This window comes from Pusillimonas caeni, from assembly GCF_003545815.1.
GTDB lineage: Bacteria > Pseudomonadota > Gammaproteobacteria > Burkholderiales > Burkholderiaceae_B > Pusillimonas > Pusillimonas caeni.
On the sequence record NZ_PDUW01000004.1, the window covers coordinates 1 to 55,660 of the forward strand.

The window sequence follows — 55,660 nt, forward strand, 5'->3', positions numbered from 1 at the left end:
GCGAGATACGTGAAGACATAAACGGCTCAACGGCCGGGCAGGAAACCTGAGCTTAAGAAAAGCGCATCGACGCTGATTGAGTTCTTAGGCTTGCCCGGCGCGGCTCTCATCATGGAGCGGGGATGGAACCCCAACTGACTCCGGATAGATTCAAGCAAGCCTAATTTACGTCAACACCGTCACGCTTGCAAAATGCGGGCTGACCATAGATTCTTAAACGCCGCCGGGGCTGAAAGTACTGTGGCCAGGCGGTCGGGCGGTCCGAGGCAGCGCCCTCCAACGCCTGGCCGCAGTACTTTCAGCCCCAGCGGCTTATGTTAGGGCAAGCCATACACGCCGGCGTTCTTCTGTGATTGAGTCGGGAATATTGGCATCCCACGAATATCAGTTCTGGCCAGTCCATGGCAAGCCGAAAATCCGAGTTCTCACTACATTCGCAACAGTCCCCCTCGAGCTTCTCGCCGTGACCAGCCGCTACTGCAAGCCGTCGCGGGCGGGGCCATTTAGCCCGGGCGTTGGAGGGCGCTGCCTCGGACCGCCCGGCCTAAATGGCCCCGCCCGCGGCGGCGCTTTAGAACCCAGAACGCACGCTGGACACAATCTCCAACAATGCTAAAGAACCCAATCAAAAGCCCCAATAAAGCCTAAAGACGCTGCCCTGCCGTCAGCGCTTTTGTACTAAAAGCCAGCCATACGAAGCTGCCGAACACGAAGGGCGAGAATGCTTGCAGCGACAGACAGCGAATAAAAAACCCATCCCGAGAACCTTCCCGGGATGGGCGTATCGAAGACGCAAAGCAGGTCGCTGCCCGCGTGCAGTTTTCTAACCCGCCACAGTCTGAACACCGGTACGGGCATTGACCGAGCGGGCCACCATCATCGCCAGCCCCGAGGCAGCCACGAAGGCGACGGCGGCGCCTATCCACGGCCCTTGGGTATGGCCCGCGTCCAGCATCAGACCGAAGCCCACCGGGCCCAGCGAAGCGCCCACGTCCATGCCCGAATACACCAGGCCGTATACGGTGCCGGTCGCCCCCTTGGGCGTGACGCGGCGAATGAGCATGTCGCGCGAGGGCGTGGACACCCCGGCGCAGAAACCGGCAAGGCCCACCACCACCATGGCCAGCGGCGAGATCAGCACACCCGAGGCCAGCAGCACCAGCAGCACGCCGGCGACGATCAGCGACATGGCCACCGTGCGCTCGGTGTTGGGCGTGGCGTTGACCAGGAAGCCGCCGGCGATCATGCCCAGCGCCGAAGCCAGCATGTAGGCCGACAGCGTGGTGCCCGCCATGACCTTGTCGATGCCGTAGACGTCGCCCAGCATCGGAATGGTGTAGTTCTGGACGGCGGACAGGGCGATGGAGGTGCAGGCGAAGAAGAAGAACGCGCCCCACAAGGCCGGCTGCACCAGCAGCGTGGCCAGGGTGCGGCCCACCGACTGCTGCGCGAGGTCGGGCGTCTCGCCCGCCTTGGGCTTGACCATCGAGCGCTCTTCGTTCCGTCCGGCGAGCAGGTCGCGGCCCACCCAGATCAGGAACAGCACCACGGCCACCAGGCCGGCCGCGCCGAAGGCCGCCACCCGCCAGTTGGCCAGGTGGATGAGCGTGGTCATGAACACCGGGGTCAGCGCCCAGCCCAGGTTGCCGGTAAAGCCGTGGGTGCTGAAGGCGTGCCCAAGCCGGCGCGAGCTGACGCGGTGGTTGATGATGGAAAAATCCACCGGATGAAAGACCGAGTTGCCGGCCCCGCCGATGACGGCCGCCAGCGCCAGCATGGCGTAATTGTTTGAAAGCCCGATCAGCACTCCGGAGACCACGAAGCAGGCCAGGCCGAACCGCAATACCGGCGTGGGGCCGATGCGGTCGACCACGAAGCCCGACGAGGCCTGGCCCAGGCTGGAAACGATGAAGAATATCGACGCAAGCAGGCCCAACTGCACGAAGTCGTAGCCGAATTCGGCGGCCAGCGGCAGGAACAAGGTGGGAAAGACGAGCTGGAAGAAGTGCGAGCAGGAATGCCCGGCGCCGATGAGACCGATGATTTTCCAGTCGCGGCGCTTGACGGCCGGCGTATCGGCGAATTGATCGAAAGTGGTTGCTACCATGATTGAATCTTTAATGCGGTTGAACGTCGCGGCCTGCCCGGTCGCGAATCTGGGGCATGGCGCGGCGCAGGTAGTAGCACATCGACCAGATGGTCAGCACGGCCGCCACGAAGATCAGCACGTGGCCTATCCATACGCTGGAAACCCCGAAAAGCTCTTGCCAGTACAGCAGGCACGGAATCGCCACCATTTGCGCGCCCGTCTTGAACTTGCCCAGCCAATGCACGGCCACGCTGCCGCTGGCGCCGATCTTGGCCATCCATTCGCGCAGCGCCGAGATGGTGATCTCGCGCCCGATGATGACCAGCGCAATCACCGCGTCGACCCGGTTCAGGTCGAGCAGGATGAGCAGCGCGGTGCACACCATGAGCTTGTCGGCCACCGGATCGAGGAAAGCGCCGAAAGATGAAGTCTGGTTCCAGCGCCGCGCCAGCCAGCCGTCGAACCAGTCGGTCAGGGCGGCGAAAATGAAGGCCAAAGCGGCAATCGTGTCGCGCGTGGGCGTCGGCAGCCAATCGTGGGGCACGTAGAACAGCGCCACGAGTAGCGGGATCATGGCGATACGCAGCCACGTCAGCACGATTGGAAAATTCAGGGGCATAGGGATAATACTACCATCGCTAACTCCGCAGCGCCTGATAGATTCGCTCGGCCAGTTCGTCCGAAATGCCTTCGACGGACCTCAGGTCGTCCACGCCGGCGGCCACCACGCCGGAGAATCCCCCGAAGCGGGCCAGCAGCTTCTGCCGCCGCCGCGCGCCGACACCCTCGATTTCTTCCAGCCGGGACACATTGCGCGTCTTGGCCCGACGCGCGCGCATGCCGGTGATGGCAAAACGGTGCGCTTCGTCGCGGATCTGCGCCACCAGCATCAGGGCGGCCGATTCGCCGCCCAGGGCCACCGGGCTGCGGCCGTCGGCAAAGACCAGGGTTTCCAGGCCCACCTTGCGCCCCTCCCCCTTGGCCACGCCGACGATGACGTGAATGTCGAGCCCGAATTCGGCGAACACTTGGCGCGCCACTTCGACCTGGCCCTTGCCTCCGTCGATCAGCACAATGGTGGGCAGCTCGGCCTCGCCGTCGGCGACGCGGCCGAAGCGGCGGGTAAGCACCTGGCGCATGGCGGCATAGTCATCGCCCGGCGTCACGCCCGCGATGTTGTATCGGCGATACAGTGACGGCTGCATGTCGTGATGCCGATACACCACGCAAGAGGCCTGGGTCGCCTCTCCGGCCGTGTGGCTGATGTCGAAGCATTCCACGTGCATGGCGTCCAGCGCCACCTCGTCGGTGTCCAGGTCCAGCGCTTCGGCCAGGGCCAGGGTGCGCGCCGAACGCGCGCTGGATTCGGTCAGCATGCGGGCCAGGGCCATCTCGGCATTCTTCTGCGCCTGCTCCAGCCAGGTGCGGCGCATGCCCTGCGGCCGGGTCAGCATGCGCGCCTTGACGCCCGTCTGCTCGGTAAGCAGCGCCAGCAGGCTCGGATCGGGCAGCTTGTGCGAACAGACCAGCAGCGGCGGCAGGCCGCCATCGACATAATGCTGCGCCACGAAGGCGGCCAGCACGTCGCCGGGCTCGTCGCCGTCGGCATGGGTGGGGAAGAAGGCCCGGTCGCCCAGATGCCGCCCGCCCCGCACCATGGCCAGGTTGACGCACACCCTTCCGCCCGCGGCCACCACGGCGATGATGTCGACGTCGTCGCTGCCCACCTGCTCCATCGTCTGCTGCTGCAGGACCCGGGCCAGGGCGCCCATCTGGTCGCGCAGCACCGCGGCGTGCTCGAAGTCCAGCTCGTCGGAAGCCTGCAGCATGCGCCGCTCGATGTCGTCCAGCACCTCTTTGGCATGCCCGTCCAGGAAACGGATGGCGCGCTCGACGTCGGCCTGGTAGTCGGCCGGGGAGATGAGCCCCACACAGGGCGCCGAACAGCGCGCGATCTGGTGCAGCAGACAGGGCCGCGAGCGATTGGCGTAGACGCTGTCCTCGCAGGTTCGCAGGCGGAACACCCTTTGCAGGATCTGTATGGTTTCACGCACCGCCCAGGCATTGGGATAAGGCCCGAAGTAGCGGCCTTTGCCGCTGGTGGCGCCACGATAGTAGGCGATGCGCGGCGCCTCGTGCCCGGTGATGTGCAGAAAGGGATACGACTTGTCGTCGCGAAACAGGATGTTGTAACGCGGCTGCAGGCGCTTGATGAGATTGTTTTCCAGCAGCAGCGCCTCGGCCTCCGAGCGCGTGACCGTGACCTCGACGCGCGCCACCCTGGCCACCATGTGGGCGATGCGCGGACTGGCCAGGTTCTTCTGGAAATACGACGCTACGCGCTTCTTGAGATTGCTGGCCTTGCCGACGTAAAGCACTTCGTCCTTGGCGTCGATGTGCCGGTACACGCCCGGCAGGGACGGAAGGTCAGCCAGGAACGATTTGAGATTGAAGCTGTCGGGCATACTGATAACGGGCGAGGCTCTGCAGGGTCTGCCAGTCGGGCGCAGGCTGGCGCGGCGTAAGGCGGCGGATGCGCTGCTGCGAGACCGCGGACGGCTCGTGCCGCAAGCGGGCCAGGAGATCGTCGGCCAGGTCGGGGCGGTTGCAAACCAGCACCATGTCGCAGCCCGCCGCCAGGGCGGCCTGCGCCCGCGCCAGGATGTCGCCGGCCACGCTGGCGCCCTCCATGGTCAGGTCGTCGGAAAACACCACGCCATCATAAGCCAGATTGTCGCGCAGCACGGTCTGTATCCAATAGCGCGAGAAGCCGGCCGGGTTCGCATCGACTTTCGGATAGATGACGTGGGCCGGCATGACCGAAGGCAGCACCATGTCGCCCAGCCAGCCGTAAGGCGCGGCGTCTTCCTGCATGATCTCTTCGAAGCTGCGCTCGTCGACGGGAATTTCGTGATGCGAGTCGGCCTGCACGAAGCCGTGTCCCGGAAAGTGCTTGCCGCAGGAGGCCATGCCGGCCAGCATCAGGCCCTGTATCAGGGCGCGTGCCAGCATGGCCACCACCTGCGGCTCGCGATGGAAGGCGCGGTTGCCGATGACCTGGCTCACGCCGTAGTCAAGATCGAGCACGGGCGTAAAGCTCAGGTCGACGCCGCAGGCGCGCAGTTCGGCGCCCAGCACATAGCCGGTTTCGGTGGCCAGGCGCATGGCCGCCAGCGAGTCGTCCATCCAGATCTCGCCGAAGGCCGACATGGGCGGCAGCGGCGTAAAGCCGTCGCTGCGAAAGCGCTGCACCCGCCCGCCCTCGTGATCGACGGCGATCAGCAGAGGTTCGTCGCGCGCGGCATGGATGTCGCGGCACAGGGCGGTGAGCTGTTCGCGGCTGCTGAAGTTGCGCGCGAACAGGATCACGCCGCCCACCAGGGGATGGCGCAGGCGCTGTTTTTCGTGCTCGGTCAGCGTCGCGCCCTCGACGTCGACCATGACCGGCCCCGGAGGCAGGCTGGCGGCGGAAGGATCGGCGTGGCGGGGGCTATGCGTGTTTGTCATGAAAGATGGAGTCCGTTTTGGGTAGCGGCTCGAGCACCACGAAAGCCATGGCGATGTCGCTTTCGTCGCTCAAGGAAATATGGGCCGCGCCATAGCGTGCGGCATACCAGTGCGCCAGGGCGCCGTCCAGCCGGACCACCGGCCTGCCCCCCGGCGCGTTCAGCGCCTGCATCAGGCGCCAGGACATGGGCGCATGCATGCCCAGGCCGATGGCCTTGGAAAATGCCTCTTTGGCCGCGAAGCGGGTGGCCAGATAGCGCATGCCCCGCTTGGGATCGCGCTGATGGCGCCGCTGGAAGACCGCGTACTCCTGGTCGCCCAATATGCGCCGGGCGAACTTCAAGCCCTGGCGCTCGAAGACCCCTCGCACGCGATCGACGCGGACGATGTCGGTGCCGATGCCCGCAATAGCGACGGAGGAAGGCAGGTTCATGATGGTTCAGCGGCCCTTGAAGACCGGACTGCGCTTGCCCAGGAAGGCCCGCACGCCCTCTTGGTAGTCTTCGCTGCGGCCCAGTTCGCGCATCAGGTCGCGCTCCAGATCGAGCTGCTGGGCCAGCGTGTTGCTCAGGCTCTCATTGAGCGCCTGCTTGGCGGCGGCCAGGCCCTTGGTGGGCGCGGTCGAGAAATGCACCGCCAATTCTTGCAGGCGCGCATCGAATTGCTCGTCGGGCACGCATTCCCAGATCAGGCCCCATTGCGCGGCTTTCTCGGCGCTGAGCTTGTCGCCCAGCATGGCCAGGCCCATGGCCCGCGCCGGCCCCACCAGGCGCGGCAAGGCATAGGTGCCGCCCGTGTCGGGCAAGAGGCCCAGCCGGCAGAAGGGCTGGATGAAGCTGGCCGAAGCGCGCGCGATGACGATGTCGCCGGCCAGGGCGAGGTTGGCGCCCGCCCCCGCCGCCACGCCGTTCACCCCCACCACCACGGGCATGGGCAGCGCGCGCAGGCGCTTGACCAGGGGTCCGTAGTATTTTTCGATACTGGCGCCCAGATCGACCGGCGGATCGCCCTCTTTCACCACCCGCTGGGAAAGGTCCTGGCCGGCGCAAAAGCCCCGGCCGCTGCCGGTCAGCACCAGCACGCGCGCGCCCTCCTGCTCGACCCGGCCCAGCGCGTCGGCGACCTCGGCGTGCATGTCGGCCGTGAAGCTGTTGAGCTTGTCGGGACGATTGAGCGTCAGGCGCGCCATGCCGCCCTGCAGCTCGAACAATATGTTTTCGTAGTTCATAGCTTGATGAAATGCTCGCGATAGTGCTTGAGCTCTTCGATGGATTCGTAGATGTCGGCCAGGGCTTCGTGGCGGCTTTGCTTGATGAAGCTTCTATACACTTCGGGCTTCCAGCGCAGGGCCAGTTCCTTGAGCGTGCTGACGTCGAGATTGCGATAATGGAAGAAGGCCTCGAGCTGCGGCATATACTTGACCAGGAAGCGCCGGTCTTGCCCCACCGTGTTGCCGCACAAGGGCGACTTGCCGGCCGGAACATGCTTGGACAGGAATTCCAGCAACTGGGTCTCAGCCTGCTCTTCGGTCAGAGTCGAGGCCTTGACCTTGTCGGTCAGGCCGCTTTTGCCGTGGGTGGACGTGTTCCATTTGTCCATGGCATTCAGCAGTTCGTCGCTTTGATGTATGACGAGCACCGGCCCTTCGGCCACGAAAGTCAGGTCGGGCTCCGTCACCACCACCGCCGCTTCGATGATGCGTTCTTTTTCGGGGTCGAGGCCCGTCATCTCGAGATCGAGCCACACCAGACGCTGTTCATTAACCGCCATATAATCCTTCCTTAAAAAAGCGATTTTCTCATACCTGCCGGCCGCTTATGTTTACCCTGTGGTTCATTGCCTTTTTATTCGCCGATCTGGCCATCCGCGCCTGGGTCGCTTCGCGCCAGATGCGCCACGTGCTGCGGCACCGCGACCGGGTTCCGGCCGAGTTCGCCGACCGCATCGGGCTGCGCAGCCACCAGCGTGCCGCCGACTATACCCTGGCCAAGGTCAGGCTGGGCATGATCGAGACTCTGGTCGAGGCCGCGCTGCTGGTGGCCTTGACCCTGCTGGGCGGCCTGCAGTGGCTCGACCTGCAATGGGGCCGGGCCATCGATTCCGAAATGTGGCGCCAGCTGGCCCTGATCGGCTCGGTGGTGGCCATCGTGGGGCTGGTGGGCCTGCCCTTTTCCATCTGGCGCAAGTTCGGGCTGGAAGCCCGCTTCGGCTTCAACCGCATGACGCCCCGCCTTTTCGCCATGGACCTGGCCAAGGCGCTGCTGCTCATGCTGATCCTGGGCGCACCCCTGGTGGCCGTGGTGCTGTGGGTCATGGGCAACGCGGGGCCGCAATGGATATGGTGGGCCTGGGCCGTGTGGGTGGTTTTCAATTTCCTGGTGATCTGGCTGTTTCCGACGGTGATCGCGCCGCTGTTCAACAAGTTCACGCCGCTGCAGGACAGCGACGTGGCCGAGCGGGTCAATGCCTTGGCGCAGCGCTGCGGTTTCACGCTCAACGGCCTGTTCGTCATGGACGGCTCCAAGCGCTCGGCGCATGGCAACGCCTACTTCACCGGCTTCGGCCGCAACCGCCGCATCGTGTTCTTCGATACCTTGCTGGCGCGCCTGAATCCGGGCGAAATAGAAGCGGTGCTGGCGCACGAACTGGGCCACTTCAAGCATCGCCACATCATCAAGCGCATGGCCATCAGTTTTGCCGTGGCCCTGGGCTTCCTCGCCCTGCTTGGCTGGCTGGCGCAGCAGGTGTGGTTCTACACCGGCCTGGGGGTCGTCCCCCAGCTGGGCCGCCCCAACGACGCGCTGGCGCTGATTCTCTTCTTTCTCGTCGCGCCGGTGTTCACCTTCTGGGTCACGCCGCTGGCCAGCTGGTTTTCGCGGCGCGACGAGTTCCAGGCCGACCGATACGCCGCCAGCCAGTCGTCGGCCGACGCCCTGGTATCGGCCCTGGTCAAGCTGTATGACGACAATGCCGCCACGCTGACGCCCGATCCGGTGCACTCGGCCTTCTACGACAGCCATCCGCCCGCCGCCTTGCGGATCCAGAAGCTGCGGCATGGCGCCTGATCCTTCCCTGCTTTCGGGGCGCATCGTCGCCGCCCACGGCCGCCACTACACAGTGGAGCTGGCCGGCGGCGGAACGCGGCAATGCTTTCCGCGCGGGAAAAAATCCGGTCCGGCGGTCGGCGACCAGGTGCTCATCCAGCCCCAGGGCGATTCCGAAGGCGTCATCGAACGCATCGAGCCGCGACGCAATCTGCTCTATCGTTCGGACGATATGCGCACCAAGCAGTTCGCCGCCAATGTCGACCAGTTGCTGCTGGTGGTGGCAGTGGAACCGGCCTTCTCGCCCGATCTGGTCGGCCGGGCGCTGGTGGCGGCGCACAGCGCGGACATCGCCCCGCTGATCATCCTGAACAAGGCCGATCTGGCCGAAGGGCTCGACAAGGCCGAAGAACGGGTCAGGAATCTGGCTTCGGCATACGAGCCGCCCATCCCGGTGATTCTGACCAATGCGCTGGACGCCGAAGCAACGGCCCAGGCCCTGCTGCCTCGTCTGCGCGGGCAGTGCAGCCTGTTGCTGGGCCAGAGCGGCATGGGCAAGTCCAGCCTGCTCAACGCCCTGGTGCCGCAGGCGCGGGCCGCGACGCAAGAGCACTCCATCGCCCTTGACGCCGGCCGGCACACTACGACCAGCACGCGCCTGTATCACCTGCCCGGGGGCGACGGCACGCTCATCGACTCTCCGGGCTTCCAGAATTTCGGGCTCTATCACCTGAGCCCCGGCGACATCGAACGCGGTTTCCCCGAGTTCGCGCGGCACGCCGCGCATTGCCGTTTCTACAATTGCAGCCATCGGCGCGAACCGGGCTGCGGTGTGCTGGCCGCCGTGCAGAACGGCGACATCCAGCCCGAGCGGCATGAACTGTATCTGCGCCTCCTGGCTGAAAACGAAGCCCAGACCAGGTATTGATGCGGAAGTTCTTTATTGTGTCCTTAAGCGCCGCCGAAGGCGGGAGGACTGGCGCCGGACGGTCGGGCGGTCGGAGGCAGCGCCCTCCAACGTCCGGCGCCAGTCCTCCCGCCTTCGGCGGCTCAGGTCGTGGCAAGCTAGACACGCCGGTGATCTTTTGTTTTCGTCTCCACTGCGCGGCGAACTGCGTCTTGCCTATCAGGACCCGATTACGCGGCTTTCGAGTTTGGCCTGGGCGGCCGACAGGAAATGGTAGAAATTGCGGATGAGGGCCGCCGTCGCTCCCCAGATGAAATAATCCTTCCAGGGCATGGAAAAATAAAAGCGATGCCCCCCGTCGGGCAGGTTGGCCCGATGCAGGAAGTGATGGGACGGGTCCATCAGAAAAGAAAGAGGCACTTCGAAGACCTCGGCCACCTCGGTCAGATCGGGCCGGATAGTAAAACCGGGCCGCACATAGCCGATGACGGGCTTCATGGTGAAGCGGGTCGAAGTGAGGAAACCGGGCTGGGTGCCCAGAAGCTGGATGTATTCGGGCGCGACGCCGATTTCTTCGCGGGTTTCGCGCAGCGCGGCGTCGACGGCATCGCGGTCGCTGACTTCGATGCGTCCGCCCGGAAAACAGATTTGGCCGGCATGGTCATACAGGTGGGACGCGCGTCGGGTGAACAGCAGATGCAGGCCTTCGGGGCGTTGCACCAGCGGGACGAATACCGCCGCCTGGACGATGTCGATGAGATCGAGGCTGTCGGCCTGGAAGCTTTCGGTGAATACGGGTTCTACTTGCCAGTCGACGGGGCTGCTGAAGGCTTCGCGAATGAAATCCAGCTGTATTGCCGCGTTGTTTAACGGCAACAAGATATCGGACAGCGGCACAATGGGCTGGGTTTGAGGGTCGAATCCCGGAACGATGACCGTACGCTTGCCGGTCCGGGAATGCGGTATGTTTCGCGCCATGGCTCCAAGCAATATTCTCTGCGTCGCCTTCAGTATGCCGCCCCGGTGGCAAAAAAACAAAGGCACCGCTCGGGTGCCTTTGCTGAACTGTGGTATGGGCGAAACAGCGCGATTAAGCTTCTGCTTTCTTGTCGGCCCGGCGAACCAGTTTCTCTTTGATGCGTGCAGATTTACCCGAACGGCTACGCAGGTAATAAAGTTTAGCACGACGCACATCGCCGCGGCGCTTGACTTCGATGGAAGCGATCTGCGGGGAATACAGTTGGAAGGTACGCTCGACGGCTTCGCCGGACGAGATCTTGCGTACGATGAACGAAGAGTTAAGGCCGCGATTGCGCTTGGCGATGACGACGCCTTCGTAGGCCTGAACACGCTTGCGCGTGCCTTCGACCACATTGACGTTGACGACTACGGTGTCGCCGGGGCCAAATTCGGGCTTGGCCTGGTCGCCGGTAAGGCGGCAGATTTCTTCTTGTTCAAGGGTTGCGATTAAGTCCACGATGGGCTCCTGGTTTCATCGAAAACGGCCGTGTTGTTTTTGTGTAGCCGCCAGAAGATGAGTTGAAAAACCAGCTATTGTACACCGTTTTGGAACTGCTTAGAAACCCCCTGCCACGCCCAGCCACATGAGACCGGGTATGGTGGCGCCCCAGATGGCCACCAGGCAGATGTCGGCCAGCATGGCGCCACGCGTGAGGCCGCGCTTTTTGGCGTCGCCGCGCGCGGCGGGACGACCGGCGGATTGCCGGCCACGGGTTTGACCGGGCTGCTGAACGGGGGGAAAGGGCCACTTGGCGGGAGTTTGCGGAGTATTCATGGTTCGTCTCGCTATGGATGCACAAGATTGCAAGGGCGTAATGCCACTGGTTTTAAAACCACTGTTTTTCTGAACAGTATGCAGTTTTTAGTACTGTACGAAACCACAGTTGTTTTTGCAAGCACTTTTTTCAGCCGGCGGCAAAGCGAGTTCGTCCGGCACTAACACGATCTGCTCTGCTGCCCCTGCTTTGTTCACTCGGCAGAAGCTCGGGATGCTCCGCCATTCGCCAGCATGCCTCTCCGGTTCGCGCATTCTCATGTATCGCTCCGGCTTACTGCTGTGCGTTACTTTGTCTTGTTGAGACGCTTGCTTCGGCTTGCTGCAATGCTTTGCTTCTTGGCTTGTCGCGACGCTTTTTCTGTGTCCTTAAAACGCCGCCGAAGGAGGCAGAGCCTGGGCCCGGCGGTCGGGCGGTCCGAGGCAGCGCCCTCCAACGCCCGGCCCAGGCTCTGCCTCCTCCGACGGCTCGGGTAGTGGCAAGCCAGAGAATCTCAGTATCGAAATGCCACTTTATGTGTGGACGGTGATTCAAGAAGCTTCCACATTCATTGCGAGCCGCCGAGTTCGACGTTCATCGCAAGCAGCCCAAAAGCAAAAAGCCCCGCCGAGGCCATCGCCTGGGCGGGGTTCAGCGGGCATGCCGGGCCGGTGGACCGGCCCGGGCGCTTCAACCGGTTTACTTGTTGGGCTGAGGCGTCGTGCGCAGATAGGGACGCACGACCGTGTAGCCCTTGGGAAACTTGGCCTTGAGTTCGGCTTCGTCCTTGATGGAGGGCACGATGATGCAGTCGTCGCCGTCTTGCCAGTTGACCGGTGTGGCCACGCTGTGGCTGTCGGTCAGCTGCAGGGAGTCGATCACGCGCAGGATCTCGTTGAAGTTGCGGCCCGTGCTGGCGGGATAGGTCAGGGTCAGGCGCACTTTCTTGTTGGGGTCGATGATGAACACCGAACGCACGGTCGCGGTATTGCTGGCGTTGGGGTGGATCATGTCGTACAGGTCGGACACCTTGCGGTCGGAATCGGCCAGAATGGGGAAGTTGACCGTGGTGCTCTGCGTGTCGTTGATGTCCTTGATCCAGTCTTTGTGCGACTGAGCATCGTCGACGGACACGGCGATGACCTTGACGTTGCGCTTGGCGAACTCGTCGGCCAGCTTGGCGGTGTAGCCGAGTTCGGTCGTGCACACAGGCGTGAAGTCGGCCGGATGCGAAAACAATACGCCCCAGCTATCGCCCAGGTAGTCGTAGAACTTGATGGGGCCGATGTCGGAGTCTTGTTCAAAATCGGGGGCGGTGTCGCCCAGACGCAAAGTAGCCATGGTGAGTCTCTTTTTGAATGGAGGAAAAAAAGCGTGGCCGCAGCGGAAGATACCCTGCCAGCCCGCACCGGATCATTGTGCCAGCTTCGTCGGCGGAATTTAAATACCGTGTGTATATAACGTTATAAGCTAAAGGAGGAGCAGCTTGCAACCGTCGATCAGCCGGCCCGCCGCGTCGATGCGTGATGCCGGCCGCGGACTGAGCCGCGCGGCCGCGATGCCGGTCAGCTCTCGACGCGATCGGCGTATCGGGAAGCCTCCACGCCGTCCCGGATGGACGAAAGATAGGCCGAAGCGCGAGGCAGAATCTGCGAAGCGTACATGACGCAGGCGGCAAGCTTCTTCGCGTAGAAAGGGTCGCCCGCCCCCTGCGAGCCGCCGCCCGCCTGGCCGAGTTTTTCGGTGCAGATCAGCGCCGAGCGCGCCATCTGCCAGCCCGCCAGGACGACGCCCGACATCATGAGATAAGGCACGCTGCCCAGGAAGGCCGCGCGCGGGGATGCCGACTGGTGCAGCATGTACTCGACCGCCTGCTTGTAGGCGTTCAGGGCGGATTCCATGTGCCGCGCGATGACCTCGAGGCCGTCCTGATCCGGCCCGTTGCCGGCGGCGGCAGCGCCCAGTTCGTCGAGCGTGGCGCGCATCTGCTCGAGCAAGGCGCGCGCCACCGCCCCGCCGTCGCGCCATGTCTTGCGTCCCAGCAGGTCGTTGGCCTGGATGGCCGTGGTGCCTTCGTAGATGGGCAGGATGCGGGCGTCGCGATAGTACTGCGCGGCGCCCGTCTCTTCGATATAGCCCATGCCGCCATGCACCTGCACCCCCAGCGACGCCGTTTCGACCGCGCTTTCGGTGCAAAAGCCCTTGACGATGGGAACGAGGTATTCATACAGGGCCTGCTGGCGGCCGCGTTCGTCGGCGTCGGCATGGTGGCGGGCCAGGTCGCGGGCCCTGGCCGCCATGGCGGTCAGGGTGCGCCCTCCGTCTGTCAAGGCCCGCATGGTCCAGAGCATGCGCTGCACGTCGGGATGGCGGTTGATGGGCACCGGAGCGCCGGAGGGGCGCTCGGGATCCTGGCCCTGCAGCCTTTCGGCGGCATAGGCCCAGGCCTGCTGGGCGGCGCGCTCGGCCACGGCGACGCCCTGCACGCCCACGGCGAAGCGGGCGGCGTTCATCATGACGAACATGTATTGCAGGCCGCGGTTGGCTTCGCCCACCAGGTAGCCGATGGCGCCCTCGCCCACCTCGCCCTTGCCCGAGCCATAAAGCATGACGGCCGTGGGGCTGGCATGGATGCCCAGCTTGTGCTCCAGCGAGGCGCAGTAGACGTCGTTGCGGGCGCCCAGCGAACCGTCGGCGGCCACGATGAACTTGGGCACGATGAAAAGGGAAATGCCTTTGACGCCGGGCGGCGCGTCAGGCAGGCGCGCCAGCACGAGATGCACGATGTTCTCGGCCATGTCGTGCTCGCCGAAGGTGATGAAGATTTTTTGTCCGAACAGGCGATGGCTGCCGTCCGGCTGGGGCTCGGCGCGCGTCTTCAGCAAGGCAAGGTCCGAACCGGCCTGCGGCTCGGTGAGGTTCATGGTGCCGGTCCAGCGGCCTTCGATCAACGCAGGAATATACAGCGCCTGCTGCGCCGCGCTGCCGACCGTGTCCAGCGCCTCGATGACGCCGTCGGTCAGCAATGGGCACAGGGAAAAAGACAGATTGGCCGCATTGAGGTTTTCGACCGCGGCCGTGCCGACCAGCTTGGGGAAGCCCTGTCCGCCGAGCTTGGCGTCGTGCTGCAGGCCCTGCCAGCCGCCCTGGGCGTATTGGCCGAAGGCTTGCCGAAAACCCGGCGAGGTTTCGACCATGCCGTCGAGCCAGCGTGCCGGGGACGCATCGCCCCCGGCATTGAGCGGCGCGATTTCAGACTGGACGAAGCGCGCGTTTTCTTCGAGCACCGCCTTGACGAGGTCGACGGACAAGCCTTCGAAACCCGGCAGGCCCAGCAGCGCCGGCAGATCGGACAATTCCTCGAGAACGAACTGATACTCCCGCAAGGGCGTGCTGTAGCCCATGATGCCCTCCGTCCGAAGACAGCTGCCGCGCGGCGACCGGCCATGCCGGCGCCGCGCGGCGGCCGCGCTTTACAGCGACTTGGTCAGTTCCGGCACGACCTGGAACAGATCGCCGACCAGACCGTAGTCGGCCACGCTGAAGATAGGGGCTTCGGCGTCTTTGTTGATGGCCACGATGACCTTGGAGTCTTTCATGCCGGCCAGGTGCTGGATGGCGCCCGAGATGCCCACGGCGATATAGAGCTGGGGTGCGACGATCTTGCCCGTCTGGCCGACCTGCCAGTCGTTGGGCGCGTAGCCGGCGTCCACCGCCGCGCGCGAAGCGCCCAGCGCCGCGCCCAGCTTGTCGGCCAGGGGCTCGAGCAGCTTGAAGTTGTCGGCGCTGCCCATGCCGCGTCCGCCCGACACCACCACCGCGGCGCCGGCCAGTTCGGGACGGTCGCTCTTAGCCACTTCGCGGCCCACGAAGGACGACAGCCCCGAATCAGCCACGGCGTCGACCGCTTCAACCGAAGCCTGGCCGCCTTCGGCCGCCACCGGGTCGAAAGCCGTCGTGCGCACGGTGATGACCTTGACCGCATCGGCGGACTGCACCGTGGCGATGGCGTTGCCGGCATAGATGGGACGCTGGAAGGTATCGGGCGATTCGACCGCGACGATGTCGGAAATTTGCGCGACGTCGAGCTTGGCGGCAACCCGCGGGGCGACGTTCTTGCCTTCGGCCGTGGCGGCGAAGACGATGTGGCCATAACCCTGAGCCACGGCCAGCACCTGCGCGGCCACGTTTTCGGCCAGGCTCTCGGCCAGCGCCGGGCCGTCGGCCAGCAGCACCTTGCCTACGCCGGCCAGCTTGGCGGCCTGGTCGGCAACGGCCTGCACGCCCTGGCCCATGACCAGCACGTGCACGTCGCCGCCGATTTTCTGGGCGGCCGCGACCGCGTTCAGTGTTGCGCCCCTGAGCTGGGCCTTGTCGTGTTCTGCGATGACGAGTATCGACATGATTAGATCACCTTTGCTTCATTCTTGAGTTTGTCGACCAGGGCGGCAACGTCCGCCACCATGACGCCGGCCGAGCGCGCGGGCGGCTCGGCCACCTTGAGCGTCTTCAGGCGCGGGGCCGCATCCACGCCCAGTTCTTCGGGCGTGGTGGTGTCGAGCGGCTTCTTCTTGGCCTTCATGATGTTGGGCAGAGTGACGTAGCGCGGCTCGTTCAGGCGCAGGTCGGTGGTGACGATGGCCGGCAGCTTGAGCGACACGGTTTCGAGGCCGCCGTCGATCTCGCGCGTGACGGTGGCCGTGTCGCCCGAGACCTCGACCTTGCTGGCGAAGGTGGCCTGGGGCCAGTCCAGCAGCGCGGCCAGCATCTGGCCCGTCTGGTTGGCGTCGTCATCGATGGCCTGCTTGCCCAGGATGACCAGTTGGGGCTGCTCTTTGTCGACCACCGCCTTGAGCAGCTTGGCCACGGCCAGGGGCTGCAGTTCGGCGTCGGTCTGGACCAGGATGGAGCGGTCCGCCCCGATGGCCATCGCGGTGCGCAGCGTTTCCTGGCATTGTGCAATGCCGCAAGAAACAGCCACGATCTCGGTGGCGACGGACTTTTCTTTCAGTCGGGTGGCTTCTTCGACGGCGATTTCGTCGAAAGGATTCATGGACATCTTCACGTTGGCGATATCCACGCCGCTTTGATCCGACTTCACGCGCACCTTGACGTTGTAATCAACCACACGCTTGACGGGCACCAATACCTTCATCGAGCACTTCCTCCGGGATATGAATGGAAATTCGGGCAATATTGCATTCTACAGCTTTGCCAATGCTTTGATGTGCGCTGCAACACTGCGACCCAGGGCGGACAGATCGTAGCCCCCCTCGAGGAAGCTGACGATGCGCCCCTGGGCGCTGCGGTCCGCCAGGTCGACGAGTTTTTCGGTGATCCAGGCGTAATCGGCCTCGGTCATGTCGAGCTGGCCGAGCATGTCGTCGCGGTGGCCGTCGAAACCGGCCGACACGAAGACGAACTCGGGCTCGAACGCCTCGAGCCGCGGCATCCAGCGGGACTCGACGATGTCGCGCAGGGCGGCGCTGTCTGAATGGGGAGGCACCGCCACATTGACCATGTTTGGGCCTGGGTTTTCAGCGTACACATTAGGAAAGAGCGGGTACTGGAAAAAACTGCACATCAGGATGCGGCTGTCTCCGGCGAACATTTCTTCGGTTCCATTGCCATGATGCACGTCGAAATCGATGATAGCTATCCGTTTAAACCCGTATTTTTCAAGCGTATACGCTGCAGTTACTGCCAGATTGTTGAAAAAGCAGAAGCCCATGGCCTGGCCGGGCCGGGCATGATGCCCCGGCGGGCGGACCGCGCAAAAGGCGGTGGACGCCTGCCCGTCCATGATGGCGTCGACCGCGGTGATGCCGGCCCCGGCCGCGGCAAAGGCCGCCGCCAGGGTGTGGGGATTCATCAGCGTGTCCGGATCGATCTCGGCATAGCCCTGGACCGGCGAAAGACGGCGCAGGCCGGCCAGGAGGGACGGCGTGTGCACGCGCAATATGTCCGCCTCCTGGGCCGGAACCGCCTCGCGTTCGTCGAGCAGCGCTTGCAGACCGCTTGAAATCAGTTGATCGCTGATGGCATCGAGACGGAAAGGGCTTTCGGGATGCCATGCGCCCATTTCATGCAGGCGGCATTCGGGGTGGGTAATATAGAGGGTCTGCATAAGGAGGATTATGTTCAAACCCGTCCGCATTTTGCAAGTCGCGGCAGCCGTGCTGCTGGGCGGCTGCGCATCCAGCCACACGGCCCCGCCTTCGGCGCAGCTCGCGCCGGCGCAACAGGCCTCCGCCCCGGCCGCCGCCCCCCACGCCCGCAGGCCCCCCGCTCCTTCCACGGACATCAACGGTTTCGTCGACCCGCAAGGCCGGCTCAAGCCCGAGATCCAGGAGTACGCCCGCCGGATCGCGGCCGACCGCAAGCTGCCGCCGGCCCACGTCGAAGCGCTGCTCGAAGACGCCCGCTACGACGCCAAGGCGGCGTCGCTGATGTCGCCCGCCAAGACGCGCGTGCGGCGCAGTTGGGTCACTTATCGCAAGCGCTTCGTCGAGCCGGTGCGCATACGCGCCGGGGTCGAGTTCTGGACCCAGCACCGCGCAACGCTGGACAAAGCGGCGGCCAAGTACGGCGTCCCCCCCTCCATCATCGTGGCCATCATAGGCGTCGAAACGGTCTACGGGCGGCACACCGGCAGCTTTTCGGTGCTGGACGCCATCGCCACCCTGGCCTTTCGCTACCCCGATCCCGACCGTCCCGACCGCAGCCAACTGTTCCAGGACCAACTGGCGGATCTCATCGTGCTCGATCACCAGGGCGTCCTGGACGCGCGCCGGGCCACGGGCTCGTTTGCAGGGGCGATGGGCTTGCCGCAATTCATGCCGGGCAGCCTGATGCGCTACGCCGTCGACGGCGACGGCGACCGCGGCATCGATCTGGCCGCCAGCCCGGATGACGCCATCATGTCGGTGGCCAATTTCCTGGTCGAGCACGGCTGGCAGCCGGGCCTGCCGGTCTTTGCGCCGGTCGCGCTTCCGGCCGATGCGAAGTCGCTCGTGCATGGCGGACTGGAACCTGTTTACGACTGGGAACAACTTAAAACACGTGGCGCCACCAGCGTTCAGACCTCCGCCGGAGGCGGCTACGGCAACGGCTGGATGCAGCAAAAACTGGGCGTCGTCGACTTGGTGGACGAGCCGCGCAAAACGGCCGAATACCGCAGCGGCACGCCCAATTTCTTCGCCATCACCCACTACAACCGCAGTTATTTCTATGCAAGCTCGGTGGCCGACCTGGCCCAGGAACTGGCCGCGCGCATGGGCTACGGCGCGCCCAACTGAGCCCCCGGCCGAGGCGGGCCGCCCTTCGGCGGCCTTACCCGGCTTCATCGACAGTGTTACTCTAAAAGGCCGCCCGAGGCCATGTGGGCAGACCCAGAGCGAAAGCCAATGTCGATACCCTCCCCTCTTGTCCTGCAGTCCGATGCGGACGACTGTGCAAGCGAACAACTCAACACCGCCGCAATCGGCTGCAGCCCGGCGGAACACGCCGAACTGACCCATGGGCTGCTGGCTTCGCCGGCCGAAGTGCCTCCCAAATACCTCTACGACACCCTGGGCTCCAAGCTGTTCGAGACCCTGTGCCTGCTGCCGGAGTACTATCCCACCCGCACGGAGACCGCCATCGTCCGGGATCATCTGCCGGACATCGCCGGCGCCGTGGGACGCGGCGCCGTCCTCATCGACCTGGGCGCGGGCAACTGCGCCAAGGCGGAAAGGCTGTTCGACGCGCTGGCGCCCAGCCACTACGTGGCCGTGGATATATCGGCCGATTTCCTGCGCAACGCGCTGGACGGACTTCAGTCGCGGCACCCCCATATCCGCATGACGGCGCTGGGCCAGGATTTCTCCCGGGGCCTGCGCCTGCCGGAAGAGGTGCCTGCGGATAACCGCCTGTTCTTCTACCCGGGGTCCTCACTGGGCAACTTCGGCCCCGGCGACGCCCACCGCTTTCTGAGCGGCCTGCGCCAGTCGGGCGGCGAGCACGCGTCGCTGCTGCTGGGCGTCGACCTGGTCAAGGAAACCGAGGTGCTCAACGCCGCCTATGACGACGCCCTGGGCCTGACCGGCGCCTTCAATCTGAATCTGCTGCGCAATCTCAATCGCCTGCTGGACGCGGACTTCGACGTGCGCGACTGGGAGCACGTGGCTTTCTTCAATGAACAGCAGAGCCGAGTCGAAATGCACTTGCAGGCGCGGCGCCCCGTGCACGTCCGGTGGGCCGGCGCGAGCCGGCGCTTTGCCGAAGGCGAACGCATCCACACGGAAAGCAGCTACAAATACACCCGCCCCTCGCTGACCGCCCTGCTGGAGGATGCCGGCTGGACGCCGACCGGATACTGGATGGATCCCGCCGGCTGGTTCGCGGTCGTCCATGCCGGTTCGCTGCCCGGCGCTTTGCGAAAGGAGGATGCCGCGTGATGACGCTTTCCGGTACCTTGCTATCCCGATTCGAGGATGTGCGGCGCGCCAGCACGATGCTGGCCGAACCGCTCAGCGACGAAGACTGCTGTGCGCAGTCCATGACCGACGCCAGCCCGATCAAATGGCACCTGGCCCACACGACCTGGTTCTTCGAGACTTTCGTGCTCGAACGTTTCGAGCCCGGCTTCCGGCCCTTCCATCCTGCTTTCAGGATGCTGTTCAATTCGTATTACAACGGCATCGGCGAGCAATACACGCGCTCGCAACGCGGCCTCATCACCCGGCCCGGCATGGACGAAGTGCACGAGTACCGCAACGACGTCGATGCCCGCATTGAATCGCTGATTCTGATCGCCGCCGCGCCTTCCGGAGACGGCGACCCCGAACTCGAACGCCTCATCGAGCTGGGACTGCAGCACGAGCAGCAGCACCAGGAGCTGATCCTGACCGACCTGCAGCATCTGTTCTGGCACAATCCTCTGCGGCCGGCCTACCGCGACGAGGCCATGCCGCAACCCAATCCGCCTTCCGCCTTGCAATGGCGCTCGTTCGACGGCGGCGTCGTCGAGATCGGCCATCAGGGCGAAGGCTTTTTCTTCGACAACGAGACGCCCCGGCACCGGCAATATCTCGAACCCTATGCCCTGGCCTCCAGGCTGGTCACCAATGCCGAGTACCTGGAGTTCATGCAGGCCGGCGGCTACGAAGATCCCGCCCTGTGGCTCTCCGAAGGCTGGGCGTGGCTGCACGCCGGCCCCAGGCCTGTCGCCCGGCCTTTATATTGGGAGCAGCGCGATGGGGCCTGGCATGAGTTCACGCTGTATGGCATGCAGCCGCTGGGGCCGGACCAGGCCGTGCGGCATCTTTCGTATTATGAAGCGGACGCTTATGCGCGCTGGGCGCAGGCCCGCCTACCGAGCGAGGCCGAATGGGAGCACGCGGTGGCATCCACCCGGCGCGGCCTCGACGAAGGCGAACCCGCCGATGCGCCCGCCATCGAACAAGTGTTCGATACCGCCTGGCAATGGACCTCAAGCAGCTATGCGCCCTACCCGGGCTTCAAGCCGGCCGCGGGCGCCATCGGCGAGTACAACGGCAAGTTCATGGTCAACCAGTACGTGCTGCGAGGCGGCTCTTGCGTGACGCCGCCCGATCACAGCCGGGTCACCTACCGCAACTTTTTCCCCACCCATGCCCGCTGGCAGTACACGGGGCTGCGGCTGGCGCGATCGCTGTAGAGTTCTTGGATCGCGCCGGCGCCTAGCGGCTCAATTGAACACGCCGGTGGAAAGGTAGCGATCGCCGCGATCGCAAATGATGAAGGCAATAGTGGCATTCTCGGCCCGCGCGGCCACGCGCAGCGCCGCCACCAGCGCCCCCGCCGACGAAATGCCGGCGAAAATTCCTTCTTCGGCGGCAAGACGGCGGGCCATTTCCTCGGCCTCGTGCTGGCCGATATATTCGAACGCATCGACCTGCTCGGGATGATAGATCTTGGGCTGGTAGGCTTCGGGCCATTTGCGTATGCCCGGAATCGAAGCGCCTTCGGCGGGCTGGGCGCCGATGACCTGGATGGCCGGATTCCGGCTGCGCAGATAGCTGCCCACGCCCATGATGGTGCCCGTCGTGCCCATGGCGCTGACGAAGTGCGTGATTCGGCCATCGGTCTGACGCCACAGCTCGGGTCCGGTGCCGTCGATGTGGGCCTGGGTGTTGTCGGGATTGGCGAACTGGTCCAGCACCTTGCCCTTGCCGTCGGCCTGCATGGACGTGGCCAGATCGCGGGCGTATTCCATGCCGCCCTTGTCGGCCGGCGTCAGGATCAACTCGGCGCCATACGCCGTCATGGCCGCCCGGCGTTCGAGCGACAGATTGTCGGGCATGATGAGTATCATCTTGTAGCCGCGCACCGCGGCCACCATGGCCAGCGCGATGCCGGTGTTGCCGCTGGTGGCCTCGATAAGCGTATCGCCGGGCTTGATCTCGCCGCGCTGCTCGGCCCGGCTGATCATGGAATTGGCGGCGCGGTCTTTCACCGACCCCGCGGGGTTGTTGCCCTCGAGCTTGGCCAGGATGACGTTGCCCCGGTCTTGGCCAAGCTGTCCCGGAATGCGCTGCAGTCGCACCAGCGGCGTATCGCCTATGGTTTGCTCGATGGTCTGATATTGTTTCATGGGCAAATGATACACCCAACACAAGGGGCAGAAGCCATCACCAGAAAGGACGCCCGGACCCGGATCGGTTCCGCGGCGGCGCGCCGCCTTTTGAATAGGGCTCCGCCGCGGGGCCGAGGCGGAGCCCCGGTCGGAATCGAAAGTTGAAAACCTACTTTCCCGCTTTGCGCTGCGCCGCCGGAGCGGCGCTTTTGGGCGCCGCGTCGGCCTGCCCCACCACCAGCCCCGCCGCCTGAAGCGACTGGGCCTTCTTGGGACCGATGCCCTTGACCCGCTCGGCCAGGTCGTCGAACGATTCGAAGCTGCCGCCGCGCGCGCGTTCGTCGATGATGACCTGCGCCGTCTTGGGGCCGATGCCGGTGATGGTTTCAAGCTGCTGCGCATTGGCGCTGTTGACATCGACCGCCCACGCCGAAGGCAGGGCCAGGGCCAGCACAAAGCCCAGCAGCGCCCCCGCCGCCTTGCGGCAATGGGCTTGCCAAAATGCCATCGGCCGCTCTTCTGAAGCCTGGGCCTGGGCTTGAGCCCGGGCACGGCGCCGCGCCAGGCGCGCCGCGCGCGGATGGCGAAGCGGCATGCGGCCCTCTGGCCCGCCATTGGAAGAAGGCCGGCTTTCGAGCCCCTTGCCGTGAGGGCCGGTTTCAAGCCCTTGCAGGGCATCGTCGTTGGCGGCGTTGGAAGGGAATTCCGACAGGGGACGTGCTACGGTGGATTCTGTGAACGGGTTCATGGCGACCTCCGGATGAATGAACGGAAATGCAGGCCGTTGAAACAGCCTGTCAGCCACCATGATGCGATTCACCGCCATTTCGGGCCATGGCATGTGCCATGCTTGGTCCATTCGTACAAATACGCCGCGCGCGACGTTCGATACCCTAGATACGCCCCTGCTTCAGCAGCACCCTGGCGTACTCCGCCACCCCTGTCTGCACATCCCGCATCTCTTGCGTGAACCCCGCCTTGCGCAAGCGGCTCAGATCCGCCTGCGTATGGCTTTGATAGCGGCCCTTCAGATCATCCGGGAAATCAATATAGCGGATCAGTTTCTGCGCCACTAGTTCCTGGAGCGGCAGCGCCGCCTGCCCCGACGCCTCGCGCAAAGTATTGACCACCGTCGACGCCACGTCGTTGAAGGGCTGCGCCCTGCCCGTCCCGCAGTTGAAAATGCCCGAGACCTCGGGGTGATCGAGAAAGTGCAGATTCACGTCCACCACGTCGTCCACGTGGATGAAATCCCGCATCTGCCCGCCGTCCGGATAGCCGTCCCAGCCGCCAAACAGCCTGACATGCCCCTCGGCCCGGAACTGGTTCATATTGTGGAAAGCCACCGACGCCATCCGGCCCTTGTGCTGTTCGCTGGGACCGTAGACGTTGAAGTAGCGCAGGCCCACCACCGGCGCCGCCAGATTGCCCAGATGGCGCCGCAGCACCTGGTCGAACAGGAACTTGGAATAACCGTAGACGTTCAGCGGCGCCTCGTAGAGCAGGTCTTCGATATACGCCGGCCCCGCCCCATAGACCGCCGCCGACGACGCATACAGCAGCGGGATCTTGTGCTTCTGCGCATACTGGAAGATTTCGAGCGTGACCCGATAATTGTTGTCCAGCATGTACTTGCCGTTGCGCTCGGTCGTGTCCGAGCATGCCCCCTGGTGCAGAATCGCCTGGATGCCCGGCAGACGGCCCTGGGACAGGCGCTGCCTGAATTCGTCCTTGTCCATGTAGTCCGATATCTGGCCGTCGACCAGGTTCACGAACTTGTCGCCCTCGGTCAGGTCATCCACCGCGAGGATGTCCGTTTGGCCGCGGCGGTTGAGGCCACGCACCAGATTGCTGCCGATGAATCCGGCCGCCCCTGTTACCACGATCATGTCAATTCTCCTGCTGTGACGACGGATGTTCCCAGTTTGCCGACCACCACCCCGCCGGCGCGGTTGGCCCACTTGACCGCCTCGAACCACGGCAGGCCCGCAGCCCGAGTGACGGCCAGCGCAGCCAGCACAGTGTCGCCGGCGCCCGACACATCGAACACTTCGTGGGCCTGCGCATCGATGTGCTGCCGGCCTTCGTCGGTAAACAGCGTCATGCCCTGCTCGGACCTGGTCACCAGCAAAGCCTCGAGCGACAGTTCGCCGCGCAGGCGCTGGGCGCGCTCTTCGAGTTCGGCCTCGGTGCTCCAGCGGCCCACCGCGTCCGTCATCTCGGCCCGATTGGGCGTGATGATGGTGGCGCCCGCATAGCGGCGATAAGCATGGCCCTTGGGGTCGACCAGCACCGGGATGCCCGCCGCGCGGGCCGCCTGGATGAGTCCTTCGACACGGGCCAGCGCCCCCTTGGCATAGTCCGACAGCACCACCATGTCGTGCCGCGCGATCAAGGCCTCGACGTCGCCCTTCAGCATGTCCAGGCAGCCGCCGTCCGGGGTCTCTTCGAAGTCGACGCGCAACAGCTGCTGCTGGCGGCCCATGACCCGCATCTTCAGCGTCGTCGGAAGCTGTGGATCGACGACGAGCCGGGCATCGATGCCCTCTTGTTGCGACAAGGCGGCGATGCGGCGGCCGGCCTCGTCGTCGCCGACGACACCGACCAGGGTGGCTTGGGCGCCCAGCGACACAATATTGCGCGCCACGTTGGCCGCGCCGCCCAGGCGGTCTTCACGGCGCGCCACGCGCACCACCGGCACCGGCGCCTCGGGTGAAATGCGCTCTACCTCGCCGAACCAGTAGCGGTCGAGCATCAGGTCGCCCACCACCAGCACCCTGGAGCGCGCGACGGCCTCTGAGGGGAACGCCATCATGCCAACTCCTCGATGCGCCGCGGCTGGTAGGTTTCCCAGGAATTGCAGCCCGGACACTGCCAATAGAAATGCCTGGCCTCGAAGCCGCAGACGCTGCAGGCATATCGATCGAGCCGCTGCGTATGCTTGTGTATGAGCGAGCGCAGCAAGCCCAGGTCTGAATCGGGCGCCATATTGGGCCCGGGCGGCGTATTGCCCGAGGCCAATTCGACCTCGAGCAGGCGGTCCAGACCCAGCAATGTGGGATGCGCGCGCAACGCGTCGCGGGCGAACTCCCATGCGGGCGCATAGCCGTCCTGGGCGCGCAGCTCGCGGAAGATGACGTTGAAGACGTCGAGCGCGGGGTAGCGCATGTAGTGCCGGGTCAGCACCTTGAGCCCCTGGCTTGCCTGGCCCATGCTGCGATAGCTTTCCAGCAGCGGTTCGGCGATCAGGCCGGCGTACTCGGGCGCCGTACTGAGCACGGACTCGAGATAGACCCGCTCGCGTTCGCGGTTGTTGTCGTACCGCGCTACGGCCGCGCGCAGCATGGCGATGCGGGCTTCGGAAGCATGGCCCCGCACCTGACCCCGCAAGGCGTGGGCGGCGTTGTCGGCGGCATCCAGCGCGGCGCTGGCGGCGGCCAGATCGGGCGGTTTGATGGACAACGCCGTCTGGGCCTGTTCGCACTGATAGTGCACCAGTTGCGGAACCGGTTCGTCCACGAGCGCCCGCAGTCGCTTGACGGCCTCGATGGCCCGCGGCCAGTCGTGCTCGGACTCATAGATGCGGATCAGCGCCCTCACCGCCGGCACGGCGAAGCGCGTGTCCAGCACTTGTTGAAAAGCCTGCTCCGCCCGGTCGAGCATGCCGGCCTTGAGGAAATCCTGCCCCAGCTCGTGCTGAGCGTGTTCGCGTTCCTCCTGGGGCAGATCGGCGCGCGCAAGCAGGCTCTGGTGCACCCGGATGGCGCGCTCCATCTCGCCGCGCCGGCGGAACAGGCTGCCCAGCGCAAAATGCAGCTCGGTCGTTTCGGGATCCAGCTTGGCGACCTCGACGAAAGCGTCGATGGCCCGGTCGGGCTCCTCGTTGAGTATGAAGTTGAGCCCCTTGAAATAGGAGTCGGGCAGATTGCGTGTCTCGGACAGCATCTGCCTGATGTCCACCCTTGCCGCGATCCAGCCCAGCGCAAACAGCACAGGTACGGATATCAGCCACCATGGTTCGAAATCCACTATGTCGACCTCAGAAAACGGATTGTGGCTTACAGCGGCGCCAGGGGCGCGATGGCTTCGGGCGCGACGGGGGCCTCTTCCGCCGGGCGGCGGGCGGCGTCTTCCTGCAGACGCAGGACCTCGCGGCGCAGGCGAGCCACCTCGCGGCGCCGGCGCATCAGGGCCGGCATGACGAAGACAGCGGCAAACAAGGCACCCACCGCAAAGGCGACCAGCATGACGACGATGAGCGGAACCGCGCGAATGACGTGATCGGCGTATAGGCCTACGTCGACCGGCTCGGTGTTTTTCAACGCGAACAGCAGCACCAGGACGAACACCACCAAGCGCACTGCCCAGATCACGAAACGCATCACTCAACTCCAGATATCAGGGATATCGCAATTGTAAGGTAAACGGTGTAGAAAGATGCCCCCACGCTACGCAGACTAGCGTCTGCTTGCTGCCCCCCGAGGGGTTTTTTTGCCGGGGGCGCCGAGCCTTGGGGCGGCCCGGCGGCAAAAAAAATGCCCCCGGCATGGCCGGGGGCATTGGGACCGCTTGCGCCGAAACGAGGCTACCCGTGCATGATGCGGGCGGCGAACGGGTTTTCGCCTTCGCCCTCGCTTTCGGAATATGAAGAGTCTTCGGTGAAGCCGCCCGCCGCCTTGACCTCGGCGTCGAACGCCGCATCGACCCGTTCGCGCAATTCTTTGCCGGCCTTGAAGTGAGGCACCTGCTTGGCAGGCACCATCACTTTTTCGCCCGACTTGGGATTGCGGCCGACACGCGGCGAACGCATCGACAGCGAGAAGCTGCCGAAGCCCCGGATCTCGATGCGCTGACCATTGACCAGGGCCTGGGTCATGGCATCGAGAACCGTCTTGACGGCGATGTCGGTGTCGCGCGCCGCAAGTTGGGGGTAGCGGCTGGCGAGCAGCGCGATCAGCTCAGACTTAGTCACGAGCGATTAACCGTCGTCGCGTTGCTGGTCCAGCTTGGCCTTCAGCAGGGCGCCCAGGTTGGTGGTACCCGAGGAGGCGCTGGCTTCGGACATGCGCTGGAGCGTGTCGGCGGTTTCGGCGTTATCGCGCGCCTTGATCGACAACTGGATCGAACGCGACTTGCGGTCGATGTTGATGATCATGGCTTCGATGTTGGCGCCTTCTTGCAGCACGGTGGTGGCGTCTTCGACACGGCCGGCCGAGATCTCGGAAGCGCGCAGATAGCCTTCGACGTCGACCGACAGGGTCACGACGGCGCCCTTGGGCTCGACCGACTTGATGGTGCCCGGAACCACGGCGCCCTTGTCGTAGGTGGAGACGAAGTTGTTGAACGGATCGCCTTCGAGCTGCTTGATGCCCAGCGAGATGCGTTCTTTGTCGGTGTCGATGCCCAGCACGACGGCGTCGATTTCGTCGCCCTTCTTGAAGTTGCGCACAGCTTCTTCGCCGGAGTCGGTCCAGGACAGGTCGGACAGGTGGACCAGGCCGTCGATGCCGCCGGGCAGGCCGACGAACACGCCGAAGTCGGTGATGGACTTGATGGCGCCGCGGACCTTGTCGCCACGCTTGAAGTTGATGGAGAACTCTTCCCAGGGGTTGGCGCGGCACTGCTTCATGCCCAGCGAGATGCGGCGGCGGTCTTCGTCGATCTCGAGGACCATGACTTCGACTTCTTCGCCCAGGGTGACCACCTTGCGGGGGTCGACGTTCTTGTTGGTCCAGTCCATTTCGGACACGTGGACCAGGCCTTCGATGCCGGCTTCGACTTCAACGAACGCGCCGTAGTCGGTCAGGTTGGTGACCTTGCCGAACAGGCGGGTGCCTTGCGGATAGCGGCGGGCCAGGCCGACCCAGGGGTCTTCGCCCAGTTGCTTGACGCCCAGCGAGACACGGCTTTTTTCCTGGTCGAACTTGAGGACCTTGGCTTCGATCTCTTGGCCCACCTGCAGCACTTCGGAGGGGTGGCGGACACGGCGCCATGCCATGTCGGTGATGTGGAGCAGGCCATCGATGCCGCCCAGGTCGACGAACGCGCCGTAGTCGGTGATGTTCTTGACCACGCCCTTGACCACTGCGCCTTCGTGCAGGGTCTCGAGCAGCTTTTCGCGCTCTTCGCCCATGCTGGCTTCGAGCACGGCGCGACGCGACAGCACGACGTTGTTGCGCTTGCGGTCGAGCTTGATGACCTTGAATTCGAGAGTCTTGCCCTCGTAGGGGGTGGTGTCCTTGACGGGGCGCAGGTCGACCAGCGAACCGGGCAGGAAGGCGCGGATGCCGTTGGTCATGACCGTGAGGCCGCCCTTGACCTTGCCGGTGATGGTGCCGTTGACCAGTTCGCCGGACTCGAGCGCCTGCTCGAGCTGCAGCCATGCCGACAGGCGCTTGGCGCGGTCACGCGACAGAATCGTGTCGCCGTAGCCGTTTTCGAGCGAGTCGATGGCAACCGATACGAAATCGCCTGCTTCGACTTCGAGCTCGCCCTGGTCGTTGAGGAATTCTTCGACGGGAATCAGTGCTTCTGATTTGAGCCCTGCGTTGACCACGACAAAATTGTGATCGATGCGCACGACCTCGGCCGAGATGACCTCGCCCGATTTCATGTCCTGGTTCTGGAGGCTTTCGGCGAACAGGTCGGCGAAGCTTTCGCCGCCCATGGCGGCAGTGGTTGGGATGGAAGACATTAAATAAAGTCCATTAGCCGGATGGCTATTAAAAAACACACCGGGGCCTGCGCCCTAGTGGAGTGAACAAACACCCCGAGACATGGGTTCATGCTCGGGAACTGGTTTTCGATGCCGGGTTTCTAGACCACAGATCGAGTACTGCATTGACCGTTTCATCGATGCTCAAACGTGATGAATCGATCGTGTTCGCATCGGGCGCCGGGCAAAGCGGCGCAACGCTGCGCGTGCGATCGCGATGATCGCGCGCCTGCATATCCTTCATGAGGTTTGCTAGATTAGCAGAAAAACCCTTTTCCTTCAACTGCTTACATCTTCTTTCAGCCCGCGCCGCGACGTCGGCCTCGAGGAAAATCTTGAGAGGGGCGTCGGGAAACACCACGGTTCCCATGTCGCGGCCGTCGGCCACCAGGCCCGGCCCGCAGCGGAAGGCCCGCTGGCGGGCCAGCAGCGCGTTGCGCAGCGGCATTTGCGGGGCGATGGCGGAAGCCAGGTTGCCCACTGTTTCGTCGCGGATGCGGGCCGCGACGTCGCAGCCGTCCAGCAGCACCTGCTCGCCCTTGAACTGCACGTCGAGTTCGCGCGCAATGGCGGCGACCGCGGCTTCGTCCGAGGTGTCCACGCCGCGGTCCAGGCAAGCCAGCGCGCTGAGGCGGTAGAGCGCGCCGCTGTCCAGCACCGACCAGCCCAGAACCTGCGCCACGCGATGGGCGATGGTTCCTTTGCCGGAGGCGGTGGGGCCGTCGATGGTGATGACGGGTGTCTGCGGATTGGTCGCGTTCATGCCGAGACCATCCCCTGGAACACCGAAAAATAGTCCGGGAACGTCTTGCTGACGCAGGCCGGATCCTGAATGACGACGGGGCACGGCCCGAAAGCGGCCAGCGAAAAACACATGGCCATGCGGTGGTCGTCGTAGGTGGCGATGCTGGCCTCGCGCCAGTCGTCGTGCTGCAGCGGATGCACCCGCAACCAGTCCTCGCCCTCTTCGACCTTGGCTCCCAGCTTGCCCAGCTCGGTGGCCATGGCGTGGATGCGGTCGGTTTCCTTGACCCGCCAGCTGCCGATGTTGCGCAAGGTGCAGGGGCCGTCGGCATACAGGGCCAGGGCGGCGGCCGTCATGGCGGCATCGGGAATGAGATTGAAATCTTCGTCGAAGGCCTTGAGCCGGTCGCCCCGGGCCACGCGCGCGCCGGAAACCTCGATCGAATCGGCATGCCAGGTGACCTGCGCCCCCATGGCCTGCAGGGTGTCGGCAAAGGCGATGTCGCCCTGTATGCTGCGCGAGCCCACTCCATGGATGTGCACCGGGCCGCCGCCGATGGCGCCCAGCGCCATGAAGTACGAGGCCGAAGAGGCGTCGCCCTCGATGCCGATGGCGCCCGGCGAGCGGTAGGCTGCGGATGCGGGAATGGTGAAGCGCTGCCAGCCCTCGCACTTGACGTCGACGCCGAAGCGGGCCATCAGGTTGAGCGTGATCAGGATGTAGGGCCGCGAGATCAGCACGCCCTCGACCTCGATGACCAGGTCGCGGCCCATCGCCGCGGTATAGATCGGCCCGGCCATCAGCAAGGCGGTCAGGAACTGGCTGGAAACCGAACCCTTGATGCGCACCGGCTCATCGGAGCCCAACCGCCCCTTGCCGATGGCCAGGGGCGGATAGCCCGGGCTGCCCAGGTAGTCGACCTGCGCCCCGGCCTGCCGAAGGGCATCCACCAGGTCGCCGATGGGCCGCTCGTGCATGCGCGGCACGCCAGAAAGGCGGTAGTCGCCCCCCATGAAGGCAAGCGCCGCCGTCAGGGGTCGGAACGCCGTACCGGCATTGCCCAGAAAAAGCTCGGCCCGCGCGTTGGGGAACGGACACCCCCCGGTAATCTCGAGCGTGCTTTCGTCCACTTCGCTCAAGGAAACGTCCAGGTCCCGCAGCGAGGCGATCATGACCCGCGTGTCGTCCGATTCGAGCAGGCCTCCGACCCGGGTCGTGCCCTGGGCCAGCGCGGCCAGCAACAGCACGCGGTTCGAAATGCTTTTGGAGCCCGGCAGGCGCACGTCGCCTTTCGCGGTCGTGAGCGGCTGCAGCAACAGGCTGGTATCAGAGGTCATAAACGGCTCCTGCTACCCCAGAAACGGCGCGCCAGCGCCGCGCGTTCAAGAAAATCATACAAGCCCTGGCCGTCTTCGTCGCGCAGGCATTGTTCGGCCTGATCCAGGGCCGCCCGGAACTGGTCGAGTTCGTCGAGCACCGCCTTGCGGTTGGCCAGGAAGATGTCGCGCCACATCTCGGGCGAGCCCGCGGCGATGCGGGTGAAGTCGCGGAAACCCGTGCCCGCCAGCGCCATGCGCTGGTCGGAGTCCTTTGCCGCGGCCACCTGGCCCATGAAGACCGACGCCAGGAAATGCGGCATGTGGCTGACCGACGCCAGCGCCGCGTCGTGGGCCTCGGGCTGCATGCTGACGACGCGCGCGCCGCAGGCCTCCCAGGCCCGCCGCAGCAGTCGCCGGCCCTCTTCGCGGTTTTCAGGCAGGGGGGTGAGCACCACGGTGCGCCCCTGGTACAGATCTTTGTGGGCGGCTTCCGGGCCCGTGGCTTCGGCCCCGGCGATGGGATGTCCGGGAATGAACTGGGCGATGCGCTCGCCCAGGGCCGAGCGCGCCGCCTGCGCCACGTCGGCCTTGGTGCTGCCGGCGTCGGTCAGCAGCGTGTCGGGGCGCAGATGCGGCGCCATGCGGGCCAGGACGGCCTCGGTCGCGCCGACCGGAATCGAGAGCAGAATGAGATCGGCCCGGGCGGCGGCTTCTTCGAGTGTGACGGCCTCGTCGATCAGGCCCAGGCGCCGCGCGCGGGCCAGGGTCCGGGGCTGGCGTCCGGCCCCGAGAATGGTCCCGGCGGCTCCGGCCTGCCGCATGGCGGCGGCGAACGAGCCGCCGATGAGGCCCACGCCCACGACAGCCAGCACGCCGGCCAGGGGCGGGCCGGAGGATGCGGGGACGGGGCCGGCGTCCGTTGCGCTCATGAACGGCCGCCTATTGCATGGGATAGGACCCCAGCACCTTGAAGAACGCCGCGCGTTCTTTCAGGGCCGCCAGGGCGCGCGCCACCGGAGCGTCGTCGCGGTGGCCGACGAGGTCGACATAGAAATAGTATTCCCACTGGCCGGTGCGGGCCGGCCGGGACTCGAGCCGGCTCATCGACACACCGTTGTCCGCCAGCGGCGAGAGCACGTCGTGGACGGCGCCGGCGCGATTGGGCACGGCCAGGATGAGGCTGGTCTTGTCGTGGCCGCTGGCGGAGGGCTCCATATTGCCCACGGCCAGGAAGCGGGTGCGATTCTGCGGGTCGTCCTGGATGCCCGCGGCCACCACCTGGAGATCCCAGGCCTGGGCCGCCATGCTGCCCGCAATCGCCGCGACCGTGGTGTCTTCAGCGGCGATGCGCGCCGCCTCGGCATTGCTGGACGCCGCGTCGCGGGCAAGCCCCGGATAATGGCGGGAAAGCCAGCCCTGGCACTGCGCCAGGGCCTGCGGGTGCGCCATCACGCGGGTGACGCCCTCCATCGAGCCGGAGCGCGTCATCAGGCAGTGATGAATGCTGAGCGAGCGCTCGCCCAGCACCCGCAGCGGGGAATTCAGCAACAAATCGAGAGTGCGATTGACCGCCCCCTCGGTGGAATTCTCGACCGGCACCATGCCTGCGTGCGCCTGGCCGGCCTCGACGGCCCGGAAGACCTCGTCGAAGGAGTCGCAGCGCAGCTTGACGATGCTCTGGCCGAACTGCTCGACGGCGGCCTGCTCGGAAAAAGAGCCTTGCGGGCCCAGGTAGGCGACGACCAGCGGGCTTTCCAGCCCACGGCAGGCGGATATGATTTCGCGCCACACGGCGGCGATGCCCGCCCCGGTGAACGGCCCGTCGTTGAGCTCTTGCAGGCGCCGGATCAGGGCCGCCTCGCGTTCGGGCTTGAGTATCGGGCCGTCGGCGTCGACTTCCTGCTTGACTTCGCCCACCTGCAAGGCCAGCCGCGCCCGCTGATTGAGCAGGCCGAGAATCTGGCGGTCGACCGCGTCGATCTGTTCGCGCAGCGGCGCCAGCTTGCTTTGCAGTACTTTATCCATGGCGTTTTTCGAAATCCCGCATGAAGTCGACAAGGGTCTGGACACCGGCCAGCGGCAGGGCATTGTAGATGGAGGCGCGCATGCCGCCCACGCTCTTGTGGCCCTTGAGCTGCAGCAGACCGGCCTGCTCGGCCTCGGCCAGGAAGGCGCCGTTGAGCGACTCGTCCGCCAGGATGAAGGGCACGTTCATGCGCGAGCGCACCGGGCGATGCACTGGATTGGCGTAGAAGGACGACTCGTCCAGATAGCCGTACAGCGTCCGGGCCTTGGCGATGTTGGCGCGTTCGATGGCCGCCACCCCGCCCTGCTTCTTGAGCCATTTGAACACCAGGCCCGCGACATAGATGGCGTAGGTGGGCGGGGTGTTGAACATGGACTGCGCCTCGGCCACGTTGACATAGTCGAAGGCAGTGGGGCAGATGGGCAGGGCATGGCCGATGAGGTCGCGCCGGATGAACACCAGTGTGACTCCCGCCGGCCCGGCGTTTTTCTGGGCGCCCGCATAGACCATGCCGGCGCGCGAGAAATCGACCGGGCGCGAAAGAATGTGCGAAGAGGCATCGACCACCAGGGGCACGTCGGGCGCGCCCAGGGCGGCCATGTCGGGCCAGTCGACGAATTCGACCCCGCCTATGGTTTCGTTGCTGCACAGATGCAGATAGGCCGCGTCGCGGCGCACACGCCAGCTGTCGGCGGCCGGAAACCACGTCCAGGGAGCTTGCTGGGCGCCGTCGAGCACGGCGGCCTCGCCGCTGCTGGCGGCGACGGCGATGTCTCCATAGCGTCCGGCCTCTTTGTACGACTTGCCGGACCAGGACCCGGACAGCACATAATCGGCCTTGCCCGAGCCGTTGCGCCCGATGAGGTTGAGCGGAATGATGGCGTTCTCGGCCGTGGCGCCGCCCTGCATGAACAGCACGGCGAAGTCGTCCGGCACCGCCAGAAGCTCGCGCAGGTCGGCCTCGGCCTCGTCGCGGATCTGCATGAACTGCTTGCCGCGATGGCTCATTTCCATGACCGACATGCCGCAGCCGTGCCAATCGGTCATTTCGGCGGCGGCCTGCTGCAAGACTTCAAGCGGCAGGACCGACGGCCCCGCCGAAAAATTCCAGGGCCGCATCAGTCGTTCTCCCCCGTTTCCGGGTCGGAGCCCGCGCCGGCATCGTCCGAGCCGGACCGGTCCGGGGCGTCGCCGGCCCCGGATGCGCCCTGCTCGGCCGGCGAATCTTCGTCACCCGGCTCGTCGTCCAGGTCGGCATCGCTTTCGACCACGCGACGCACGCCCGACAGGGTGCTGTCCTCGTCGACGTTGATGAGGGTGACGCCCTGGGTGGCGCGGCCCATTTCACGGATTTCGGACACGCGGGTGCGGACCAGCACGCCGGCGGTGGTGATGAGCATGATTTCGTCGGCCGGCGTCACCAGCACGGCCCCCACGACCTTGCCATTGCGGGCCGAGGTCTGGATCGCGATCATGCCCTTGGTGCCGCGCCCGTGGCGGGTGTACTCGACGATGGAAGTGCGCTTGCCGTAGCCGTTCTCGGTGGCGGTGAGCACGCTTTGCGACTCGTCGCCCGCCACCAGCAGCGAGATGACCTGCTGGCCGTCTTCGAGCGACATGCCGCGCACGCCGCGCGCCGTGCGGCCCATGGGACGCACGTCGTTCTCGTCGAAGCGCACCGCCTTGCCGCTGTCGGAGAACAGCATGACGTCGTGCTTGCCGTCGGTAAGATCGGCGCCGATGAGGTAGTCGCCTTCGTCCAGCGCCACGGCGATGATGCCGGCCTTGCGGGGGTTGGAGAAGTCGGACAGCGGCGTCTTCTTGACCGTGCCGCGGGCCGTCGCCATGAAGACGTAATGGTCGTCGCTGAATTCCTTCACGGCCAGCACCACGGTGATCTTCTCGCCGTCGACCAGGGGGAACATATTGACGATGGGCCGGCCGCGCGCGCCGCGCGAACCCTGCGGGACTTCCCAGACCTTGAGCCAGTACACGCGCCCGCGGTCGGAGAAGCACAGCAGATAGTCGTGCGTATTGGCGATGAAGAGCTGGTCGATCCAGTCGTTTTCCTTCATGGTGGTGGCCTGGCGGCCGCGGCCGCCGCGCTTCTGCGCCCGGTATTCGGACAGCGGCTGGCTCTTGATGTAGCCGCTTTGCGACAGGGTGACCACCATGTCCATGGGGGTGATGAGGTCTTCGGTGTCGAGCTCGGTGGCGTTGTGCTCGATCTGCGAGCGGCGCACGTCTTTGGCATTGGTGCTGAAATCGGTCTTCAGCGCCAGCAGTTCGTCGCCGATGATGGCGGTGATGCGCTCGGGCCTGGCCAGGATGTCGAGCAGATCGGCGATGGTTTCCATGATCTCTTTATATTCGCCGACGATCTTGTCCTGCTCCAGGCCGGTCAGGCGCTGCAGGCGCATATTGAGGATTTCCTGCGCCTGGACGTCGCTGAGGCGATATTGGCCGTCGTCCTGCAGCCCGTAGCCGGCATCGAGCCCTTCGGGCCGATAGGCGGCCCGGCCGCCCGGGGTGTCGCCCTGGTCGGCGCGCTGCAGCATCTCGCGCACGAGCGACGAATCCCAGCTGCGCGCCATGAGCTCCTGGCGCGCGACCGGCGGCGTGGGCGCCGCTTTGATGATGGCGATGAAATCGTCGATATTGGCCAGCGCCACAGCCAGGCCTTCCAGCACGTGGCCGCGGTCGCGCGCCTTGCGCAGCTGGTACACGGTGCGGCGCGTGACGACTTCGCGCCGATGGGCCAGGAAGTGCTGGACGAGCTGCTTGAGATTGAGCAGGCGCGGCTGGCCGTCGACCAGCGCCACCAGGTTCATGCCGAAAGTGTCTTGCAGCTGCGTATTCTTATATAGATTGTTGAGAACGACCTCGGGCACCTCGCCGCGCTTGAGCTCGATGACCAGGCGCATGCCGTCTTTGTCGGACTCGTCGCGGATGTCGGAAATGCCTTCGATCTTGCGCTCGTTGACGAGCTCGGCAATGCGCTCCTGCAGAGACTTTTTATTGACCTGGTAGGGAAGCTCGTCGACGATGATGGCCTGGCGATTGCCTTTTTCGGCGTCCTCGAAGTGGGTCTTGGCCCGCATGATGACCCGCCCGCGGCCCGTGCGATAGCCTTCACGCACGCCGCTCATGCCGTAGATGATGCCGCCCGTGGGGAAATCCGGCGCCGGGATGAGCTCGATCAGCTCGTCGACCGTGCATTCGGGGTGGCGCAGGCAATACAGGCAGCCGTCGACCACCTCGGCCAGATTGTGCGGCGGAATATTGGTGGCCATGCCCACGGCAATGCCCGAGCTGCCGTTGACCAGCAGGTTGGGCAGGCGCGAGGGCAGCACCAGCGGCTCTTGCTCGCTGCCGTCGTAGTTGGGACCGAAATCGACCGTTTCCTGGTCGATGTCGGCCAGCAGCTCGTGGGCGATGCGGGCCAGGCGGATTTCGGTGTAACGCATGGCGGCCGCGCTGTCGCCGTCGACCGAACCGAAGTTGCCCTGGCCGTCGACCAGCATGTAGCGCAGCGAGAAATCCTGCGCCATGCGGACGATGGTGTCGTAGACGGCTGAGTCACCATGCGGGTGATACTTACCGATGACATCGCCGACGATGCGCGCCGATTTCTTGTAGGCCCGGTTCCAGTCGTTGTTGAGTTCGTGCATGGCGTAGAGCACGCGCCGATGCACCGGCTTGAGACCGTCGCGCACGTCGGGCAGGGCCCGCCCCACGATCACGCTCATTGCGTAATCGAGGTAGCTGCGACGCATCTCCTCTTCCAGAGAAATCGGAAGAGTCTCCTTGGCGTAGGAATCCATAGAGGTGTCTAAAGGTAAATTCGTGAACAGAAACCGAGTACGGGCCAATAGGAAATTCTAGCACTTCCGGGGTGTTCGCCCTGAAACCATGCCAGGAGCCGCCTGCCGCCCCGCGCATCCGCTCCCGCAGCCCCCTCCCCCCTCGGGAATTTCAGAACTTACTTCAACTTTCGAAGACTGTTGCCAAAATCCAACGTTGCCTGGAAAGTTGAGGTAGAATTCCGCCTATCTGGACTCCAGACGTGAATCAGGCTTAACCAACGTTGCTGAAATGCCGTAAGATTTGCCCGACAACGCCTGATTTACAGCGCAATTCTTGGATAGAACCCAGGGCATTGCTATACTGGTTACGGTTACGTTTTATTTACTATGCGGCGGAGGTTCGCTGCGCCACTTTCAGCATCTAGCTCAAACGAGGAGAAACATGAATAAACCCTCCAAAATCGCATTAGCGCTTGCCGTCGCGGCCTTCTCGGCTTCGGGCGCAGTGTCCGCGCAAACTATCGATAATTGGCAAAACCCGTACGGTGACGTCTGGATGAACGGCACCAACGAGCTCTGCTGGCGCAACAACTTCTGGACGCCCGCCACCGGCATCGCCGGGTGTGATGGCGTGCCTGTCGCACAACAAACCGAAGTCGTGGCCCCCACCGCCACCAAGGTCGTCCTGAACGCCGACACCTTCTTCGATTTCGACAAAGACACGCTCAAGCCCGAAGGCCGCCAGGTTCTCGACCAGGTCGCCGCCCAGGCTTCGTCCATCAACCTCGAAACCCTGATCGCCGTCGGCCACACCGACTCCATCGGTACCGAGCAGTACAACCAGGGCCTGTCCGAGCGCCGCGCCAACTCGGTCAAGCAGTACCTGGTCGGCAAGGGCATCGACCCCAACCGCATCTACACCGAAGGCAAGGGTGAGCTCCAGCCCGTGGCCAGCAACGCCACGCGCGAAGGCCGCGCCCAGAACCGTCGCGTAGAAATCGAAATCGTGGGTACGCGCCGCTAATCGCTGCAACCACGACGCACGCGGGGTTTAGCGTCCGACGCTAAATGCTACAGCTACAATAAGGGCGCCTGTTACACAGGCGCCCTTATTCATTTCACCTTTGCTTCTTCGGGCCTTCATCATGCCAGCCGCCAAGCCGTCCGCCTCCGTCAACGTCGATCCGTCCGAACTCGAGAAATTCAGCGCCCTGGCGTCCCGCTGGTGGGACCCTGAAAGCGAGTTCAAGCCCCTGCATGTGATCAATCCCCTGCGTCTGGGGTGGATACAGGAACAAGCCGGCTCTCTGGACGGACTGACCGTGCTCGACGTGGGCTGCGGCGGCGGCATCCTGGCCGAAAGCATGGCCGTGGCCGGCGCCCAGGTCACCGGCATCGACCTGGCCGAAAAATCGCTCAAGGTCGCCAAGCTGCATGGGCTGGAATCGGGCGTGCCGGTCGACTACCAGGCCATCAGCGCCGAAGACATGGCCGCCCGACATCCCGGGCGGTTCGACGTCGTCACCTGCATGGAAATGCTCGAGCACGTTCCCGACCCGTCCTCCATCGTGCGCGCCTGCGGCCAGCTCGTCAAACCGGGCGGCTGGGTGTTTTTTTCCACCCTCAACCGCAATCCGAAGTCCTTTCTGTTCGCCATCGTCGGCGCCGAGTACTTGCTGCGCCTCCTGCCGCGCGGCACCCACAACTACGAGGGCTTCGTGAAGCCACGCGAACTAGCGGCCGCCGCCCGGGGCGCGGGCCTGTCGCCCTGCGCCATGGCCGGCATGGAATACAACCCCATCACCGACCACTACAAGCTCAGCGGCGATACCTCGGTCAATTACCTGATGGCCGCCCGGCGCGAAGCATAGTTTCATGGCCCTGCGCGCAACCATATACAAAGCCGATCTGCACATCGCCGACACGGACCGCGGCTACTACGCCAGCCACAGCGTTACGATCGCGCGTCATCCGTCGGAAACCGAAGAACGCATGATGATCCGCTTGCTGGCCTACGCATTGTTCGCCGACGCGGACGACAGCCTGGGCTTCACAAAGGGGCTGTCCGAGACGGACGAACCCGATCTCTGGCGCAAGGACCTGACCGGCGCGATTTTGCAATGGATAGAAATCGGCCTGCCGGAGGAGCGGCGCGTGCTGAAAGCCTGCGGCCGGTCGAGCGACGTGGTGGTGCTCGCCTATGGGCGCAATGCGGCGCTTTGGTGGCAGGGCGTGCGCAACGGACTGGAACGCGCCCGCAACGCGCGCGCCTATGTCCTGGACGTGGACGGATCGGCCGCATTGGGCCGCTTGGCCGAAAGAAAGATGGCGCTGAACATCAACATCCAGGATGCCAGCGCGTGGATATCGAGCGAAGCGGGCGAAGCCACCGTAAAAATACAAAAACTGGTTTGAACGCCGCGCCTATGACTGCATTATGTATATCGTCCCAGGCCAGGCGCCCGGCAACCTGACCGCCATGAAACACAATCCCTTCACCGACCGCTGCAAACAGCCCCGAAAAAGCCTATTCCATGAAAAGACTCGTATTGTTCGATTTTGACGGCACGCTGGCCGACACTGCTCCCGACCTGGCGGCGGCAGCCAACAAGCAGCGTCAGCGCAAGGGCCTGGAGCCCCTGCCCTACGAGGCCCTGCGCCCCATGGCCTCGCAAGGCGCCCGCGGCCTGCTGCGGGCCGGCCTGGACATGCTTCCCGACCACCCCGAGTATGAAGTATGCCGACGCCAGTTCCTGCAGGACTACGAGGCCGAGATGACCGTCCTGACCGCCCTCTTTCCCGGCGTGCCGGAATTGCTGGGCACCCTGAAAGAAAACGGTTATGCCTGGGGCATCGTCACCAACAAGATGGAATACCTGGCCCTGCCCATCGTCGAGCACCTGGGCCTGCACACCGAATGCGTGGTGACGGTGGGCGGCGACACCACGGGGCATTCCAAGCCCCACCCCGCCCCCTTGCTGCATGCCGCGCGCCAGGCGGGCGCCGACCCCGCCCATTGCATCTATGTCGGCGATGACGAGCGCGACATCGTCGCCGGCAAAGCCGCCGGCATGCATACGGTGGCCGCGGCCTACGGATATTGCGCGCTTTCCGAAGTGGCCGCTTGGAATGCCGACGCGGTGGCCGAATCGCCCGCCGAGATCTGGCCCATCATCCGGACCCTCTGGCCGCGCTGAAGCTGAAACAAAAAAGCCCCCACGCCGCGCAGGCTGGCGCCTGCTTGCTGCCCCAAAGGGGCCCTTTTTTTGCCTTGGGGCGGCCCGGCGGCAAAAAAAGGGTGCTACCCAATTGGGAGCACCCTTTCTCGTGGCATTTGGTGGAGTCGGGGGGAATTGAACCCCCGTCCGCAAGCCCTCTGCAGGCAGTTCTACATGTGTAGTCGGTTGATTTTAAGTTTTAACCTTGGAGCGTGCCAACCAACAGGCCCTTCCTTGGCGATTCACTTTTAGTTTAGGAACTTGCCCAGTGACCTGACAAGAACCGATTCTTTGTAGATGACGCTGCTGTAGGTTTTACCCTACCTGACCCAAAGACAAATCAGTGCAGCGGCTCACCGCTTAAGCGGCCAGAGCGAAACGCTCGTCGTTGGCGTTTGTAGTGTTCCAGTGGATTTACGAGCTTACTGGTGCTCGACATGCCCTGCTCTGTTTCGTGACCCACGTCGAAGCCGGATCGACCCCAGTGGACTGAACATTGTATCTCACAATGCAAACTATTTGATGGTTCGGGCGCCATTTAGTTCCCCAAGCCATTGATTTCGTACCGGACACGCTTGCCGCAGCAAGCGAATGGCCGCCTTGGCCGACGGCAAGGCCGGGCCGCTATCTCCACATCGGGTACAAGGAGGCCACCAGGAGCAGGGCCATGGCCCGGTTGAAACGGCGCCGGCGGGACGGGTTGTCCAGGACCGGCCGGATCAGGCTGCCGCATCCGGTCCACAGGGCGACGCAAGGCAGGACGATGAGCGTCCAAACCGACGAGAGGATGACGACGTAGACCAGATGGTTGTCCGTCGGCGTGTAGGCGCTCAGGGCGGCCACGGCCATGGTCCACGATTTCGGATTGACCCACTGGAAAGCGGCTGCATCGAGAAAACCCAACGGCCCCGCGCCGATCCGGCCGTGCCCACCGCTGCCGGATGGCGTGGACGCGGCCATTCTCCAAGCAAGGTAAAGCAGATAGGCCGTCCCGAGGTAGCGCAGCCAGACATAGAGGTCGGGAAACGACCGGAATACGGCGCCCAGTCCCAGGCCTATCGACAGCACCGTCAGGAAGAATCCGCTTGCCACGCCCAGCATGTGCGGCAACGTCCGTCGAAAACCGAAGGCCGCGCCGGATGCCAGCAGCATTGTGTTGTTCGGCCCGGGCGTGATGGACGCCGCCAGCGCGAACAGGGAAAAGGTAAGAAGAAGATCGGCGGAAAGCATCGCGTCCGTTCCAGGTGCTGTCGGGGCCCCACGGCCCTGGAAGAAGATGTTCACCGATGTCGCGTCTGTATTAAATACACACAACAGTATGATTTTTAAGATACAGAACTATCGATTCAGCGCAAAATCACCTGAAAATTGTCTGATCTGTATCTATTCACAATACAGATTCAGCCCTACAGTGATGTTCAACCTGTTTCTTCCACACTCAGGGCCGCGTCATTCATGAGCCGCTATCTCGACCTAGCCAATACCCTGGGCAGCCGCATCGAACGGGGGCTGTACGGGGCGGGGGTCCGCCTGCCTTCGGTGCGCACCCTCAGCCTCGAGTATGGCGTCAGCCTCACTACTGTGCAGCAGGCCTATCGCTGGCTCGAAATGGCGGGCCTGGTAGAGGCCCGCCCTCGATCCGGGTGGTATGTGCCGGCGACACGGCCGGCTCCGGAACTGCCCAAGATGGGCAAGCCCGACTTGCGTCCCACCGACGTCTCGGAGTGGGGGCAGGTGCAGGAGCTTCTGGATCTCGAAAGCGAAAGCGAGACGGTCCAATTGGGCCGCGGCATGCCCGACGTCGAGAGCCCCACCCTGCGGCCCTTGCGGGCGGCGCTCGCCCGGGAGGGCCGCCACGCGGGCATAGCCAGCCTGCATTACAACGACATGCAGGGGGTGCCCGCCCTGAGGGAACAGCTTTCCCGGCTGGCCGTGGATGCCGGCTACCTTGCGCCGCCCGACTCCCTGATCGTCACCACCGGCTGCCAGGAAGCCCTGTCTTGCGCAGTGAGAATATTGTGCGCGCCGGGCGATATCGTGGCGATCGCGTCCCCCAGCTACCATGGCATGATGCAGATACTCAAGGAGTCGGGCGTCCAGGTGTTCGAGATTCCCTCCGATCCGCTGCAGGGCATCAGCCTGGAGGCCCTGGAACTGGCGCTCGACCGCTGGCCCGTCAAAGCGATCCAGGTGACGCCCAACGCCAATAATCCCCTGGGCTACACCATGCCCGAACATCGCAGGCTGGGCCTGATCCGCCTGGCCCAACGGTTCGACGTGCCCATCATCGAGGACGACATCAACGGCGATCTGGTCTACGGCTGGCCAAGGCCCCATGCGTTGAAGGCGCTCGATGAAGACGGCCGCGTGCTGCTGTGCAGTTCGTTTTCAAAGACGCTGGCGCCGGGGCTGCGGGTGGGCTGGATAGCGCCCGGCCGCTATTTCGACAAAGCGCTGCGCATGAAATACACGGGATCGGGGCCAACAGCGGCCTTGCCGCAGATCGCGGTGGCCGAATTCTTGCAAAAGGGGCACTACCCGGCGCATCTGCGCCGGATACGGCGCCAGTATCAGCGCCAGCGCGACATCATGATCGAGTGGGTGAGGCGATATTTCCCCGAAGGCACACGCGTCAGCCATCCACAGGGGGGCTTTACGCTGTGGATCGAACTGCCCGAGTCCTTCGACACGCACGCGCTCGATTCCATGCTTAAAGATAACGGCATAGCGATCGCCCATGGAGACATCTTTTCCGCAGCGGGAAAGTACAGAAACTGCATGCGCCTGAGCCATGCCTCGGTCTTTACGCCGCGTACAGAATGGGCCGTTCGCCGCATCGGTGAAACCATCGGCGAAATACTTCACTCCACCTGTTGAGGCAGCGCATGTCCCGTTCCATAGAAATCCCCGCGGCCGATGGCTACCCGCTTGGCGGGTTCGAGCGGCGCCACGCCGGAGAGAATGCTGCCGCGCGTCCACTGGCCATCGTCAATCCGGCCACTTCGGTGCGCTGCCGCTACTACTCGCGCTTTGCCGATTATCTGCATCAGCATGGCTGGGACGTCATCACCTACGACTATCGCGGCATCGGCGAGTCCCGCCGCAGTTCGTTAAGGGGTTTCCGTGCCGACTGGATCGACTGGGGGCAGCGCGATTTCGAAGGCGTGCTGCAGTACGCGGAGCGCGGCTTCCCGGGGCAGCCGATCGACGTCGTGGGGCATTCGGCGGGCGGCTTCGTCATCGGCCTGGCGCCGTCGGCGCACCGGATACGCCGGATTTTCACCATGGGAGCGCAATATGCCTACTGGCGTGATTATCTGCCCGAACAGCGCCGGAGCATGTTTTGGAAATGGCATGTAGTGATGCCCGTCCTGGCCGTGGCGCTGGGCTATTTTCCGGCAAAGCGGCTGGGCTGGATGGAGGACACGCCGAAAGGCGTGGCGCTGGACTGGGCGCACATGGGGCCGTGTTTCGAAGACTCCGTGCGCCGTGGCGTCGAAACCGATGAAGGCCTGCCCGAGGCCGTCGCCCTGGCCCGGAACTTCCGCAATGTCAGCGCTCCGATTCTAGCGCTGGGCACGGACGATGATCCATACGGGACCGAGGCCGCGCTGGACCGTCTACTGAAGTACTACAGCGCCAGCGAGCGCCGCCACCTCCGGCTCAGCCCCCGCGATGTCGGCCACGACGAGATCGGCCATTTCGCGTTTTTCCATGAGCGCTTTCGAGACGTCCTGTGGCCTTACGCACTGGAATGGCTGCGCGGCGCCGGCCTTCCGCTGGGCTTTCAAGGACGCCTGAAGGTCGTGTCGTCCGAGGGATGAATGAATTTCATGCAAAACTTTGCCTGGGGGCGGCCCCGCGGCCAAAAAGGAGGCTCCATGACTGATCCGGACATGTTGCAGGTGATGGCGGGCTACAACCGCTGGATGAACGAAAGGCTTTACGACGTGTGCGCCGGAATGAGCGACGAAGAACGCAAGCGGGACATGAAGGCCTTTTTCGGCAGCATCCATAAGACATTCAACCATATCCTGCTGGCCGACCGCGTCTGGCTGGGGCGGCTGGCGGCACAGCCGTTCGAAGTCCATTCCCTCGATCAGGAGCTGTATGCCGATTTCCAGGCCCTGGCTCGCGAGCGGGCGATGACGGACTCCGAGATCGAAGACACCGTATCCAATCTGAGCCCGGAGCGTCTGAAAGAGTCCATCACCTACCGGTCCATTTCCCGGCGCCAGGAGGCAACGCTTCCATGCGGGCTCATATTGCTTCACATGTTCAACCACCAGACCCACCACCGTGGCCAGGTCACGGCCATCATGTCGCAGCTGGGCCGCGACTTCGGCGTCACGGACCTGATCGCTTTCCCCGGAGCGAACCACATGCTGCACTCCGGAGGCCCCCGCCATGAACGATGATCAGCGACCCGGCGCCGGTCAGGGCGTCATGCTCATTACCGGTGCCGGTCGCGGCATCGGCGCGGCAACGGCGCTGGCGGCGGCCCGCTCGGGGCACGATGTCGTACTGAACTATTCACGCGACGAGCAGGCGGTACGAGCCGTCGCCGAGTCGATCCGCGCCATGGGGCGCAAAGCCCGCATAATCCAGGCGGACGTCGGCCAGCCTGGCGACATCCGGCGCATGTTCGATGAAATCGAGACCGAGGCGGGCGCGCTCTACGCTCTGGTGAACAATGCGGGAATCACAGGGCCAATAAGCTCCTTCATGGACACGACCGATGCCACCATCGAGCAAGTGTTCCGGGTCAATGTGCTGGGGGCAATGCAGTGCGCGCGCGAGGCGCTCGCCAATTTTGGCCGCCATGGGACGCGCGGCGTGATCGTCAACGTTTCTTCAATTGCCGCGCGAACAGGCAGCCCCGGCGAATACGTGCATTACGCGGCCAGCAAGGCCGCGCTGGAAGCCTTTACCCTGGGCCTGGCAAAGGAAGTCGCCGCCGAGGGCATCCGAGTCTGCGGCCTGGCGCCGGGCAGCACCTTGACGGGCATTCATGCCGCCGCCGGCGAGCCCGGCCGGCCGGCGCGGATAGCGCCAAAAATCCCCTTGGGGCGCTTGGCTGAACCCGCCGAAATCGCGGAAGCCATTGTCTGGCTGGCGTCTCCAAGCGCTTCGTACGTCACCGGCACTACGCTGGCCTGTGCCGGAGGACTCTAGGGCCTGGCTACTCCGCCGGAATTTCCGGCTCGACCAGCCGGGCGAGCAGCTCGAGCGACTGCTGCCACCCCATCCGGCAGGCCTCGGCCGGAATGACGTCGGGCAGGCCGGCCTGTTCGACCGTGAGCTCGGTGCCGGTGGATACCGGGCGCAGCAGATAGGTGGTCACGATCTCGCCGGGAAGATTCGGGTCGTCGAAGCGGTCGGTCGCGACGATTTTTTCGTTGGGTGCGAGTTCACGGTATTCGCCCCCGAAGCTGTGCGTCTGGCCGTTGGTGAAATTGACGAACGAGATGCGGAAGCGCCCGCCGACACGCGCGTCGAGCTCATGCACGACGGCGGTGAAGCCATCGGGCGGGTTCCATTTCGCCAAGGCGGCCGGATCGAGCAAGGCGCGGTACACGCGCTCGGCCGGTGCGCTGAACACCCGGATCTGGGTCAGGGAATAAGGCATGGTGTTTCTCCTTCACGCTTGGGGGGGAGACTCGGGCGCCGCCATCACCATCCATTGCACGCCGAAACGATCCAGCAGCATGCCGTAGCAGGGCGAGAAGAATGTGGGGCCCAGCGGCATGATGACGCGGCCTTCATGGGACAACCGCTCGAATGCGGCACCCGCCTCGTCTTCGCTTTCGTATTGCAGGGTCAGGCTGAAGCCGCGAAAACCGCCGCTTTCCATCGGCACGCCGTCGCTGAGCATCAAACGCTGCCCCTGGATGAGCAGGCTGCCGTGCAGGATTTTTTGCGGGCCGCCCGGCGGCATGCATTCCGCCGGTATGGGATCGGGGCAGTCCGCATAGCGCATTGCCGCTTCGCGCTGGGCGCCCAGCGCCTTTTCATAGAAAGCCATGGCCTCCTCGGCCTGGCCGTCGAAGAACAGGTAGGGTTCTATCTTCATTGACGTCTCCTTGGGGTGGATGATGGGAGCAGAAGCTCCAGGTAACGGCGCAAGTGGCCGATGGCGTCGAGCACGAGGCCCGGATCGTTGCCCGCCTTGGCAAGGACGAAAGCGCCCTGCAGCACCGCCTGCGTATAGCGGGCCAGGCTTTCGGCCTCGCCGCCGGCGCCGGCCGCATGGCATTCGAGCGCAGACTGGATGGTCGGCACCAACGTTTGCGCGTGAGCCTCGATGCCGGCGTCGCAGGCCGCCCTGAGCGCAGGATGGCTGGCGAAGGTTTCCTGCGCCAGCGTGCCCAGCAGGCACGTGAACTCGGGCAGTTCGCCCTGTACCAGTTGCGCGCGAAAATCGAGATAGGACAGCAAGCGTTCGCGCGCGTCTTCGATGCGCCAGTACGGCGCATCGGCAAACAAGGCCGCCGTGACCTCGTTCCAATGTTCGATTGCGGTCAGCGCGGCCGCCTCCTTGCTTTCAAAGTGGTGGAAGAAGCTGCCTTTGGTGACGCCCGCGGCGCGGCACAGGTCGTCGACCGTGGTGGCGGCGTAACCCTGGGCGCGAAATACGCCCAGGGCGGCGTCGAGGATGCGGCCGCGCGAGGCGGCGCCCCGGGCGGAGCCCCCTGCCGTGGACTGTATTGTCGATCGATGTGTTTTCTGTTTCATGACTCTTGCACAAACCATACCAACTGGTTGGTTTGATCTTAAACCAAGGCAGTCCATATGCGCAATGCAAAAGCCGCCTTTGAAAAAATATTGCGTAAAAAGGTGTATCGGATTTATGCTGGCGCCTACATTTGGACACATCCGGCCGGCCTTCGCGCGGCCTCTGGCGAGATCGAACATGACAATAACTCCGCGCCGCAAATTGCCCGGCCTGCTCCTGACCACCGCGTCCGCTCTCATGCTGGCAGGCTGCTCCAGCGGCGGCAACGATTCGAAGCCCGCGCCGCCGCCAACGGCCTCCAACATTCTGTTCATCGTGCTCGACGACCTCGGTCTCGACCAACTGACCTCTTACGGCTACGGCGGTGCGGTGCCGCCCAAGACACCCAACCTGACGGCCATCGCCAAGGCGGGCCTGCAGTTCCGCCAGGCCTGGGCCATGCCCACCTGCACGCCCACCCGCGCCACGTTTTTCACGGGCCGATATCCGTCCAACACCAATATCCTGAACGCGGTGGTGTCGACCGACCTGGCCAATTCCGAGATTTCACCTTACGAAGTGACGCTGCCCAAGCTCTTGCGCACCCAAGGCTATGCCAGCGCGCTGATTGGAAAAATGCACCTGACGGGCACCGACCTGGGCACGGCCGCCAACCTGCCCTATGGCCACCAGACCATGTGGAAGCTGGGCTGGGACTACTTCGACGGCTATCTCGACGGCGCCCCCTATCCCATCGACACCCGCGCCGGCCTCAGCAACGTGGCCGAAGGCACATACAAATGCGGCTTCGTCTCGAACACGACGATGGACCCGGCCAATGGCGCCGATTTCGGCGCCTGCTATGCCGCGACCGGCGGTTGCGAGTCCATCGCCCGCGGCGAAGGCATTGCCACGCCGGGCCGCAGCTGCATGGAACGCGGCGGCATCTTCGATCCCGGCCAGTCCTGCCAGGCCACCCCGCCCGGCCACCTCGACTTCAGCGCGCAGAACGGCTACTACACAGGCGAGTTCATCCAAAGCTGGGCCGACGGCCGCACGCGCAAAACCACGGCGGCCGACCCCTCGGCGCGCGGCTACCGCAGCACCATGGAAACCGACCGCGCCGTGGCCTGGGCCAGCCAACAAGGCGAGGACAAGCCCTGGATGATGTCGGTGGGCTATTCGGCCATCCACGCCCCGCTGCAAGTGCCGCCCTTGTCGCTGATTTCGGAATCGACTCCGGGCCGAAACGACAACCTGCTCTGCTCGCCCGCCAGCGATATCGAAGGCGTGCCGGGCCAGATCACCGCTACCATCGACGCCCACATCATCACCAATCTGATGGTGGAGGCCATGGACAAGGAAATCGGTCGCCTGCTGGTCGAGCTGAACCTTGCCGCCTGGAACGAAGACGGCACACTGAACTACCAGCCCGAAAAAACCAATACCCTGGTGGTCGTCATGGGCGACAACGGCACCTACGTCAACAGCGTGAAATTCACCGAGCCGGGCCGGTTCGATCCCACCCGTGCCAAAGGCTTCGCCTACCAGACCGGCGTATCGGTGCCCCTGCTGGTGGCCGGCCCCATGGTGAAAGACCCCGGCCGCGAAATTTCGCACCAGGTCAGTTCACCCGATCTTTACCGATTGTTCGCGGAAGTCGCCGGCGCCGATGTGGAAACCGAAGTACCGGCCAGCCGGCCGGTGGACGCCCAGCCCATGCTGGCCTATCTGACCACCCCCGGCCAGGGCCCCATCCGTTCCTTGAATTTCTCTGAAATGGGCACGAACTTCACCAATCCGGCCACCACCCTTACGCCGCAGCCTTGCGTGGTGGAAGCCGCCAATGTGTGCTTTACCATCTTTCCCAACAAGGCCTTGTGCGAAGACCAGAGCGGCGTCTGGTACGGGGCCGACTCCGGACTGGCCGGCGTGCCCGCGGAGGGCTTCAGCCAATGCGGCCAGGTCATGTCCTACCGCAAGGCGCTGGATGCCGGCGACCAAACCGACGTCCTGCCCGACTCGCAAAAGGCCGTCAGCGACGGCCGCTACAAGCTGGTGCGCCTGAACCGCAAGACCTACACCACGGACACCGCCAACCCGATCAACGCGACGTATCTGGACAACCAGAATACCGACGAGCTCTATCAGATCGACATGGCCGTGCCCAACCCGACGCTGGACCGAAGCGGCAGCGCCATCGCCATCGGCTCGCCCACCATCACCGACCCGCTGCCCGCCGAGGCGCAGCAAGCCTACGCCAGGCTCAAGGCCGAAATGGACGAACGCGATCAGGTGGCCAGCTACAACTACCAGTACGATAAGCTGCACTGCCCGGGCGACGGCAACCGCGACGGCGTGGTCGACCAGGCCGACCTGGACAACTGGGCCGAGCTCAGCCGCTTGAACCTGAACAACGGCGTGGCGCAATCGAGCTGGTACGACTTCAACCATGACGGCAAGACCGACGCCGCCGACCGTGCCATCATCGAGGCCGGCCTGGGCGCGGCCTGCGCGCTGAGCCCCGCTTGAGCGGGGCGCGCTCAAGCCACGGCCTGCGACTCCTCGCCCCGATAAAGCCAATCGACTTCCCAGGGGATATGCACGTCGCGGCGCCGGGCCAGTTCGTTGCGCAGCAGGCGTTCCCCGCCGCGTGCATGCACGATTTCGCCGAACAGCCGGGCGGTGGTGATGACCCTGGCGGTCCGGTTCAGACGCTGCGACTGGTAGCGCAGCATGGCCTGATTGACATCGTCGGGCCGATGCGCCATTTCGCGGGCTAGCGCCATGGAATCCTCCATGGCCATGATCGCCCCCTGCGCCAGGTACTGCAGCGTGGCGTGAGCAGAATCGCCCAGCAAGGTCACGTTCCCGTCGGTCCAGTTCGTCGCCGGCAGCAGATCGTGCAGGCGCCAGTTCTTTTCCAGGGCAAAATACTTGAGCATGTCGCGCACTTCGGGCGCGCACTGATCGTAGGCGGACGACAGCTCGTCGGGGGTGCCGTATTCGGCTTCGCCGCGCCCATACGCGGGGCTTTGAAAGGTCGCCACATTGTTCATCACCGTGCCGCCCCGCAGCCGGTACTGAACGATATGGCAGCCGGGGCCGCCGTAGATCACCATCGAGTTCAGGTGGTCTTTATTGCTTATCTCGTCCACCGGGACCAGGCCGCGATACACCACATAGCCCGTGGGCCGCGGCCCGCAATCGTCGACGATGCGCGCGCGAGTCCTGGAGCGCAGGCCTTCGCATCCGATCATCGCCTTGGCCTTAAGGCTGCGGCCGTCGCTGCAATGGACCAGCACATGGCCGTCGTGGTTCTCGTAGTCGGTAACTTCGCCCTCCTCGAAGGAAAAGTTCCGCTCGCGGCGGCAGGCCTCGATCAATGCCGCATGCAGGTCGCGGCGATGCACCACGAAATAAGGCAGCTTGTAGCGCTCGACGAAGCGGTCACTGAGCTGGATGCGCGTGATCTCGCTGAGATCCACCGCATCCATGAGAATGAGCGCGTCGGGATAGAACACCTGCGGTTCGAGGATCTCCATCACCCCGAGTTTCTTGAGGATCGCGTGGCCATTGGGAGCGATCTGGATGCCGTAGCCGATTTCCCCGATTTCGGGGGCCCGCTCCAGCACTTCGACCGGAAAGCCTTCTCGCGCCAGGGCCAGCGCGGCGCATAGGCCGCCTATTCCCCCTCCGGCCACCACGATCGGCAATCCACTTTGAGAACTCATGGACCTTTCCTCCTTCAACGCTCGCCCGCATGGCAGGGACGACGACGCCTCTGAGGCCGGAGCCTCATCGGCATCGGGTCAAATCAATCAAGAGAACGCGCTGGCTCAGCCGATCTGGTCGCGCCAGAGATCCAGCGCCTGTTGCGCCGGCCGGTCGGAATAGCTGAACAGCACCACGTCGTCGGCCGCGTCGATCTCGAAGCGATAAGGCATCCACGAAGGACAAATGAAGACGTCCTTGGGCTCGAACCGCAGGACCGTGTCTCCTACCACGCAGCGTCCCGACCCTTCTACCACGACATAGATGGTCGAATCGGTGGAGCGGTAGGGGCGTCCCTTGAACCCTTTGGGCATCAATTGCATGAACTGGCCCATGGTGGGCATGGCCCATTCGCCCGTGACAGGGTTGGTGTATTGCAGCTTGTAGCCCCAGCATTCGTGCTCGGTGCCATGCTGAAGCATGGTTTCCAGCGCCTCGCGGGTGCGCTCGTACGGGTACCAGAACAGGGGCGAGGTGCGGGAGCGCGGCTTGTATTCCACCGGCTTCATGGTGTTGCCGAACACGGCCAGGTTGGTTCCCGCCTCGATGGAGGTCTGCTGGCTGTCCTCGGAACCCCGTTCCATGAACTGGGCGTCGAACAGCTCCACGATGGCCAGGTCGAGGCCGTCGAGCCACACCATGGGTTCGTCCGACGGGTTTCCGTGGTCGTGAAAAGTCCAGGAAGGCGTAATGACGAAGTCGCCCACGTTCATGGCGACTTTCTCGCCCTGGACCGCGGTATAGGCGCCCGAACCGGACAAAATGAAACGCAGGGCCGACTGGGAATGCCGATGCGCCGGCGCGACCTCGCCCGGCAGGATGAGCTGCAGGCCCGCATACAGGCTGTGCGTGATGCGCGTCTGGCCACGCAGGCCGGGGTTCTCCAGGACCAGGACGCGCCGCTCGGCCTCTTTGGCGGAAATCAGCCCGCCCGCCTCCAGCAGCCAGGGATAACTGGTGGCCCATTTCCATACGTGCGGCAGGCACGGCGTCTGGGGAAAGGGTGTCACGATGCCGTGCAGGACTTCCCAAAGCGGCGTCATGCTGGCGCCGTCGATCTTTTTGTAGAAGCTTTCGCGATCGGCGATATTGCAAGCTGGCTGCGGTGCATTCATGTTCGTCTCCTTGCCGGACCGCGTCCTGGGCGGTTTTGGGCCGTGCACGGGCGGGCGGCTGCCTTTTGCCCCCGGTACATGGCTGCTTTGATAATGGAGTAAAGTTTCCGGGATTACCTTTCCTCCCGCAATAAGCCGAGCCAAATACCGCATATTGTGAATTTTTATGGAGAGGGCGCCCCGCCTCTCGTCCGAGCCCCTACCGGGAACGTCCATCATGGCGCATTCCAAACTGGATCTCTATGATTTTTTGTTGTTGAGGGAAATTCGCGCTGCGCGAAGCGTGACCGGCGCGAGCGAACAGATAGGGCTCAGCCAGCCCGCCGTCAGCATCCGGCTAGGCCGCTTGCGCGACCATTTCGACGACCCCTTGTTCGTACGCACGTCCGAAGGCATGATGGCCACCCCGTTTCTCGAGAAGCTGCTGCCCCATATCGAGCAAGCCATCAATCTGCTCAACCCGGAAGGAGGCTCTTACAAGCCTTTCGACGCCGACACATCCAGCCGCCGGTTCCGCCTCGGATTGAGCCATGTGGCGCAACTGGTCATGTTTCCCGAGATCGTGGCCGCACTGAGGCGAAGCGCGCCCCTGGTCCAGCTCGATTCAGTGGATCTGGATCCCTCGACCGGCAATCTGCTGGAAAGCGGCAAGCTCGACCTGGCGATCGGCTACACCATCGACCTGCATCATGGCTTTTATCAGCAGCGGCTGTTCGCCGAAAACTATTCCTGCATTGCGCGCGCGGACCATCCCAGGGTTTCGAAAGCGCTGACCCGGAAACAATTCCTGCAAGAGCAGCATCTGGCCCTGGTGGCGCCCACCACGGGTCACTCCCGGCTGGACAAGGCGCTGGAGGAGCGCGGCGTCCAGCGCAAGGTGGCCGTGAGGGTGTCGTCGTTCCTGGGGCTGGAGCGCATCATCACGTCGACCGACCTGCTGGCCATCGTGCCCTCGCGGCTGGCCCGCACGCTCGCTTTAGGGGGCCGCATACTTCCGCTGGAGCTGCCTTTTCCTTCGCTGTCGTACGAGGTACGGCAATACTGGCACGAACGCTACCATCACGACGCCGGCAACAGCTGGATGCGCAAGCTGATCTTCGACATGTTCACCAATCTGCCGCCGGCTTTCACTTATCAGGCCGACGGGCGCACGGGCAGCCCGGATCCGGCGTCGGCGCCGGGCTGAAGTACAATACTGCCCTTTCGCAGGGAAGTTTCACCGGCCGTGGTCCGGCCCTCTGCGCGCCGCCTTCTCGAGCTCTTTCATGTCCACTACCACCTCGACCGTCCGGTCCCCGGCGCAGCCCGCCAATTCAAAATCCCGCGTCATCCTGGCCAGCCTCATCGGCACCACCATCGAGTTCTACGACTTCTACGTCTATGCGACGGCGGCGGTGCTGGTCTTTCCGCACCTGTTCTTTCCGCCCGGAAACGAGACCGTCGCCCTGCTCTCCTCCTTTGCCATTTTCGGCGCCGCCATGATTGCGCGCCCCCTGGGCGCCGTCTTCTTCGGACACCTGGGCGACAAGGTGGGACGCAAGACGACGCTGGTGGCCGCCCTGCTCACCATGGGCATTGCGACCTTCCTGATAGGCCTGCTGCCCACCTATCACGCCATCGGCTGGTTTGCGCCGGCGCTGCTGGTGCTGCTGCGGCTGGCCCAGGGCTTCGCGATCGGCGGCGAGTGGTCGGGAGCCGCGCTCGTGGCGACCGAGAACGCGCCCAAGGGCAAGCGGGCCCTGTACGGCACGTTTCCGCAATTGGGCGCGCCGCTGGGCTTCATCATTGCCAACGGCCTGTTCCTCATCGTCGCGGCCCTGATGCCCTCCGACGATCCGTCCCGCCCCTCGCAGGCCTTCCTGGATTGGGGCTGGCGCATTCCCTTCCTGTTCTCGGCCATCATGGTCATCGTGGGCCTGTGGGTGCGCCTGCACTTGGTGGAAAGCACGGCTTTCTCCAAGGCGGTGAACACGGGCAAGGTGGTCAAGCTGCCCCTGCGCGAAGTGGCTCGCACCCACTGGCGCGAGCTGATTCTGGGCACGTTCTACATGCTGGCCACCTACGTGCTGTTCTATCTGATGACCACCTTCTCGCTCAGCTATGGCCGCGCGCCGGTGGATCCGGCCGTGGGACAGCTTTCGGGTCTGGGATACAGCTATAACGATTTCGTCATGATGCTGATCGCCGGGGTCATGTTCTTCGGTGTGTTCACGCTGCTGTCCGGTCCCTGGGCCGATCGCTTCGGGCGCCGCAAGACGCTCATCGCCGTCACACTCGTCATCATCCTGTTCGGGCTGGTATGGACGCCGCTGCTGAACGCCGGATTCGTGGGCGTCATGGCATGGCTGATCATCGGCTTCAGCCTCATGGGATGGACCTTCGGCCCCATGGGCGCCCTGCTGCCCGAACTGTTTCCCACCAACGTCCGCTACACGGGCTCGGGCATTTCCTATAACGTCTCGTCGATCCTGGGCGCGGCGCTGGCCCCCTTCGTCGCGGTCTGGCTGTGGGACATGGGCAAAGGCAGCCCCACGCTGGTGGGCCTGTATCTGTCGGCCATGAGCGCCCTCACCCTGCTCGCCCTGTTGCTCGGCAAGGAAACCAAGGAAGTTGACATCACCGACTGACGTCCGAAAGGCTCGGACAGGCCGGCCCGCAAATGCGGCGGCCTCTTTGCGCCGATACGGATCCGGCTCAAACCATTCCGGATCCGGCTCTTCTCTCCCCGGGCACGCCAATTGCTGGTGCTGCCGCCAGTGTCAACCCGCTTTACCACTCACTGTCAGGGAGATCGTCATGTCGCATGAAAGCATTCCACTGATTCTGTATGCCCTGGGCGTAGCGCTGCTGCTTGCCGTCGCCTGGGTCGATTGGGCGGACCGGGCCAATGAAATGTCCGCCGCCTCTCGCAGCTCCTGAGGAAATGCCATGACCCAATCCGACTCCAAAGACCGGGCCAAGGCGGCCCGGGCCGCGCGTGAACAGGCATCGTCCGGAACCAAGCGCCCCGCCCACGACGAGAGCAAGCGGCCGGAGGCCGAAGACGCCAAGGCGACCCGCTTCGACGGCGACCCGAACCCGGTCGGCGCATCGCGCTCGGCATTCAAGCCGCAGGACGACACGCCCGCCGTCCTGGACAAGAAAAGCGGCCCGCGCACGGGCCGCGCTTAGCACCGTCCAGGGGCCTGGCGTTCAATAGCGCAGATTGGCGCTCAGTATGACCTGACGGCCGGGCCCGAAGTCGGCGTGATGGACGCCGTTGGTGCGGCTGTAGTATTTTTTATCGCCGATGTTCAGCGCATTGAGCTGCAGCGCCAGGTTCTTGTTGAGCTGGTAGGCCGCCATGGCGTCGAAACGCCAGTACGAGGGCATATAGACGGCATTGGCCCCGCCGCCCGCGCCGCCCTGGTTGCCGCCGAAGCGCTTGCCCACGTAGTAGGCGCCCGCCCCGACAGTCAGCGCGGGCATAAGCTTGTAGGTGGTCCACAGGCTGAAGCTGTGCTTGGGCGTGTTGGCCAGCGGATCTCCTTCGTTGACCCCGCTGTAGGCGCCCCGCAGCAGTTCGCTGTCCATATAGGTATAGCCGCCATACACGCCCCATTTCGGCGTGATCTGGCCCGCGATGCCCAGCTCCAGGCCTCGCACCCGCGTCTTGCCCGCCTGCTCGAACACGTCGGGCTCGATTTCGATCTGGGCATCCTTGCGATCGGTCTGAAACAGGGCGGCGGTCAGGCCCAGGCGTTCATCCAGCACATTCCATTTGGTGCCCAGCTCGATGGTGCTGCTTTTCTCGGGCTTGAGCTCGCTCATGTCCTGAACGATGCCCTCCTGGTCGCCGCCGCTGACCGTCGGGGGCGTCGACGCCGTGGCATAAGACACATACACGCTGCCGTTGGGGGCCGGCTTGTAGACCAGGCCCAACTGATAGTTGAAGGTATTCCAGCGGCTGCTGCCTTCGACCGATCCGCCGCGTCCGCTCTGCGATCCCGAGATGCGGTAGCGGTCATAGCGCAGGCCGGCGTTGACCTGAAAGGCCTCGGACACGTCGATCGTGTCGAATAGATAGACGGCCTGAGTCGAGGAATGGGCGTCCAGGCTCAGCGGCGCGCGCTCCACCGAACCCGACCAGGGGTCGCTCGGGTCGGGAGACAGATAGGGCGTGCAGTCCATCTCGCCCGCGCCGAACACCGCCGGGCAGGCCCGGCCGGACGTCGTGGCAATGTTGTAGCTGGCATTGCGAATGGTTTCGCGCGAGAGCTCGATGCCGAAATTGAAGCGATGCTTGAGCTGTCCGGTATCGGCCTGGCC

Annotated in this window: 54 protein-coding genes and 1 other RNA gene (1 of these 55 cut by a window edge); 18 read left to right on the top strand and 37 right to left on the bottom strand. The window is 64.4% G+C overall.

Annotation, left to right across the window (positions count from 1 at the left end; all coding sequences use genetic code 11):
- Positions 1–823: 823 nt before the first annotated feature.
- Genes CSC67_RS09850 through orn form a run of 7 tightly spaced genes read right to left on the bottom strand, consistent with a single transcriptional unit; the run spans position 824 to position 7,366 of the window.
- Positions 824–2,107, bottom strand: a complete 1,284-nt coding sequence (locus CSC67_RS09850; protein WP_118994366.1) for an MFS transporter — start codon at positions 2,105–2,107, stop codon at positions 824–826.
- Positions 2,108–2,117: 10 nt separating this feature from the next.
- The gene (pgsA, locus tag CSC67_RS09855) at positions 2,118–2,708 is read right to left on the bottom strand and encodes a CDP-diacylglycerol--glycerol-3-phosphate 3-phosphatidyltransferase (protein ID WP_118994367.1); all 591 of its coding nucleotides are present in this window, start codon (positions 2,706–2,708) and stop codon (positions 2,118–2,120) included.
- Between the two features lie 19 nt (positions 2,709–2,727).
- Entirely contained in the window at positions 2,728–4,554 is a 1,827-nt protein-coding gene (uvrC, locus tag CSC67_RS09860) for an excinuclease ABC subunit UvrC (RefSeq protein ID WP_118994368.1), read from the bottom strand.
- The gene (gene nagZ / locus CSC67_RS09865) at positions 4,517–5,596 is read right to left on the bottom strand and encodes a beta-N-acetylhexosaminidase (protein ID WP_118994369.1); all 1,080 of its coding nucleotides are present in this window, start codon (positions 5,594–5,596) and stop codon (positions 4,517–4,519) included. The genes uvrC and nagZ overlap by 38 nt, the downstream gene beginning before the upstream one ends.
- A complete protein-coding gene (acpS, locus tag CSC67_RS09870) occupies positions 5,580–6,029 on the bottom strand; it encodes a holo-ACP synthase (protein ID WP_118994370.1) in 450 nt (149 codons plus the stop codon). Before acpS ends, nagZ begins: the two co-directional genes overlap by 17 nt.
- A gap of 6 nt (positions 6,030–6,035) precedes the next feature.
- Complete coding sequence (gene paaG, locus CSC67_RS09875; protein WP_118994371.1) at positions 6,036–6,824, bottom strand: 2-(1,2-epoxy-1,2-dihydrophenyl)acetyl-CoA isomerase PaaG; 789 nt, start codon at positions 6,822–6,824, stop codon at positions 6,036–6,038.
- Positions 6,821–7,366 carry an oligoribonuclease gene (orn, locus tag CSC67_RS09880; RefSeq protein WP_118994372.1) on the bottom strand — a complete coding sequence of 182 codons (546 nt, stop codon included), beginning with the start codon at positions 7,364–7,366 and terminating at the stop codon, positions 6,821–6,823. Before orn ends, paaG begins: the two co-directional genes overlap by 4 nt.
- Before the next feature lie 47 nt (positions 7,367–7,413).
- On the opposite strand from orn, the gene CSC67_RS09885 reads away from it, so the two are divergent.
- Positions 7,414–8,661 (top strand): M48 family metallopeptidase, encoded by a 1,248-nt coding sequence (locus CSC67_RS09885; RefSeq protein WP_118994373.1) that lies wholly within the window; start codon positions 7,414–7,416, stop codon positions 8,659–8,661.
- Positions 8,651–9,568, top strand: coding sequence for a ribosome small subunit-dependent GTPase A (gene rsgA / locus CSC67_RS09890; RefSeq protein WP_118994374.1), 918 nt, complete (start codon positions 8,651–8,653; stop codon positions 9,566–9,568). The genes CSC67_RS09885 and rsgA overlap by 11 nt, the downstream gene beginning before the upstream one ends.
- A gap of 198 nt (positions 9,569–9,766) precedes the next feature.
- Here the strand turns inward: rsgA and CSC67_RS09895 are convergent, their stop codons facing one another.
- The 8 genes from CSC67_RS09895 to CSC67_RS09930 form a co-directional block, all read right to left on the bottom strand.
- Positions 9,767–10,525 (bottom strand): NUDIX hydrolase, encoded by a 759-nt coding sequence (locus CSC67_RS09895; RefSeq protein ID WP_118994375.1) that lies wholly within the window; start codon positions 10,523–10,525, stop codon positions 9,767–9,769.
- A 112-nt stretch (positions 10,526–10,637) separates the two neighbouring features.
- Complete coding sequence (rplS, locus tag CSC67_RS09900; protein WP_118994376.1) at positions 10,638–11,024, bottom strand: 50S ribosomal protein L19; 387 nt, start codon at positions 11,022–11,024, stop codon at positions 10,638–10,640.
- Between the two features lie 99 nt (positions 11,025–11,123).
- On the bottom strand, positions 11,124–11,342 hold the full coding sequence (locus CSC67_RS09905; RefSeq protein ID WP_118994377.1) for a hypothetical protein: 219 nt from the start codon (positions 11,340–11,342) through the stop codon (positions 11,124–11,126).
- A 679-nt stretch (positions 11,343–12,021) separates the two neighbouring features.
- The gene (locus CSC67_RS09910) at positions 12,022–12,663 is read right to left on the bottom strand and encodes a peroxiredoxin (RefSeq protein ID WP_118994378.1); all 642 of its coding nucleotides are present in this window, start codon (positions 12,661–12,663) and stop codon (positions 12,022–12,024) included.
- A gap of 224 nt (positions 12,664–12,887) precedes the next feature.
- Entirely contained in the window at positions 12,888–14,726 is a 1,839-nt protein-coding gene (locus tag CSC67_RS09915; protein WP_118994379.1) for an acyl-CoA dehydrogenase, read from the bottom strand.
- A gap of 69 nt (positions 14,727–14,795) precedes the next feature.
- Positions 14,796–15,725 (bottom strand): electron transfer flavoprotein subunit alpha/FixB family protein, encoded by a 930-nt coding sequence (locus CSC67_RS09920; RefSeq protein WP_118994380.1) that lies wholly within the window; start codon positions 15,723–15,725, stop codon positions 14,796–14,798.
- Between the two features lie 2 nt (positions 15,726–15,727).
- Positions 15,728–16,477, bottom strand: a complete 750-nt coding sequence (locus CSC67_RS09925; RefSeq protein WP_118994381.1) for an electron transfer flavoprotein subunit beta/FixA family protein — start codon at positions 16,475–16,477, stop codon at positions 15,728–15,730.
- A gap of 48 nt (positions 16,478–16,525) precedes the next feature.
- On the bottom strand, positions 16,526–17,449 hold the full coding sequence (locus CSC67_RS09930) for a histone deacetylase family protein (RefSeq protein ID WP_118994382.1): 924 nt from the start codon (positions 17,447–17,449) through the stop codon (positions 16,526–16,528).
- Between the two features lie 10 nt (positions 17,450–17,459).
- On the opposite strand from CSC67_RS09930, the gene mltB reads away from it, so the two are divergent.
- The 3 genes from mltB (at position 17,460) to egtB (ending at position 21,001) form a co-directional block, all read left to right on the top strand.
- Positions 17,460–18,620: a lytic murein transglycosylase B gene (gene mltB, locus CSC67_RS09935; protein ID WP_118994383.1), complete on the top strand. Its 1,161-nt coding sequence runs from the start codon at positions 17,460–17,462 to the stop codon at positions 18,618–18,620.
- Positions 18,621–18,728: 108 nt separating this feature from the next.
- Positions 18,729–19,760 (top strand): L-histidine N(alpha)-methyltransferase, encoded by a 1,032-nt coding sequence (gene egtD, locus CSC67_RS09940; protein ID WP_118994384.1) that lies wholly within the window; start codon positions 18,729–18,731, stop codon positions 19,758–19,760.
- Positions 19,760–21,001, top strand: a complete 1,242-nt coding sequence (egtB, locus tag CSC67_RS09945) for an ergothioneine biosynthesis protein EgtB (RefSeq protein WP_118994385.1) — start codon at positions 19,760–19,762, stop codon at positions 20,999–21,001. Before egtD ends, egtB begins: the two co-directional genes overlap by 1 nt.
- A 30-nt stretch (positions 21,002–21,031) precedes the next feature.
- Here the strand turns inward: egtB and cysM are convergent, their stop codons facing one another.
- The 14 genes from cysM to gyrA form a co-directional block, all read right to left on the bottom strand.
- Positions 21,032–21,937, bottom strand: a complete 906-nt coding sequence (gene cysM, locus CSC67_RS09950; protein ID WP_118994386.1) for a cysteine synthase CysM — start codon at positions 21,935–21,937, stop codon at positions 21,032–21,034.
- 151 nt (positions 21,938–22,088) lie between these two features.
- On the bottom strand, positions 22,089–22,667 hold the full coding sequence (locus tag CSC67_RS09955) for a ComEA family DNA-binding protein (RefSeq protein ID WP_245220192.1): 579 nt from the start codon (positions 22,665–22,667) through the stop codon (positions 22,089–22,091).
- A gap of 145 nt (positions 22,668–22,812) precedes the next feature.
- On the bottom strand, positions 22,813–23,808 hold the full coding sequence (gene rfaD / locus CSC67_RS09960; RefSeq protein WP_118994387.1) for an ADP-glyceromanno-heptose 6-epimerase: 996 nt from the start codon (positions 23,806–23,808) through the stop codon (positions 22,813–22,815).
- Entirely contained in the window at positions 23,805–24,734 is a 930-nt protein-coding gene (gene rfaE1, locus CSC67_RS09965) for a D-glycero-beta-D-manno-heptose-7-phosphate kinase (protein ID WP_118994388.1), read from the bottom strand. Before rfaE1 ends, rfaD begins: the two co-directional genes overlap by 4 nt.
- The gene (gene lapB, locus CSC67_RS09970; protein ID WP_118994389.1) at positions 24,731–25,948 is read right to left on the bottom strand and encodes a lipopolysaccharide assembly protein LapB; all 1,218 of its coding nucleotides are present in this window, start codon (positions 25,946–25,948) and stop codon (positions 24,731–24,733) included. Before lapB ends, rfaE1 begins: the two co-directional genes overlap by 4 nt.
- A gap of 29 nt (positions 25,949–25,977) precedes the next feature.
- Positions 25,978–26,301, bottom strand: a complete 324-nt coding sequence (locus CSC67_RS09975; protein ID WP_118994390.1) for a LapA family protein — start codon at positions 26,299–26,301, stop codon at positions 25,978–25,980.
- A gap of 203 nt (positions 26,302–26,504) precedes the next feature.
- Positions 26,505–26,891 carry an integration host factor subunit beta gene (locus CSC67_RS09980; protein WP_118994391.1) on the bottom strand — a complete coding sequence of 129 codons (387 nt, stop codon included), beginning with the start codon at positions 26,889–26,891 and terminating at the stop codon, positions 26,505–26,507.
- Positions 26,892–26,897: 6 nt separating this feature from the next.
- Positions 26,898–28,613 carry a 30S ribosomal protein S1 gene (rpsA, locus tag CSC67_RS09985; RefSeq protein ID WP_118994392.1) on the bottom strand — a complete coding sequence of 572 codons (1,716 nt, stop codon included), beginning with the start codon at positions 28,611–28,613 and terminating at the stop codon, positions 26,898–26,900.
- 88 nt (positions 28,614–28,701) lie between these two features.
- On the bottom strand, positions 28,702–29,397 hold the full coding sequence (gene cmk, locus CSC67_RS09990; protein ID WP_118994393.1) for a (d)CMP kinase: 696 nt from the start codon (positions 29,395–29,397) through the stop codon (positions 28,702–28,704).
- On the bottom strand, positions 29,394–30,716 hold the full coding sequence (gene aroA, locus CSC67_RS09995) for a 3-phosphoshikimate 1-carboxyvinyltransferase (protein WP_118994394.1): 1,323 nt from the start codon (positions 30,714–30,716) through the stop codon (positions 29,394–29,396). The genes cmk and aroA overlap by 4 nt, the downstream gene beginning before the upstream one ends.
- The gene (locus CSC67_RS10000; RefSeq protein WP_118994395.1) at positions 30,713–31,627 is read right to left on the bottom strand and encodes a prephenate dehydrogenase; all 915 of its coding nucleotides are present in this window, start codon (positions 31,625–31,627) and stop codon (positions 30,713–30,715) included. Before CSC67_RS10000 ends, aroA begins: the two co-directional genes overlap by 4 nt.
- A gap of 10 nt (positions 31,628–31,637) precedes the next feature.
- Positions 31,638–32,723 (bottom strand): prephenate dehydratase, encoded by a 1,086-nt coding sequence (pheA, locus tag CSC67_RS10005; RefSeq protein ID WP_118994396.1) that lies wholly within the window; start codon positions 32,721–32,723, stop codon positions 31,638–31,640.
- Entirely contained in the window at positions 32,716–33,843 is a 1,128-nt protein-coding gene (serC, locus tag CSC67_RS10010; RefSeq protein WP_118994397.1) for a 3-phosphoserine/phosphohydroxythreonine transaminase, read from the bottom strand. Before serC ends, pheA begins: the two co-directional genes overlap by 8 nt.
- Positions 33,843–36,548, bottom strand: a complete 2,706-nt coding sequence (gene gyrA, locus CSC67_RS10015) for a DNA gyrase subunit A (RefSeq protein WP_118994398.1) — start codon at positions 36,546–36,548, stop codon at positions 33,843–33,845. Before gyrA ends, serC begins: the two co-directional genes overlap by 1 nt.
- 424 nt (positions 36,549–36,972) lie before the next feature.
- On the opposite strand from gyrA, the gene ompA reads away from it, so the two are divergent.
- The 4 genes from ompA to CSC67_RS10035 all read left to right on the top strand — a co-directional run bounded on the left by ompA (position 36,973) and on the right by CSC67_RS10035 (position 39,727).
- Positions 36,973–37,554, top strand: a complete 582-nt coding sequence (gene ompA / locus CSC67_RS10020; RefSeq protein WP_118994399.1) for an outer membrane protein OmpA — start codon at positions 36,973–36,975, stop codon at positions 37,552–37,554.
- A gap of 121 nt (positions 37,555–37,675) precedes the next feature.
- Positions 37,676–38,401 carry a bifunctional 2-polyprenyl-6-hydroxyphenol methylase/3-demethylubiquinol 3-O-methyltransferase UbiG gene (gene ubiG / locus CSC67_RS10025; RefSeq protein WP_118994715.1) on the top strand — a complete coding sequence of 242 codons (726 nt, stop codon included), beginning with the start codon at positions 37,676–37,678 and terminating at the stop codon, positions 38,399–38,401.
- A 4-nt stretch (positions 38,402–38,405) separates the two neighbouring features.
- Positions 38,406–38,945, top strand: coding sequence for a YaeQ family protein (locus CSC67_RS10030; protein WP_118994400.1), 540 nt, complete (start codon positions 38,406–38,408; stop codon positions 38,943–38,945).
- A gap of 119 nt (positions 38,946–39,064) precedes the next feature.
- Positions 39,065–39,727 carry an HAD family hydrolase gene (locus tag CSC67_RS10035; RefSeq protein WP_118994401.1) on the top strand — a complete coding sequence of 221 codons (663 nt, stop codon included), beginning with the start codon at positions 39,065–39,067 and terminating at the stop codon, positions 39,725–39,727.
- Between the two features lie 138 nt (positions 39,728–39,865).
- On the opposite strand, the gene ssrA is transcribed toward CSC67_RS10035, so the two are convergent.
- Both ssrA and CSC67_RS10045 read right to left on the bottom strand, forming a co-directional pair.
- Positions 39,866–40,231: a transfer-messenger RNA gene (gene ssrA, locus CSC67_RS10040) on the bottom strand.
- 141 nt (positions 40,232–40,372) lie between these two features.
- Entirely contained in the window at positions 40,373–40,978 is a 606-nt protein-coding gene (locus CSC67_RS10045; RefSeq protein ID WP_118994402.1) for a LysE family translocator, read from the bottom strand.
- Between the two features lie 225 nt (positions 40,979–41,203).
- On the opposite strand from CSC67_RS10045, the gene CSC67_RS10050 reads away from it, so the two are divergent.
- From CSC67_RS10050 to CSC67_RS10065, 4 genes are read left to right on the top strand one after another with little or no spacing between them, the layout of a single operon-like run.
- Positions 41,204–42,625, top strand: coding sequence for an aminotransferase-like domain-containing protein (locus CSC67_RS10050; protein ID WP_118994403.1), 1,422 nt, complete (start codon positions 41,204–41,206; stop codon positions 42,623–42,625).
- Between the two features lie 8 nt (positions 42,626–42,633).
- Positions 42,634–43,572, top strand: a complete 939-nt coding sequence (locus tag CSC67_RS10055) for an alpha/beta hydrolase family protein (protein ID WP_118994404.1) — start codon at positions 42,634–42,636, stop codon at positions 43,570–43,572.
- Positions 43,573–43,629: 57 nt separating this feature from the next.
- Positions 43,630–44,166 carry a DinB family protein gene (locus CSC67_RS10060; protein ID WP_118994716.1) on the top strand — a complete coding sequence of 179 codons (537 nt, stop codon included), beginning with the start codon at positions 43,630–43,632 and terminating at the stop codon, positions 44,164–44,166.
- The gene (locus tag CSC67_RS10065) at positions 44,156–44,923 is read left to right on the top strand and encodes an SDR family NAD(P)-dependent oxidoreductase (protein WP_118994405.1); all 768 of its coding nucleotides are present in this window, start codon (positions 44,156–44,158) and stop codon (positions 44,921–44,923) included. The genes CSC67_RS10060 and CSC67_RS10065 overlap by 11 nt, the downstream gene beginning before the upstream one ends.
- A 7-nt stretch (positions 44,924–44,930) precedes the next feature.
- Here CSC67_RS10065 and CSC67_RS10070 read toward each other — a convergent pair whose 3' ends face one another.
- The 3 genes from CSC67_RS10070 to CSC67_RS10080 are packed head-to-tail and all read right to left on the bottom strand — an operon-like array spanning position 44,931 to position 46,483.
- Positions 44,931–45,377: an SRPBCC family protein gene (locus CSC67_RS10070; protein ID WP_118994406.1), complete on the bottom strand. Its 447-nt coding sequence runs from the start codon at positions 45,375–45,377 to the stop codon at positions 44,931–44,933.
- 12 nt (positions 45,378–45,389) lie between these two features.
- Complete coding sequence (locus tag CSC67_RS10075) at positions 45,390–45,821, bottom strand: VOC family protein (protein WP_118994407.1); 432 nt, start codon at positions 45,819–45,821, stop codon at positions 45,390–45,392.
- Complete coding sequence (locus tag CSC67_RS10080; protein WP_118994408.1) at positions 45,818–46,483, bottom strand: TetR/AcrR family transcriptional regulator; 666 nt, start codon at positions 46,481–46,483, stop codon at positions 45,818–45,820. Before CSC67_RS10080 ends, CSC67_RS10075 begins: the two co-directional genes overlap by 4 nt.
- A gap of 178 nt (positions 46,484–46,661) precedes the next feature.
- Between CSC67_RS10080 and CSC67_RS10085 the strand changes: the two genes are divergently transcribed.
- The gene (locus tag CSC67_RS10085) at positions 46,662–48,995 is read left to right on the top strand and encodes a sulfatase-like hydrolase/transferase (protein WP_118994409.1); all 2,334 of its coding nucleotides are present in this window, start codon (positions 46,662–46,664) and stop codon (positions 48,993–48,995) included.
- 11 nt (positions 48,996–49,006) lie between these two features.
- On the opposite strand, the gene CSC67_RS10090 is transcribed toward CSC67_RS10085, so the two are convergent.
- Together CSC67_RS10090 and gtdA are read right to left on the bottom strand one after the other, a co-directional pair.
- Positions 49,007–50,197, bottom strand: a complete 1,191-nt coding sequence (locus CSC67_RS10090; RefSeq protein ID WP_118994410.1) for an FAD-dependent monooxygenase — start codon at positions 50,195–50,197, stop codon at positions 49,007–49,009.
- 105 nt (positions 50,198–50,302) lie between these two features.
- Positions 50,303–51,352, bottom strand: coding sequence for a gentisate 1,2-dioxygenase (gene gtdA / locus CSC67_RS10095; protein WP_118994411.1), 1,050 nt, complete (start codon positions 51,350–51,352; stop codon positions 50,303–50,305).
- A gap of 217 nt (positions 51,353–51,569) precedes the next feature.
- Here gtdA and CSC67_RS10100 point away from each other — a divergent pair, with 217 nt between their 5' ends.
- From CSC67_RS10100 to CSC67_RS10110, 4 genes are all read left to right on the top strand, one after another.
- Positions 51,570–52,538 carry a LysR family transcriptional regulator gene (locus CSC67_RS10100; RefSeq protein WP_245220193.1) on the top strand — a complete coding sequence of 323 codons (969 nt, stop codon included), beginning with the start codon at positions 51,570–51,572 and terminating at the stop codon, positions 52,536–52,538.
- Positions 52,539–52,617: 79 nt separating this feature from the next.
- Positions 52,618–53,979, top strand: coding sequence for an MFS transporter (locus CSC67_RS10105; protein WP_118994412.1), 1,362 nt, complete (start codon positions 52,618–52,620; stop codon positions 53,977–53,979).
- A gap of 169 nt (positions 53,980–54,148) precedes the next feature.
- Positions 54,149–54,271 (top strand): hypothetical protein, encoded by a 123-nt coding sequence (locus tag CSC67_RS21650; RefSeq protein WP_280813190.1) that lies wholly within the window; start codon positions 54,149–54,151, stop codon positions 54,269–54,271.
- 9 nt (positions 54,272–54,280) lie between these two features.
- Positions 54,281–54,523: a hypothetical protein gene (locus CSC67_RS10110; protein ID WP_118994413.1), complete on the top strand. Its 243-nt coding sequence runs from the start codon at positions 54,281–54,283 to the stop codon at positions 54,521–54,523.
- 21 nt (positions 54,524–54,544) lie between these two features.
- Here the strand turns inward: CSC67_RS10110 and CSC67_RS10115 are convergent, their stop codons facing one another.
- Positions 54,545–55,660, bottom strand: partial view of a TonB-dependent receptor gene (locus tag CSC67_RS10115; RefSeq protein WP_118994414.1) — the 3' end only. The gene runs 1,125 nt beyond the window's last position; only the last 1,116 of its 2,241 coding nucleotides appear in the window; the start codon falls outside the window, past its right edge; its stop codon occupies positions 54,545–54,547.

Bases quoted from the DNA above. Each gene is read 5' to 3' on its own strand.
- cysM (WP_118994386.1), bottom strand. From the start codon at position 21,937: ATGAAACAATATCAGACCATCGAGCAAACCATAGGCGATACGCCGCTG.
- pgsA (WP_118994367.1), bottom strand. From the start codon at position 2,708: ATGCCCCTGAATTTTCCAATCGTGCTGACGTGGCTGCGTATCGCCATG.
- CSC67_RS10085 (WP_118994409.1), top strand. From the start codon at position 46,662: ATGACAATAACTCCGCGCCGCAAATTGCCCGGCCTGCTCCTGACCACC.
- ubiG (WP_118994715.1), top strand. From the start codon at position 37,676: ATGCCAGCCGCCAAGCCGTCCGCCTCCGTCAACGTCGATCCGTCCGAA.
- serC (WP_118994397.1), bottom strand. From the start codon at position 33,843: ATGCGGCCCTGGAATTTTTCGGCGGGGCCGTCGGTCCTGCCGCTTGAA.
- CSC67_RS09905 (WP_118994377.1), bottom strand. From the start codon at position 11,342: ATGAATACTCCGCAAACTCCCGCCAAGTGGCCCTTTCCCCCCGTTCAG.
- CSC67_RS10065 (WP_118994405.1), top strand. From the start codon at position 44,156: ATGAACGATGATCAGCGACCCGGCGCCGGTCAGGGCGTCATGCTCATT.
- rfaE1 (WP_118994388.1), bottom strand. From the start codon at position 24,734: ATGATGGCGTTCCCCTCAGAGGCCGTCGCGCGCTCCAGGGTGCTGGTG.
- nagZ (WP_118994369.1), bottom strand. From the start codon at position 5,596: ATGACAAACACGCATAGCCCCCGCCACGCCGATCCTTCCGCCGCCAGC.
- CSC67_RS10100 (WP_245220193.1), top strand. From the start codon at position 51,570: ATGGCGCATTCCAAACTGGATCTCTATGATTTTTTGTTGTTGAGGGAA.
- gyrA (WP_118994398.1), bottom strand. From the start codon at position 36,548: ATGGATTCCTACGCCAAGGAGACTCTTCCGATTTCTCTGGAAGAGGAG.
- CSC67_RS10045 (WP_118994402.1), bottom strand. From the start codon at position 40,978: ATGCTTTCCGCCGATCTTCTTCTTACCTTTTCCCTGTTCGCGCTGGCG.
- CSC67_RS10050 (WP_118994403.1), top strand. From the start codon at position 41,204: ATGAGCCGCTATCTCGACCTAGCCAATACCCTGGGCAGCCGCATCGAA.
- pheA (WP_118994396.1), bottom strand. From the start codon at position 32,723: ATGGATAAAGTACTGCAAAGCAAGCTGGCGCCGCTGCGCGAACAGATC.
- mltB (WP_118994383.1), top strand. From the start codon at position 17,460: ATGTTCAAACCCGTCCGCATTTTGCAAGTCGCGGCAGCCGTGCTGCTG.
- egtB (WP_118994385.1), top strand. From the start codon at position 19,760: ATGACGCTTTCCGGTACCTTGCTATCCCGATTCGAGGATGTGCGGCGC.
- CSC67_RS10075 (WP_118994407.1), bottom strand. From the start codon at position 45,821: ATGAAGATAGAACCCTACCTGTTCTTCGACGGCCAGGCCGAGGAGGCC.
- ompA (WP_118994399.1), top strand. From the start codon at position 36,973: ATGAATAAACCCTCCAAAATCGCATTAGCGCTTGCCGTCGCGGCCTTC.
- CSC67_RS10105 (WP_118994412.1), top strand. From the start codon at position 52,618: ATGTCCACTACCACCTCGACCGTCCGGTCCCCGGCGCAGCCCGCCAAT.
- CSC67_RS09920 (WP_118994380.1), bottom strand. From the start codon at position 15,725: ATGTCGATACTCGTCATCGCAGAACACGACAAGGCCCAGCTCAGGGGC.
- aroA (WP_118994394.1), bottom strand. From the start codon at position 30,716: ATGACCTCTGATACCAGCCTGTTGCTGCAGCCGCTCACGACCGCGAAA.
- CSC67_RS09955 (WP_245220192.1), bottom strand. From the start codon at position 22,667: ATGAACCCGTTCACAGAATCCACCGTAGCACGTCCCCTGTCGGAATTC.
- CSC67_RS10060 (WP_118994716.1), top strand. From the start codon at position 43,630: ATGACTGATCCGGACATGTTGCAGGTGATGGCGGGCTACAACCGCTGG.
- orn (WP_118994372.1), bottom strand. From the start codon at position 7,366: ATGGCGGTTAATGAACAGCGTCTGGTGTGGCTCGATCTCGAGATGACG.
- rsgA (WP_118994374.1), top strand. From the start codon at position 8,651: ATGGCGCCTGATCCTTCCCTGCTTTCGGGGCGCATCGTCGCCGCCCAC.
- CSC67_RS10030 (WP_118994400.1), top strand. From the start codon at position 38,406: ATGGCCCTGCGCGCAACCATATACAAAGCCGATCTGCACATCGCCGAC.
- CSC67_RS10035 (WP_118994401.1), top strand. From the start codon at position 39,065: ATGAAAAGACTCGTATTGTTCGATTTTGACGGCACGCTGGCCGACACT.
- CSC67_RS10090 (WP_118994410.1), bottom strand. From the start codon at position 50,197: ATGAGTTCTCAAAGTGGATTGCCGATCGTGGTGGCCGGAGGGGGAATA.
- CSC67_RS10055 (WP_118994404.1), top strand. From the start codon at position 42,634: ATGTCCCGTTCCATAGAAATCCCCGCGGCCGATGGCTACCCGCTTGGC.
- gtdA (WP_118994411.1), bottom strand. From the start codon at position 51,352: ATGAATGCACCGCAGCCAGCTTGCAATATCGCCGATCGCGAAAGCTTC.
- CSC67_RS10080 (WP_118994408.1), bottom strand. From the start codon at position 46,483: ATGAAACAGAAAACACATCGATCGACAATACAGTCCACGGCAGGGGGC.
- CSC67_RS21650 (WP_280813190.1), top strand. From the start codon at position 54,149: ATGTCGCATGAAAGCATTCCACTGATTCTGTATGCCCTGGGCGTAGCG.
- rpsA (WP_118994392.1), bottom strand. From the start codon at position 28,613: ATGTCTTCCATCCCAACCACTGCCGCCATGGGCGGCGAAAGCTTCGCC.
- CSC67_RS10000 (WP_118994395.1), bottom strand. From the start codon at position 31,627: ATGAGCGCAACGGACGCCGGCCCCGTCCCCGCATCCTCCGGCCCGCCC.
- CSC67_RS09885 (WP_118994373.1), top strand. From the start codon at position 7,414: ATGTTTACCCTGTGGTTCATTGCCTTTTTATTCGCCGATCTGGCCATC.
- acpS (WP_118994370.1), bottom strand. From the start codon at position 6,029: ATGAACCTGCCTTCCTCCGTCGCTATTGCGGGCATCGGCACCGACATC.
- CSC67_RS09930 (WP_118994382.1), bottom strand. From the start codon at position 17,449: ATGCAGACCCTCTATATTACCCACCCCGAATGCCGCCTGCATGAAATG.
- CSC67_RS10110 (WP_118994413.1), top strand. From the start codon at position 54,281: ATGACCCAATCCGACTCCAAAGACCGGGCCAAGGCGGCCCGGGCCGCG.
- CSC67_RS09910 (WP_118994378.1), bottom strand. From the start codon at position 12,663: ATGGCTACTTTGCGTCTGGGCGACACCGCCCCCGATTTTGAACAAGAC.
- rfaD (WP_118994387.1), bottom strand. From the start codon at position 23,808: ATGATCGTGGTAACAGGGGCGGCCGGATTCATCGGCAGCAATCTGGTG.
- CSC67_RS09925 (WP_118994381.1), bottom strand. From the start codon at position 16,477: ATGAAGGTATTGGTGCCCGTCAAGCGTGTGGTTGATTACAACGTCAAG.
- CSC67_RS09975 (WP_118994390.1), bottom strand. From the start codon at position 26,301: ATGCGTTTCGTGATCTGGGCAGTGCGCTTGGTGGTGTTCGTCCTGGTG.
- CSC67_RS09850 (WP_118994366.1), bottom strand. From the start codon at position 2,107: ATGGTAGCAACCACTTTCGATCAATTCGCCGATACGCCGGCCGTCAAG.
- paaG (WP_118994371.1), bottom strand. From the start codon at position 6,824: ATGAACTACGAAAACATATTGTTCGAGCTGCAGGGCGGCATGGCGCGC.
- egtD (WP_118994384.1), top strand. From the start codon at position 18,729: ATGTCGATACCCTCCCCTCTTGTCCTGCAGTCCGATGCGGACGACTGT.
- CSC67_RS09915 (WP_118994379.1), bottom strand. From the start codon at position 14,726: ATGGGCTACAGCACGCCCTTGCGGGAGTATCAGTTCGTTCTCGAGGAA.
- cmk (WP_118994393.1), bottom strand. From the start codon at position 29,397: ATGAACGCGACCAATCCGCAGACACCCGTCATCACCATCGACGGCCCC.
- CSC67_RS10070 (WP_118994406.1), bottom strand. From the start codon at position 45,377: ATGCCTTATTCCCTGACCCAGATCCGGGTGTTCAGCGCACCGGCCGAG.
- CSC67_RS09895 (WP_118994375.1), bottom strand. From the start codon at position 10,525: ATGGCGCGAAACATACCGCATTCCCGGACCGGCAAGCGTACGGTCATC.
- uvrC (WP_118994368.1), bottom strand. From the start codon at position 4,554: ATGCCCGACAGCTTCAATCTCAAATCGTTCCTGGCTGACCTTCCGTCC.